This is a genomic window from uncultured Ruminococcus sp. (assembly GCF_947301925.1).
Taxonomy (GTDB): domain Bacteria; phylum Bacillota; class Clostridia; order Oscillospirales; family Ruminococcaceae; genus Ruminococcus.
The window spans coordinates 1-57,671 of sequence record NZ_CAMYUE010000004.1 but is presented as its reverse complement, the minus strand read 5'-3'; the positions used below and the strand labels follow the sequence as shown (position 1 = coordinate 57,671).

At 45.1% G+C, this 57,671-nt stretch carries 49 protein-coding genes, 2 tRNA genes and 2 pseudogenes (1 of these 53 running past the window's edge); 20 read left to right on the top strand and 33 right to left on the bottom strand.

Annotated elements, in window-relative coordinates:
- Positions 1-267 carry the final stretch of a DUF4179 domain-containing protein gene (locus Q0Y65_RS07045; RefSeq protein ID WP_297958477.1) on the top strand. Its footprint begins 825 nt before the window's first position, so the window shows 267 of its 1,092 coding nt (coding positions 826-1,092); the start codon falls outside the window, past its left edge; it ends in the stop codon at positions 265-267.
- A 49-nt stretch (positions 268-316) separates the two neighbouring features.
- On the opposite strand, the gene Q0Y65_RS07040 is transcribed toward Q0Y65_RS07045, so the two are convergent.
- From Q0Y65_RS07040 to Q0Y65_RS07015, 6 genes are all read right to left on the bottom strand, one after another.
- Entirely contained in the window at positions 317-817 is a 501-nt protein-coding gene (locus tag Q0Y65_RS07040) for a GNAT family N-acetyltransferase (protein WP_297958476.1), read from the bottom strand.
- 120 nt (positions 818-937) lie between these two features.
- Complete coding sequence (locus Q0Y65_RS07035; RefSeq protein WP_297958475.1) at positions 938-3,577, bottom strand: cation-translocating P-type ATPase; 2,640 nt, start codon at positions 3,575-3,577, stop codon at positions 938-940.
- A gap of 874 nt (positions 3,578-4,451) precedes the next feature.
- On the bottom strand, positions 4,452-4,607 hold the full coding sequence (locus tag Q0Y65_RS07030; protein ID WP_297958474.1) for a cyclic lactone autoinducer peptide: 156 nt from the start codon (positions 4,605-4,607) through the stop codon (positions 4,452-4,454).
- 137 nt (positions 4,608-4,744) lie between these two features.
- Positions 4,745-6,067: a sensor histidine kinase gene (locus Q0Y65_RS07025; RefSeq protein ID WP_297958473.1), complete on the bottom strand. Its 1,323-nt coding sequence runs from the start codon at positions 6,065-6,067 to the stop codon at positions 4,745-4,747.
- 3 nt (positions 6,068-6,070) lie between these two features.
- A complete protein-coding gene (locus tag Q0Y65_RS07020; RefSeq protein WP_297958472.1) occupies positions 6,071-6,796 on the bottom strand; it encodes a LytTR family DNA-binding domain-containing protein in 726 nt (241 codons plus the stop codon).
- Complete coding sequence (locus Q0Y65_RS07015) at positions 6,797-7,378, bottom strand: accessory gene regulator B family protein (RefSeq protein WP_297958471.1); 582 nt, start codon at positions 7,376-7,378, stop codon at positions 6,797-6,799. It lies immediately after the preceding gene.
- A gap of 218 nt (positions 7,379-7,596) precedes the next feature.
- Here Q0Y65_RS07015 and Q0Y65_RS07010 point away from each other — a divergent pair, with 218 nt between their 5' ends.
- Complete coding sequence (locus Q0Y65_RS07010) at positions 7,597-10,419, top strand: leucine-rich repeat protein (protein WP_297958470.1); 2,823 nt, start codon at positions 7,597-7,599, stop codon at positions 10,417-10,419.
- 141 nt (positions 10,420-10,560) lie between these two features.
- Entirely contained in the window at positions 10,561-13,611 is a 3,051-nt protein-coding gene (locus Q0Y65_RS07005; RefSeq protein ID WP_297958469.1) for a dockerin type I repeat-containing protein, read from the top strand.
- A gap of 165 nt (positions 13,612-13,776) precedes the next feature.
- Here the strand turns inward: Q0Y65_RS07005 and Q0Y65_RS07000 are convergent, their stop codons facing one another.
- The 3 genes from Q0Y65_RS07000 to Q0Y65_RS06990 form a co-directional block, all read right to left on the bottom strand.
- Positions 13,777-14,439: a sortase gene (locus tag Q0Y65_RS07000; protein ID WP_297958468.1), complete on the bottom strand. Its 663-nt coding sequence runs from the start codon at positions 14,437-14,439 to the stop codon at positions 13,777-13,779.
- Positions 14,440-14,574: 135 nt separating this feature from the next.
- The gene (locus Q0Y65_RS06995; protein ID WP_297958467.1) at positions 14,575-15,234 is read right to left on the bottom strand and encodes a rhomboid family intramembrane serine protease; all 660 of its coding nucleotides are present in this window, start codon (positions 15,232-15,234) and stop codon (positions 14,575-14,577) included.
- Between the two features lie 69 nt (positions 15,235-15,303).
- Positions 15,304-17,094: an ABC-F family ATP-binding cassette domain-containing protein gene (locus tag Q0Y65_RS06990; RefSeq protein ID WP_297958466.1), complete on the bottom strand. Its 1,791-nt coding sequence runs from the start codon at positions 17,092-17,094 to the stop codon at positions 15,304-15,306.
- A 207-nt stretch (positions 17,095-17,301) separates the two neighbouring features.
- Here Q0Y65_RS06990 and Q0Y65_RS15765 point away from each other — a divergent pair, with 207 nt between their 5' ends.
- A complete protein-coding gene (locus Q0Y65_RS15765) occupies positions 17,302-18,357 on the top strand; it encodes an NADAR domain-containing protein (protein WP_363293528.1) in 1,056 nt (351 codons plus the stop codon).
- Positions 18,358-18,405: 48 nt separating this feature from the next.
- On the opposite strand, the gene Q0Y65_RS06975 is transcribed toward Q0Y65_RS15765, so the two are convergent.
- The 3 genes from Q0Y65_RS06975 to Q0Y65_RS06965 all read right to left on the bottom strand — a co-directional run bounded on the left by Q0Y65_RS06975 (position 18,406) and on the right by Q0Y65_RS06965 (position 20,653).
- On the bottom strand, positions 18,406-19,005 hold the full coding sequence (locus Q0Y65_RS06975; protein ID WP_297958465.1) for a helix-turn-helix domain-containing protein: 600 nt from the start codon (positions 19,003-19,005) through the stop codon (positions 18,406-18,408).
- Between the two features lie 99 nt (positions 19,006-19,104).
- On the bottom strand, positions 19,105-19,476 hold the full coding sequence (locus Q0Y65_RS06970; RefSeq protein WP_297958464.1) for a DUF3795 domain-containing protein: 372 nt from the start codon (positions 19,474-19,476) through the stop codon (positions 19,105-19,107).
- Between the two features lie 19 nt (positions 19,477-19,495).
- Positions 19,496-20,653, bottom strand: a complete 1,158-nt coding sequence (locus Q0Y65_RS06965; protein ID WP_297958463.1) for a dockerin type I domain-containing protein — start codon at positions 20,651-20,653, stop codon at positions 19,496-19,498.
- A gap of 172 nt (positions 20,654-20,825) precedes the next feature.
- Here Q0Y65_RS06965 and Q0Y65_RS06960 point away from each other — a divergent pair, with 172 nt between their 5' ends.
- Positions 20,826-21,437 (top strand): class I SAM-dependent methyltransferase, encoded by a 612-nt coding sequence (locus Q0Y65_RS06960; RefSeq protein WP_297958462.1) that lies wholly within the window; start codon positions 20,826-20,828, stop codon positions 21,435-21,437.
- Between the two features lie 59 nt (positions 21,438-21,496).
- Here the strand turns inward: Q0Y65_RS06960 and Q0Y65_RS06955 are convergent, their stop codons facing one another.
- Positions 21,497-22,474 carry a GDP-mannose 4,6-dehydratase gene (locus Q0Y65_RS06955; RefSeq protein WP_297958461.1) on the bottom strand — a complete coding sequence of 326 codons (978 nt, stop codon included), beginning with the start codon at positions 22,472-22,474 and terminating at the stop codon, positions 21,497-21,499.
- 217 nt (positions 22,475-22,691) lie between these two features.
- On the opposite strand from Q0Y65_RS06955, the pseudogene Q0Y65_RS06950 reads away from it, so the two are divergent.
- Positions 22,692-22,820 (top strand): annotated as a pseudogene (locus Q0Y65_RS06950) (zinc ribbon domain-containing protein); the annotation flags it as partial.
- A 144-nt stretch (positions 22,821-22,964) separates the two neighbouring features.
- Here Q0Y65_RS06950 and Q0Y65_RS06945 read toward each other — a convergent pair.
- A complete protein-coding gene (locus Q0Y65_RS06945; RefSeq protein WP_297958460.1) occupies positions 22,965-24,563 on the bottom strand; it encodes a hypothetical protein in 1,599 nt (532 codons plus the stop codon).
- A 176-nt stretch (positions 24,564-24,739) separates the two neighbouring features.
- On the bottom strand, positions 24,740-25,546 hold the full coding sequence (locus Q0Y65_RS06940) for an SH3 domain-containing protein (RefSeq protein ID WP_297958459.1): 807 nt from the start codon (positions 25,544-25,546) through the stop codon (positions 24,740-24,742).
- Positions 25,547-25,728: 182 nt separating this feature from the next.
- On the opposite strand from Q0Y65_RS06940, the gene Q0Y65_RS06935 reads away from it, so the two are divergent.
- Positions 25,729-27,261 carry a cell wall metabolism sensor histidine kinase WalK gene (locus Q0Y65_RS06935; protein WP_297958458.1) on the top strand — a complete coding sequence of 511 codons (1,533 nt, stop codon included), beginning with the start codon at positions 25,729-25,731 and terminating at the stop codon, positions 27,259-27,261.
- 150 nt (positions 27,262-27,411) lie between these two features.
- A complete protein-coding gene (locus Q0Y65_RS06930; protein ID WP_297958457.1) occupies positions 27,412-29,067 on the top strand; it encodes an FAD-binding protein in 1,656 nt (551 codons plus the stop codon).
- A gap of 130 nt (positions 29,068-29,197) precedes the next feature.
- On the opposite strand, the pseudogene Q0Y65_RS06925 reads toward Q0Y65_RS06930, so the two are convergent.
- From Q0Y65_RS06925 to Q0Y65_RS06870, 12 genes and pseudogenes are all read right to left on the bottom strand, one after another.
- A pseudogene (locus Q0Y65_RS06925) lies at positions 29,198-29,860 on the bottom strand (diaminopimelate decarboxylase); the annotation flags it as partial.
- A gap of 134 nt (positions 29,861-29,994) precedes the next feature.
- A complete protein-coding gene (locus Q0Y65_RS06920; protein ID WP_297958456.1) occupies positions 29,995-30,153 on the bottom strand; it encodes a hypothetical protein in 159 nt (52 codons plus the stop codon).
- A gap of 104 nt (positions 30,154-30,257) precedes the next feature.
- Entirely contained in the window at positions 30,258-30,893 is a 636-nt protein-coding gene (locus tag Q0Y65_RS06915; protein ID WP_297958455.1) for a GyrI-like domain-containing protein, read from the bottom strand.
- Between the two features lie 23 nt (positions 30,894-30,916).
- Positions 30,917-31,606, bottom strand: a complete 690-nt coding sequence (locus tag Q0Y65_RS06910) for a M24 family metallopeptidase (RefSeq protein ID WP_297958454.1) — start codon at positions 31,604-31,606, stop codon at positions 30,917-30,919.
- Between the two features lie 16 nt (positions 31,607-31,622).
- Positions 31,623-32,162, bottom strand: a complete 540-nt coding sequence (locus tag Q0Y65_RS06905; RefSeq protein ID WP_297958453.1) for a flavodoxin family protein — start codon at positions 32,160-32,162, stop codon at positions 31,623-31,625.
- Positions 32,163-32,423: 261 nt separating this feature from the next.
- The gene (locus tag Q0Y65_RS06900; RefSeq protein ID WP_031563275.1) at positions 32,424-32,648 is read right to left on the bottom strand and encodes a helix-turn-helix domain-containing protein; all 225 of its coding nucleotides are present in this window, start codon (positions 32,646-32,648) and stop codon (positions 32,424-32,426) included.
- 39 nt (positions 32,649-32,687) lie between these two features.
- Positions 32,688-32,763 (bottom strand) — tRNA-Leu (locus Q0Y65_RS06895).
- 3 nt (positions 32,764-32,766) lie between these two features.
- Positions 32,767-32,845, bottom strand: a tRNA-Leu gene (locus Q0Y65_RS06890).
- A gap of 387 nt (positions 32,846-33,232) precedes the next feature.
- A complete protein-coding gene (locus Q0Y65_RS06885) occupies positions 33,233-34,831 on the bottom strand; it encodes a leucine-rich repeat protein (protein WP_297958452.1) in 1,599 nt (532 codons plus the stop codon).
- A gap of 441 nt (positions 34,832-35,272) precedes the next feature.
- Positions 35,273-36,901, bottom strand: a complete 1,629-nt coding sequence (locus tag Q0Y65_RS06880; protein WP_297958451.1) for a recombinase family protein — start codon at positions 36,899-36,901, stop codon at positions 35,273-35,275.
- 120 nt (positions 36,902-37,021) lie between these two features.
- The gene (locus tag Q0Y65_RS06875; protein WP_297958450.1) at positions 37,022-37,246 is read right to left on the bottom strand and encodes a hypothetical protein; all 225 of its coding nucleotides are present in this window, start codon (positions 37,244-37,246) and stop codon (positions 37,022-37,024) included.
- A 768-nt stretch (positions 37,247-38,014) separates the two neighbouring features.
- Positions 38,015-38,380, bottom strand: a complete 366-nt coding sequence (locus Q0Y65_RS06870; RefSeq protein ID WP_297958449.1) for a helix-turn-helix domain-containing protein — start codon at positions 38,378-38,380, stop codon at positions 38,015-38,017.
- 261 nt (positions 38,381-38,641) lie between these two features.
- Between Q0Y65_RS06870 and Q0Y65_RS06865 the strand changes: the two genes are divergently transcribed.
- The gene (locus Q0Y65_RS06865) at positions 38,642-39,820 is read left to right on the top strand and encodes a DUF6076 domain-containing protein (protein WP_297958448.1); all 1,179 of its coding nucleotides are present in this window, start codon (positions 38,642-38,644) and stop codon (positions 39,818-39,820) included.
- Between the two features lie 253 nt (positions 39,821-40,073).
- Positions 40,074-41,405 (top strand): ATP-binding protein, encoded by a 1,332-nt coding sequence (locus tag Q0Y65_RS06860; RefSeq protein WP_297958447.1) that lies wholly within the window; start codon positions 40,074-40,076, stop codon positions 41,403-41,405.
- 471 nt (positions 41,406-41,876) lie between these two features.
- On the opposite strand, the gene hcp is transcribed toward Q0Y65_RS06860, so the two are convergent.
- Positions 41,877-43,505, bottom strand: a complete 1,629-nt coding sequence (hcp, locus tag Q0Y65_RS06855) for a hydroxylamine reductase (RefSeq protein WP_297958446.1) — start codon at positions 43,503-43,505, stop codon at positions 41,877-41,879.
- A 14-nt stretch (positions 43,506-43,519) separates the two neighbouring features.
- Positions 43,520-44,215: an ATP-binding protein gene (locus Q0Y65_RS06850; protein ID WP_297958445.1), complete on the bottom strand. Its 696-nt coding sequence runs from the start codon at positions 44,213-44,215 to the stop codon at positions 43,520-43,522.
- A gap of 86 nt (positions 44,216-44,301) precedes the next feature.
- Between Q0Y65_RS06850 and Q0Y65_RS06845 the strand changes: the two genes are divergently transcribed.
- Both Q0Y65_RS06845 and Q0Y65_RS06840 read left to right on the top strand, forming a co-directional pair.
- Positions 44,302-44,946, top strand: a complete 645-nt coding sequence (locus tag Q0Y65_RS06845; protein WP_297958444.1) for a Crp/Fnr family transcriptional regulator — start codon at positions 44,302-44,304, stop codon at positions 44,944-44,946.
- A gap of 121 nt (positions 44,947-45,067) precedes the next feature.
- A complete protein-coding gene (locus Q0Y65_RS06840; RefSeq protein WP_297958443.1) occupies positions 45,068-45,193 on the top strand; it encodes a hypothetical protein in 126 nt (41 codons plus the stop codon).
- 247 nt (positions 45,194-45,440) lie between these two features.
- Here the strand turns inward: Q0Y65_RS06840 and Q0Y65_RS06835 are convergent, their stop codons facing one another.
- The 4 genes from Q0Y65_RS06835 to Q0Y65_RS06820 form a co-directional block, all read right to left on the bottom strand.
- Entirely contained in the window at positions 45,441-46,142 is a 702-nt protein-coding gene (locus Q0Y65_RS06835; protein ID WP_297958442.1) for an SDR family oxidoreductase, read from the bottom strand.
- Positions 46,143-46,162: 20 nt separating this feature from the next.
- Entirely contained in the window at positions 46,163-47,203 is a 1,041-nt protein-coding gene (locus Q0Y65_RS06830; RefSeq protein ID WP_297958441.1) for an ATP-binding protein, read from the bottom strand.
- 4 nt (positions 47,204-47,207) lie between these two features.
- Positions 47,208-47,381 (bottom strand): NAD(P)H-dependent oxidoreductase, encoded by a 174-nt coding sequence (locus tag Q0Y65_RS06825; protein ID WP_297958440.1) that lies wholly within the window; start codon positions 47,379-47,381, stop codon positions 47,208-47,210.
- Between the two features lie 166 nt (positions 47,382-47,547).
- Positions 47,548-47,790, bottom strand: a complete 243-nt coding sequence (locus tag Q0Y65_RS06820; protein WP_109727842.1) for a helix-turn-helix domain-containing protein — start codon at positions 47,788-47,790, stop codon at positions 47,548-47,550.
- 140 nt (positions 47,791-47,930) lie between these two features.
- Between Q0Y65_RS06820 and Q0Y65_RS06815 the strand changes: the two genes are divergently transcribed.
- From Q0Y65_RS06815 to Q0Y65_RS06780, 8 genes are all read left to right on the top strand, one after another.
- The gene (locus tag Q0Y65_RS06815) at positions 47,931-48,404 is read left to right on the top strand and encodes an SLOG family protein (RefSeq protein ID WP_297958439.1); all 474 of its coding nucleotides are present in this window, start codon (positions 47,931-47,933) and stop codon (positions 48,402-48,404) included.
- Between the two features lie 255 nt (positions 48,405-48,659).
- Positions 48,660-49,865 carry a phosphoadenosine phosphosulfate reductase family protein gene (locus Q0Y65_RS06810; protein ID WP_297958438.1) on the top strand — a complete coding sequence of 402 codons (1,206 nt, stop codon included), beginning with the start codon at positions 48,660-48,662 and terminating at the stop codon, positions 49,863-49,865.
- A gap of 547 nt (positions 49,866-50,412) precedes the next feature.
- Positions 50,413-51,909, top strand: coding sequence for a group II intron reverse transcriptase/maturase (ltrA, locus tag Q0Y65_RS06805; protein ID WP_297958437.1), 1,497 nt, complete (start codon positions 50,413-50,415; stop codon positions 51,907-51,909).
- A gap of 510 nt (positions 51,910-52,419) precedes the next feature.
- A complete protein-coding gene (locus tag Q0Y65_RS06800) occupies positions 52,420-53,307 on the top strand; it encodes a DUF4007 family protein (protein ID WP_297958436.1) in 888 nt (295 codons plus the stop codon).
- A 13-nt stretch (positions 53,308-53,320) separates the two neighbouring features.
- Positions 53,321-54,358: a hypothetical protein gene (locus tag Q0Y65_RS06795; protein WP_297958435.1), complete on the top strand. Its 1,038-nt coding sequence runs from the start codon at positions 53,321-53,323 to the stop codon at positions 54,356-54,358.
- A gap of 47 nt (positions 54,359-54,405) precedes the next feature.
- Positions 54,406-54,837 carry a DEAD/DEAH box helicase gene (locus Q0Y65_RS06790; RefSeq protein WP_297958434.1) on the top strand — a complete coding sequence of 144 codons (432 nt, stop codon included), beginning with the start codon at positions 54,406-54,408 and terminating at the stop codon, positions 54,835-54,837.
- A gap of 11 nt (positions 54,838-54,848) precedes the next feature.
- Positions 54,849-56,645: an ATP-binding protein gene (locus tag Q0Y65_RS06785; protein WP_297958433.1), complete on the top strand. Its 1,797-nt coding sequence runs from the start codon at positions 54,849-54,851 to the stop codon at positions 56,643-56,645.
- Positions 56,646-56,660: 15 nt separating this feature from the next.
- Positions 56,661-57,572, top strand: coding sequence for a phospholipase D-like domain-containing protein (locus Q0Y65_RS06780; protein ID WP_297958432.1), 912 nt, complete (start codon positions 56,661-56,663; stop codon positions 57,570-57,572).
- Positions 57,573-57,671 lie beyond the last annotated feature (99 nt).

Genomic DNA, 57,671 nt, shown 5'->3' with positions numbered 1-57,671 from the left:
ACAGACCTTGCAGGCGGCGCAACAGACTACTATGAAGTGATGGACAAATTCGACACCTACTGGCACAGATTCGCAGGCGGCTTCGTGCTCTGCGTTGACGGCGAGGAGTATGAGCCGAAGGATCTTGGCTACAGCTACTGCGATACAGAGGGAGAGGCCTTTGACGCAGGACAGTGCAGTACATGGATGACCTTCCCCAGCATTGACTACACAGGCGCTGAAAGCATAACCCTTCTTGTAAACGGCGAGAGCTACACCCTTAAATAAAACATGATATAGTTAAAAGCGGCACAGTATCTACTGTGCCGCTTTCGTATTATTTCTTCCTTTTCACCATATTGCACCTGCCCCAGAGCTCGTCGCCGCAGGGAAAGGCGTCGGGAGTTGTATGTCTCTCGGTGAAGCCTGCGCTTTCGTAGCACTTACGCGCCCTTTCATTGACGGTAAAGACGTTGAGCTGAACCGCCTCCGCCTTCATTATCCCGAGGCAATACTCCGCGGCAAGCTCTATCATCTCTTTGCCATAGCCCTTTCCGCGCTGCATGGGGTCTATCAGCACAAACGCCAGCATGGCCTCATTGCTTTCCGTATTTATGCCGCAGCATATGAAGCCCACCACCGTTCCGTCGTCTGTTGCGGCAACAAAGGGACAGTCCCCGTGCTTTTCGTACATATCCGCGAGAAAGCGGTCAAAGGCAGCCCTCTCCATGGGAAAGGGAGCATGCTTTGCGCTCCACAGTGCGTTGGTGCGCTCGTCTGTGACCCAGTTCTTTATTGCGTCGAAATCGTGGCTTGGTATGTATGGTCTGAGTCTCATGGTAACACCTCTTATTCAATGCATAATAAAAAATGCAGGGACGCCCATCGGGCGTCCGCACACATAAATCTGTTTATCCGAACGGGCGCATACTGTGCGCCCCTATGATCCTGGTTCTGCTCACTTTTTATCAGCTGCACGCTGGAAGAACTTCACTATCTCAACGATAGGAACTATGCAGGCGCCTGCGAGGAATGCCCACAGGTAATCCATGCCGGAAAGTGCAGACAGTGAGAATATATCTCTCAGTGCAGGGATAAAGAGCACGGGTATCGTCAGAACTGCCGAAAGTGCAATGGCACCGATAAGCACGATGTTGTGCTTCTTCATTGTGAATATTGAGCCCTTGAGGCTTCTCATGTTCCATGCGTGTAGCATCTCGCATACGCAGAGAGTGATGAACGCCATTGTCATGCCTGCGCCGTGACCCTCGTTCTGATATCCTATAACATAGGAAACAAGGGTGAGAGCTGCGATGACAGTACCCTGCCACAGCAGATTTATGCCCAGACCGTCAGAGAAGATATGGGACTTGCTGCTTCTCGGCTTGCGGGACATTATACCGCTCTCGGCAGGCTCCATGCCCAGCGCGATGGCGGGGAAGCAGTCCGAGATAAGGTTTATCCACAGCAGATGCACGGGATTGAATATTACGAATGAGCCGCCTGTGAGCTTGCCCAGACCCAGTGTTGCAATGAGTATGCAGAGCACCTCGCTGAGGTTGCTTGAGAGCAGGAACTGTATAGCCTTGCGGATATTGTCGTATATACGTCTGCCCTCTTCCACAGCGCCTACGATAGTTGCGAAGTTGTCGTCAGTAAGTACCATATCGGCCACGTTCTTGGTAACGTCTGTACCTGTGATACCCATACCGACGCCGATATCAGCGCTCTTTATGGAAGGAGCGTCGTTTACGCCGTCGCCTGTCATAGCCGTGGTCATGCCCTTCTTGCGCCATGCGTTTACTATGCGCACCTTATGCTCGGGCTGTACACGGGCGTATACGCTGTAGTCGCCGACGTGCTCGTTGAACTCGTCATCGGGTATCTTGGAGAGCTCCGCGCCTGTCAATGCCTGCTGACCCTTTTCAAGGATACCAAGCTCCTTTGCGATAGCAACGGCGGTATCCCTGTGGTCGCCTGTTATCATAACGGGACGTATGCCCGCTGTGCGGCAGAGGCCGATAGCGTCCTTTACCTCGGGACGGACAGGGTCTATCATACCTGTCATGCCGATGTAGATAAGGTCGTGCTCCAGCCCCTCGGGTGAGATATCGGAAGGAAGCTCATCGTACTCGCGGTAAGCCGCAAGCAGGACTCTCAGAGCCTGATCCGCCATTTCCTTGTTTCTGCGGAGTATCTCCAGCCTGTCGGACTCGGTCATTATGCGGACGCCGCCCTCCTTGACCATATGTGTGCAGTTCTTCAGCACCTCGTCGGGAGCGCCCTTGGTGTACTGCACATAGCCCTTGTCGGTCTTGTGTACAGTTGACATCATCTTTCTCAGCGAATCAAACGGAGCCTCTGCAACTCTGGGAGCCGCAGCTTCAAGCTCGTACTTTTTGAGTCCGCATTTATGCGCATATGCCACCAGCGCAGCCTCTGTGGGCTCGCCTGTGACGGTATCGTCGGAATTGAGCTGTGCGTCGCAGCAGAGCGCCATAGCCTTTGCAAGGAGCTCCTTGTCGTCGGTGTTCTCATGTACCACAGTCATCTTGTTCTGTGTGAGGGTACCTGTCTTGTCTGAGCAGATGACCTCAGCGCAGCCCAGAGCCTCAACGGCTGTAAGACGGCGTATGATAGCACCGCGCTTTGACATATTGGTAACGCCGATGGAGAGAACAACGGTAACGACTGCCGCAAGTCCCTCGGGGATAGCGGCAACAGCAAGGCTGACGGCTATCATGAAGGATTCAAGGAAGCCGGGAAGTGTTATGGAACCGTTCTTCACCAGCATCTGAACGATATTGAGCAGAAGAATGATAACGCAGATAACGAGAACTGCCACAGAGAGTATCTTGCTGAGCTGATCCAGGCTCTTCTGGAGAGGAGTCTCGTCGTCGTCAGCGTCTGCGATAGCGCCTGCTATCTTGCCCATCTCGGTCTTCATTCCCGTAGCCACTACAACGGCTTCAGCACGGCCGTAGGCGACACTGCTGCCCATATAGAGCATATTCTTTCTGTCGCCCAGAGGCACCTCCTCGCCGCTGAGGACAGCGCTGTCCTTTTCCGAGGGAACGCTCTCGCCTGTAAGGGCCGATTCCTCCGCCTTGAGGGCTGCTGCTTCGAGTATACGGCAGTCCGCAGGCACATTGTCGCCTGCTTCAAGGGCGATTACGTCGCCGGGCACCAGCTCCGAGCTGGGTATCACCACAAGCTCTCCCGAACGGTAGACCTTGCTCTGTGCGGCGCTCATAGCCTGAAGGGCTTCAATAGCGGATTCCGCCTTATTCTCCTGGTATACGCCGAGAACTGCGTTTGCCAGCACAACGAACAGGATAATGAATACGTCCGCTTCCAGCTTGCCCTCGGATATGATACCCGTTATTGCTGATATCACCGCTGCGGCGATAAGCACGATTATCATGGGGTTCTTGAACTGTTCCAGGAACCTTGCCAGCAGGGTAGGCTTGGGCGGCTCGTCCAGCTTATTGGCGCCCACCTTTTCAAGGCGCTTTGCAGCTTCTTCGGCTGTAAGTCCCGAAGCCGAGCTCTCGACCTCTTTCAGGACGTTATCGGTGGATTCAAGGTAATGTTTCATGATATTCCTCCAAAATCTCCTTGCACTCCGTACTCATAAGCAGATATAACGCTTTTTCGGGTGCATTTTTTACATCACTAAACAGATAATATTTTATCATTTACGGTAAAAAAAGTCAAGATATATCTATGAACGGACGGTGACAAAACAGTGACAGCAGCGTGAAACAGAGACTGCGGCCGCCATATAAAAGTAAAGGAGTCCGTTCCAGCTGTGAACGGACTCCTTCACGGGGGAGTTGAAGCGGGACTCCCCATATGAAAAATCACTGTATGATTTACTGCGAAACAAGCGATGAAAGGAAATTCTGAAAAAATACTTTCAAGCGTTTTATAGAGATGGTTTATTTAAGAGAGATCTGAAAGTTAAAAGTTCACTGTTTGTTCCGAATGAGTAATGACATAACAATGATCATCATCAAAAAGAGAGGGTGACGGGAAAAACCGTCTGCCTCCTTATTGAAGGCAGGTGATTTTTTCCGTTTAGGGGATATGATATATGTTATGAAAGCTGTTGGTGCGATCAAGCGTTCAGGCGGTATCCGAAATGATACCATGTGCAGTCACTCGCAATAACATGACCGAATGCCCTGAATTAGGTCCGTCGCCCGAAAAGGTGACTGCGCAGTCATCTGCCTGTCCGATCGATCAATTTTCAGGAATAGCACTGAATATATGACGGAGTTTTAGCTGATACTGGTGGCAGGTCTTGCTGTAGGCAGCATTGTTGCGATAATTGTTAATCGGCGTACCATGGATAGACATACGCGTCTGTTGCTGTGACTGTTATGGGGATAGTAAAGAGAATCTTAGCAAGTTAGTTTAGAGAATGTTATTATTGCAGTTATTGTAATATGTATTATGATAAGTAATGATTAGAATTTTCTGAGTTTTCTGAGATCCTTTGGGGGGTCAAGCTGGTTGAGCCACCATGCACAAGCCGAATTGGCATTCTGCTCTGCGGCCTTAACCGATCTTGATACGATAGATTTCATTATTTTTGCCTTGACAGTGTTCCCGGTTTTCTTCATGATTAAGAATACCTCCTGACTAAATGATGTGCGGGCACCTTCGGGTCGACGCCTAATTATATTATATTTCTGATTTTGCAAAAGTCAATAACTTTGCACTAAACGCCGCCTATTTGCATTTTTATACTTTCACAGCCTCAGAAAATGTCGTTATCGGAGAAGCTGACGCTGCTCTCTCCGTCGGGTATGGGTATGAGCACCTCGGTGATGAACATACCATCCTCTGTATGTGCATTGAAGCTTCCGCGGTACTTTTCGCAGGCGCTCCTTATATTTGAAAGGCCGATGCCCTGATGGAGCTTCTTGGTGCTCCTGAAGCCTTTCTCGGGATCCGGCGTTACAGCAGAGTAACTGTTTTCAAGATATATGAAAACGAAGTAATTACGCCTTGTTATTGACAGCCATACCCTGCGGTTCTCCTCGGGGAGCTCCGCACAGGCCTCAAAGGCGTTGTCCAGCATATTTGAGAATATGGCGGTGATATCAAGATTGGAAATAAAGTCTATCCTTGTGAACTCCGCGTCCACCCTGAAGTCAACGTTCTTTTTCTCGGCGGCATCAAGCTTGTTGTTGATGACCACGGTGAGAATGGGACTGTCGCACTCAAAGCGGGGCATGAGCTTGTTGAGCTCTGCATTGAGCAGATCCTTGTAGCGCTCCGCCTCATCGGCTCTGTTGGCGTTGATAAGGCCTTCCAGGGAGGATATATGCTTCCTGACGTCGTGTATTACCCTTCTGGAAGCTGCGTACTTCTCGTTGAGCTCGTTGTAGGCATTGAGCTGGAGCATTGACTGCTGAGTTACCAGCTCAAGCTCCTTTTCCGTCTGATATGCCTTGGAAATAGTCCTGAGCAGATATGCCAGATACAGATCCAGCGCAAGGAAGGTGAGGAGGATAATCACTATCTCGTACCTTGACTTTGAGGATATGATGATATCGTTGAGGAAGTGGAGGAGCAGTATCTCTCCTATGATGAGCACCAGGAACATGATGAACTCATGAGTCCTGATATTGTTCATTCCCTTGCCCGACACCAGCAGCAGGAAGCTCTTTGCAACGGCTATCATGACGATGCTGTACAGTATGGCAGAGGCCGCCAGCAGGTTCGGAGTGTCCAGCATTATCTCCGTGGATACGCCTATGGAGAAGGCCAGCAACAGCACCGCCAGCATTTCCACGATAACGGAGATTATGGTGAGCATGGCGTCATATATGATATACGCTTTGCCCTCGGGCTTGTAGAACAGATTGTTCATTATCAGCAGGGAGACGAAGCTCATCAGCGAATTCAGCAGCGGTATGCGGAAGGTATCCGCAAGAGCTATCACCAGCGAGGCTCCCGCTATAAAGAGTATCTTCGGGAGCAGCCGGAACTTCTTTGAGCTGTATATCTTATCGAATATTACGAATGCGTATATGAAAAATCCTATTGCTATTGCCGCGTGTACTATAAATTCCATATCTCATCCCTGCCTGATATAATTCTTGATGAAACGGCTGAACTCGTTGTGGAACTCCTTGAGTTTTTTCTGTGCAACGGGTACTTCGATGCCGTTAGTGGTGTATAGTGTGAAGTTGTTGAGCTTGTCTATGTGCTCCATATTTACAATAAAGCTCTTGTGGGGCGAAACGAAGCTCTCGGAATTGATAAGGGAGAATATATCCGAAAGGCTGCCTCTTATGCAGTATTTCTCGGACTTGGTATACACGGTTATGCGTCTGTTCCCCGTGTACTCAAAAGCGTATATATTGCGGAGGTTCAGCAGCAGAGGGCCGTCCTCGCCCTTCAGCTGTATGACAGCCTCCTTTTCGGCGTTCTCCGAGAGATACCGTGAAAGCTCGTCAAGGACGCTGAATATCCGCTCCTTCTCAAATGGCTTGACCACAAAGTCAAAGGGGTGTACCGCATAGCTGCGGAGGGCGTACTCCGAGTGATTGGTGACATAGACTATCCTTGCCTTCTTGTCCATCTCGCGGAAGAGCTGGGCAGTTCTTAGGCCGTCGATGCCTCCCATTTCTATGTCCAGGAATATAAGGTCGAAGCTCCCCTTGTTTTCAAGGAGTTTTTCTCCGCCTCTGAAGCTGTGAACGTCATATTCTACCGAGTGTTCCCTGCTGTATTCGAGAATACAGCTGTTTATTGCGTCTATCATTTCCTTGTCGTCGTCGCATATTGCAATACTTATCAATTATACCGCTCCTTTCCTGCCGCTGAGCCTTCCCACCGCAAGGAAAGCTCCCGTAAAGAATACCGCCAGAGATACCGAAAGCATGAGGCCGTATGCGCCTGCAAGTGCAAGCGCCGCAGTTACAGCCGCGGCTATGGCTGTGACTATAAGGGATCTTCTCCTGAATACCCTGCGCTCCACATCGTCGAAGGGCTTGTTTGCTGCCGCCACAGGAGCAAGCAGCAATACCAGCACGGCTCCCGCAGCGCAGAGCGCAATGGCAGGGAACAGAGCAGCATCGCCCTTTATAAGCTTTGAAGCAGCTATCACAGCCGCCAGTATCAGCATAGAAGATATGAAGCAGGCTGTCCTCGTCCTTGCGTGAAAGCCGCCGCAGCAGCTCCGCATGGGAGGATAGGCCAGCATGAAGGCTATGACCGCAGGTGCGCTCCTCATTATAAAGGCCGCCGCCAGCATAGCTGCCGAGATAAGCGCCTTCATGACGTTGAGCTCCAGCCCGTAGCGCACTATCTCCGCGTTCTCCTCACCGACCCAGCCGCCGCCGAGAAGCTTTTCCATAATTTTATCTATAAGTCGGTCCATTTCAATATCCCTTTTCGGATCATACGACCGTGGGAGAAGCTCCGACAGCCGCAAATGTATAAATTATATTATATATTAAAACTATATAAAAATCAAGTATGTATACGCGAAGTGTTGTTTTTGTGCGTGAAATGTACACTTTTCCGCGTTTTATTGACATATCGCCGAAAGACTGATATAATTTAAGTATATATTTTCGGATATGGGAGGAAACTACTATGAAAGGATTTATTTCCGCGCTGACCGCCCTCACCCTCATCGGCGGAACAGCATACCCGGCATTCCCCGTCCCTGCGGCAATTGCTGCGGAGACACCCGTCATACCCTCAGACAGGGACTTCTCACTGGAGGATATTGATCCCGACCTGCCTGTCATCAGGCTGGAGGACGATCAGTTCTTCTATGGGTTATATGACGGCTTCGCCATACTCAACGGTGTCAAGGAAGGCACCCGCACAATGGAAGAGCTGACAATTCCGGAGACTATCCGTGATCTGCCTGTAATAGCTCTTTTTGACACACCTCTTGCGGACTGCAAGTCACTGAAGAAGCTGACTCTCTCAAAGAATATCCGCTTCCTCACCAGGGACGACTACTACTGCGACAATCTCGAAGAAGTTATCATTCCCGAGGATAACCCGTATTATACGGTTAGCGACAACATGATATTCTCAAAGGATATGCGCACCCTTGTGGGAGCTGTGTCCGCAGAAGCACTCACCGAGCTGAATATCCCCGAGGAGACCGAGATCATAGGCGATTATGCCTTTGCAAGCTGCTGCGCACTCACGGAAGCAGATATCCCCGACCATGTAACAGAGGTGGGAGCAGGCGCCTTTGCAGGCTGCCAGCGCCTTCAGAAAGTAACGCTCTCAAAGGATATGAAGTTCATTATGGCTCACACCTTCTACGGCTGCGAGCGCCTGGCAGAGGTGGATTTCCACTCCACAGGCAGCAATATGCCCCCCGCACTTTGGGAGATAGGCGCAGGAGCCTTTGAAAACTGCGTGAACCTCCAGAATTTCTATATACCGGGCTTTGTTTCATCTGTCCGCATGAACGCCTTCAAAAACGCAGGCTGCGTACAGGTGATCGACGGCATACACTATGTGGGGAACTGGGCTGTAGGCACCGATCCCGATATACAGCGCGGCGATATCATAGAGGGTACAACAGGTACCTGTGAGGCACTCTTCTCCGACAACAAGGAACTGAAGGTCATAACCGTGCCAAAGACGGTATCATGTATGGGAAGGCTCCTTGTAGCCACCATAGACAACCATGTGGAGCGTGTGGACTTCTACGGCAGTATAATAGGTTATAATGCCCTTGCCGCCTGCAAGCACCTGAAAATGGTTTGTATTTACGACAGACAATGCAGGATAGCCGACTCCGCAAGGACTATACCACAGTACTGGACCGAGGATATCCCCGAGGACGAGCTCTACATTTCAGGTATCGACGGCGAACCAACAGAGGAGTCAGAGAAGTTCAATACCGTCATATACGGCAGCGACAATTCAACTGCTCTGCGTTATGCGGCCGCCTACAACAGAGAATTCAGCCTCACCGACAATGAGGAGTACAAGTACGAATACAGCAATGATCCGAATTTTGATTTAAGAACGAAAGCTGTTCAGAAGGAACAGGACGGCATCATCTACAACGTTTTCGGAGACTATGCTGTTGCGGAGGAGCGCGTTGATCCTCAGCAGAAGGACGTTGTCATCGCGAACAAGATCGGCGATATCAATGTAACGGAGGTCTCCCCCGCATTCTCCTTCAGAGGAGAGGTGCCTGTGGAGAAGCTGCGCATATCGGACAACGCTCAATACAACGAGGAAGACAACAGAGCCCTTTATCTGGATTCTTTAGTTGTCACCAATTACTGCTCATACTTTGAGACAGGCGAGGACAGCAGAAATCTGACGGCCTCCGACGGTATACTCTATACAAAGGATATGACCACCCTTGTAAGCTGCCCCAGATACTACGACCAGAAGGAAGTAACGGTGCCCGACGGAGTTTTCACCATAGGCTGCAACGCCTTCCTGGGCTGTGAGAATATCGAGAAGGTAATTCTCCCCGCCACCGTGACTGTCATTGACGCAGGTGCTTTCCGGGGCATGAAGAACCTGAAGACAATTGTATTCCCCAACAATCTCAGAATAATCGGAACCAGCGCCTTTGAGAACTGTACAGAGCTGCAGCAGGTCACCTTCAGCAACTACCCTGACGATATTTACCCGAGAGCATTCTACGGCTGCACCAACGCATATGAGGCAGAGGACGGGATACAGTATATCGGCGATATCGCCGTAGGCATCGTAAAGAACACAAAGGAGCTCAGCTTCCGTAAGGACACAAAGAAAATAGCCATGCTGGACTTCTCCGAGGCACTGATTAAAAAGGCAACTATCCCCGCGGGAGCAGAGCTCAGCAGCTATCTGTCACTTAATGATAACTGCAATATCGAGACACTGTATTTATTCTCGGCAGACGGAAAATGCTCCTTCGCCAATCTTGACCATCTGAAGGATATCTATATATATGACCGCTCCTTCACTCCGAGGGACGATTTCCGCAGCAACTTCCCGACATTGTATGTCGAAAACAAGTACCCCTACAACAGCAAGCCCGATGTAAGATATATCGAGATCCTTCCCTATGGCGGAAGAAATACTATGACAAGCAGTTCCGGTCTGTATCTCGACGATCTCCCGGGCGATGAGTTCTACAGTGCGGCAGGCCCTGCAATACACGGCTATTCCGGCTCGCCTGCTGAGCTCGGAGCCATCGATAATAACATCAGATTCATACCTCTTGAGGACGGCACCTCGGAGCCGGGCACAGAGCACCTCGTAACCGGCGATATCAACGGTGACAACAGGCTGAACATAGGCGACTATGTACTGCTCAGCAGATATCTCCGCGGAAGAACAAAGCTCACCGAGGAACAGGCTGCCTTTGCCGATATAAACGGTGACGGGGAGATAGATATCTTCGATATGGTGGCACTCAGAAAAATGTTCTTTGCATAATGCTATGAAAAGGCAGCTCAGGCTGCCTTTTTTATTGCCGTTTCTCCTGAATATTTAGGCATTATCAACAAAATACACTTGACATTGTTCGCGTGAAATGATATAGTTATATTACCAAATATTGATCAGGAGGGGTAAACAATGAGATCAAGCAAACTACTTGCGGCGCTCACAGCACTGACGCTCGCCGCAGCAAACACCGCAGCCGTTCAGCCGTCCTTCTGTGTGACAGCAGCAGATACAACTGCCGCAACAGATGCGCTTACGTACTGCACAGCCAATATATCCGTAGTGGATATGATAACAGGCAAGGTCATCGAGGGGATCGATATCGTGATAGAAGATAATCCAATGGGTACGAGCACGATGATCGAATCCTGGAACACCAAAGACGAACCCGTCAAGACCTTCACGCAACTCCAAAAAGGCTTCACTTATGGTCTTTTGCTGAATAATATTCCGGCGGGCTATTCCGTCTCTGGTTCAAAGCTCTTTTCATTTGACGAGGACGGAGAAGTCAAGGATATTATTATCAGAGCCGTTCCCACAAGCGCCAAGAAGGACATAAACTTCATCGCAGGAGACTGGTCCGGCGCAACTCCTATGGAGGGCGGCTGGATCGGCGGCGTCACCGAATACTATGATCCCTACACCGTCTGTGTTTACGACAAGGACGGCAAGTTATTCACTTCGGAGACGCTGACACAGAGAGACTATATGTATCTTCCCGACGGAAAGTACACCATAAAGGTGTATCCCCAGGATCCCGACTATGAGATCATAACCTCGGACATGGATATAGCAAAGACTGCCTCCGAGATGTTCGATGATATCTTTTTCCCCGACAAGGAAAAGGGACTGGATATAGAGGTAAAGGACGGCAAGCTCACCGAGAAGACCGATCTGTACTTCCGCATGAAGCCCGAAATAGCCGAAAAGATCAAGGACGGCTGCAAGGCTGATATATCCGTTGTGGATTATATCACCGGGGAGCCCGTAAAGAACGTCAAGGCAAGACTGGTAAAGGATCCATTCAATGAAAGGACTGTCCTTGGTGAATGGGATACCACGGACACGCCCACCAGGAGCTTCAAGGAGCTCCGCCAGCTCCAGTGGTATGAGGTGGAGATACTGGATATGCCCGAGGGCTATCACATCGACAGGAACACAAGCTTCAATATCTCCAATAACGGCGACAAAAAGGATGTCGTTATCTATGCCGTTCCCACTGACGGAAAGACTAACGTAAATGTGGCAGTCTATGACTGGACAGACCTGAAGGTGGATCCCGCAGACGGCACATACGAGGGATATAAGCCCCTGGATCCGAAGCTCTATGACATCAGTCTGTTTGACTTGAAAAATAAAGCCAATTTTGATCTGAGCAGCAATGACCTTCAGATGCCCGACGGAAAATACGTAGTTCAGGTCTCAATGAAAGAAGACGGTTATAACTACGTTAACGCTCAGGGCTACAAGGCAAGGGCTGTAAGGAAGATATTCGGCAAAGATTTCGTTATCCCCGACGGTATATCCACAGATATCGAGATCAAGGACGGCGTTACTGTCGGTCAGCCCTGTCTGTTCTTTGAGAAAGACGGCTCATCGGATACACACTGCACTCTGAACCTTACTGTCATAGACGGCCAAACAGGCAAGCCCGCCGAAGCTGTGGAATATCAGGTGGTACGTATAAGGGAGGAAATCGAGGACAAGGCCGAGGAGCTTGGCTTCGAGTCGACATATAACGGTTATATGCCTTCTTACGGCGCTATGCCCGAAAGCGGCAGCATTACCGTTGAAGGCCTTGAGCCATACGTCAAGTACGCTGTTATCGGCGTATCGGCAAGCAAGTACTACGGCGGCGGAAAGCCCGTATTCATAACCTTCGACAAGGACGGCGATACCAAGGACGTTACCATAAAGCTGTATCCCTTTGACTATCATGAGGACTGCTCCGCAAGGATATCTGTTCTTGACGCCGAGACAGGCAGGACCGCAGATGGCGCGGAGTTCAAAGTGGTCCGCATTCCCGATGAGCTCATGAGCGAAGCAGGCTCTCTCAGCGCAGATGATATGCTGAAAAAGTGCAAGCTTGTCAAGAAGGGCAAGATCGAAGAAGACGCCGACTACGTTATCGTTTACGATCTTGAACCCGATGTGAAGTACGGTGTTGTGGCATTATCGGGCAGCAACCGCTACGGCGCTGCGGCCTCCTCTATCGTTGTGTTCGACAAGAAGGGCGATACAGAGGACGTTGTGATGAAGCTGTATCCCACAGACATCAACCCCTGCTCCATCAGCATAAATGTGACCGACGGCGTGACAGGAAAGCCTGCCTACGCAGGATTCAGAGTTATCCGTATCCCCGACGAGCTTGCCGGAAAAACTGAGGATATCAGTACCCCAGATCTGTGGGAAATGGGCGTAATCGCAGGAGAAGGCCATTCCTCAAATGAAACCGAAAGCACCGTGATAAAGAACCTGGATCCCAAAGCCACCTACGCTGTGCTCGTTACCGATCACAGCAAGCAATACGGCGGCCCCAAACCCGTTTTCGTGACCTTTGACAAGAACGGCGAAAACAAGGAAGTTGATATAAAGCTGTATCCCTTTGACTATAAAACCAAGTGCTCCGCAAGCGTAGCGGTAGAAGACTTCAAGGGCAATCTCATGTCAGGCCTGACAGTTCAGCTTTACAGCATTCCCGCTGAGCTGGGCGATTCTCCCACTCATTCCGATGTTACTATGAGAAGCAAGCTCATAAACAGCTTTACCACCTCCGATGATAGCATAGGAGTATTCACGGATCTTGAACCCGATGTTCTTTACGCTGTGATCGTTACAGGTTACAGCAGACAGTATTCGTCTCCCGAGCCTGTATTCTTCAGGTTTACCGCAGACGGTGAGACAAAGAATATCACTGTTGATCTGAGGCCCTGGGACTGGGGCTTCTACGGCGATGTGAACCGCGACGGAAGCATCGAGCTGGCAGACGCCATCCTCATCATGCAGGCTCTGTCCAACCCCAACAAGTACGGACTTACAGGCACAGCCAAGGGGCATCTCACAGAAGAAGGCAGAAAGTATGCCGATGTCTCCGGAAAATTCGACGGCATGACTGTAAACGACGCTCTGGCTATACAGATGTATCTGCTCCACAAGATAGATTCGCTTCCCACAAAGGACTGATGACGCCTTCTGTAAGAGGGCAGGAAAAGGCTGAAATTCAAACGAAAACCGTTGAATAAGCAGAAAAAAGTTTTCAGCTTTGTATGTCTGCACAAAAAGCATAGCGCTCGTTTGTGCATAAAAACAATAAGCCCGCGGCGGTCTCCTGACTGCTGCGGGCTTTGCTTATTCTTCAGTTATAATCGAGGCTCTTACGGTAACGCGGCTCTGGCCGCTGAGTGTACAAGTGAACAGTGTCATGTCCCAGTCGGAGGCCTGTCCGCTGAACATCTGATCTACGTCATAGCCGTCTATGTTCTCGGTATAGTCCACACGGTAGCAGTACTGTATGCCGTCCGCGTCTGTGAACCATATCTCGTCGCCCTGCGAGAGCTCCTTTATACGGCCGAAATGGCTGTTGTAGTTGTGGGCGGCGATTATCATATCCCTGCCCTCTACGGTGCCGCTGTAGCGGCAGGGGGACGTCCTCAGACGCTCATAGCTCCAGCCGCTCATTACGGGGAGCTCCAGACCGAGGGTGGGAAGGGTGATATATCCGCAGTAGTTCTCGCCGTCTACGGTCACGTTGTGCATCTCCGGGGGAGGCGCCGTGGTGGGCTCCTCATACTGTGCGAAAAGGTCGTCCGAGGGCGGCTCGGTGCCTGCGGCGGCAGTGCCCGTATAGGCGGAGGGCTCGGGTATGAGCTGCCTCAGCTCGGTCATTACCTCCTGCGACTTCTCAAAGGCGGCATTGCTCTGATACATATTGTATGCCACAAGTCCGACGGCTCCGCAAAGGAGCAGTATTCCTGTGAGCAGGGGCAATATCCATATCCGCTTCTTCATCATGCACCGCCTTCCGTTTTTGTTCTGTTTATATTATACTATTGTGCGTAGTTTTAGTCAATCCCTCCGCGGATAAGACACATACCAAAAAGCTATGTGCTGAAAAAAGCCCCGAAGCTGCTGCTTCGGGGCACGCTGTTATTTGTTTTTGAACCACTTGTAGTAGTATCTCCTGAAGAAGTAGAAGACCTTCATCACAAGATCCTTGCCGAAGAACAGCAGCAGGTTCACAAGTGAGAGCAGCAGGAATATCCTGGTCTGGAAGTCTCCGACTATAAACATCGCAAGAAGGCTCAATATTGAGAAAAGTCCCAGCCACTTCACCTTTATGGGAATAAAGAAGAACAGCATTATCTGCTCGTCGGGATAAAGTATGGCAAAGGCGATGAAAAGACTGATATACAGATAGTAGTTAGTGGCGCTTCCCAGTATGAAGCCTGCTATGATACAGCCTATGACTCCCGAAAAATAAAATATGTTGAACCGGAAGCTGCCCCACGCCTGCTCCAGTGCAGAGCCCATCATCCAGTAGAAATACAGGGCAAAGGCAAGGAATATCATATTCAGATCAGGGGGCTCAAGCACAAAGGAGATGACTCGCCATACCTCGCCGTGCATGATCTTTTCCTTGTCGAATCTTATCATATCCAGCAGGAATACGTTGTTGTCGGGATTGGTGGTGAGTATTACGTCCGCTACGGCGAATACTCCCATGCCCAGAACAATGTACAGCATCAGGTTGGATATTGCAAAGCGGCCGAATTTCCGCTCAAGCTTTTCAAGATATTGGTTTAGCATCTGCTGACCTCGTTTCTAAAATGATAAATCAAGTATATCACGGGAAATACCGTTTGTCAAGAAGCGTCCTCAAACAGTCTCGCCGCGCTCTATGCGCTCCGCAAGGTCGTTGAGATATACCCAGCGCTCCATTTTTTCGTCAAGCTCCCTGCTCAGGGATTCCTTTTTGTCGGAGAGCTCCTGCAAACGCACATAGTCGGAGGTGTTGGCGGCCATTTCCTTTTCCGTGTCGGCTATGGCCTGCTCCAGTTCAGCGATATCGTCGTCTATGGTGTCGTACTCCCTCTGCTCCTTGAACGAAAAGCGCAGCTTTGTCTTGCCTGTGTATACCCTTTCCTTTTTTTCGGTCTTTTTCCTGGGCTTGTCGGACTCCGACGCCGCCGAAAGCGCCTTTTCCGCATAGTCGCTGTAATTGCCGTTGTACCTTATGCACCTGCCGTCCCTGAACTCGAATATCTCCTCGGCGGTCTTGTCAAGGAAGTACCTGTCGTGGGACACGGCTATGACCGCTCCCCCGAAGCCCTCAAGGTAGTCCTCGAGTATGGTCAGGGTGGTTATGTCAAGGTCGTTGGTGGGCTCGTCAAGGAGAAGTATATTGGGCGCGGTCATAAGTATCTTCAGCAGATACAGCCTTTTCCGCTCGCCGCCCGAGAGCTTCTCTATCCTGTTCCATTGTAGCTCGGGTGTGAAAAGGAAGCGCTCCAGCATCTGTGAGGCTGTCACCGTGCCGTCGGGAGTCTGTACCCTGTCGGCGGTCTCCCTTATATAGTCGATGACGCGGAGTGTGGGATCCATTGCCTCGCACTCCTGGGAAAAGTAGCTTATATTGACGGTGTCGCCCAGAACTATCCTGCCGCTGTCGGGTCTCACCTCTCCCGTCAGCATTTTCAGAAAGGTGCTCTTGCCTGCGCCGTTGCGGCCTACTATGCCTATCCTTGCGTCACGGGATACTATATAGGAAAAATCGGTGATAAGGGGCTTTCCGTCCACGGACTTGCTTATATTCTCTATCTCTATGGTCTTTTTGCCCAGACGTGAGGAAACGGACTGAAGCTTCAGCTTCTCCGCCTCCTCAGGTATCTCGCGGTTCTTCAGCGCCTCGAATCGCTCTATCCTGTCCCGTGATTTGGTTCCCCTTGCACGGGCGCCTCTGCTTATCCATTCCAGCTCACGACGGTAAAGGCTCCTGTTCCTGCGCTCGGCAGCCGCCTCGTCCGCCTCCCTCTGCGCCTTCCGCGCAAGGTGATCGGTGTAGTTGCCGTCGCTGACGTAAAGGCTGCCCCTGTCCACCTCTGCTATCCTGCCGCATATCTTGTTGAGGAAATAACGGTCATGAGTTACCATGACGATAGCCCCGCGGTACTTCATGAGCAGATCCTCAAGGAGCTGCGCGGTCTCGTTGTCGATGTGGTTGGTGGGCTCGTCAAGAAGCAGCACGTCGCTGGGCTGCACCAGTGCGGCGGCAATGCCTGCACGGCGCTTCTCGCCTCCCGAAAGAGTGCTGATATCACGGTCAAAATCAGTGACTCCCAGCTTTGCCAGCACCGAACGGGCCTCGTACTCCTTGGCCTCCTTCAGGTCATCGGGCAGATGCGCCAGCACCTGTGACAGCACGCTGCCCCTGTCGTCGAATTCGGGTATCTGGGGCAGGTAGGATATCCTTATGCCGCCCGTCCTTATGACCTCGCCGCTGTCGGCCTCCTCCACACCTGCAAGTATCCTCAGCAGGGTGGACTTGCCTGTGCCGTTTATGCCTATGACGCCTACCTTGTCGCCTTCGTTCAGAAAGAAGGACACATTGTCAAGCACCTTTCGCTCCATGTATGTCTTTGATATGTTCTGTGCCGTAAGAAGGATCAATTGCCGTTCACTCCCCGATATAATTCATCTCTGTCAAGTATACCACATATCTGCGCAAATTGCAATGCGGACAGGTGGAGTTCCGCCGAAAATCAGCACAAAATTGTTGATTTTCTTCGCAAAAGGTGATATAATTGATATATCATTCACAAACACGATCCGAAACAGAATCAAAAAGAAAAAGAAATAACAGACGGAGGAATTGAAATGGGAAGTATCTCTGTGGTAAGATCAGATATAACACTGCTTGAAACAGACGCTATCGTTAACGCTGCAAACAACCACCTCTCCGCGGGAGGCGGCGTCTGCGGCGCCATATTCTCGGCGGCAGGCTATTCGGAACTGAAGGCGGCCTGCGAGGAGATAGGCTTCTGCAATACGGGCGCGGCTGTGGTCACTCCCGCCTTCTCCATGAAGGCTGAATACATCGTACACGCCGTAGGTCCTATATGGCGCGGCGGCGATCAGGACGAGGAAAAGCTGCTGTACAGCACCTACTACAGTTCTCTCACTGCCGCTTCGGAAAAGGGCTGCCGTTCCATAGCATTCCCACTTGTATCGGCAGGCATATACGGCTATCCCAGCGAGGACGCATGGCGGACGGCTCTCACAGCCTGCCGCGACTTCCTCAGCAATGAAAACAGCAGCATGGATATCGTCTTTGCTGTGCTATCGGACGAGCAGTTCGATATGGGCAACAGGATACTGGACGAAATGGCTCCTGCGAAGTCCGGGGAGACCACAGACGGCTTCAGCAGGCTGCGTATGGGCTCCGTAGAAAGAGACGCGGTGTTCTTCTACAGAGTTGACGATCCCTACGGCGGCTTCAGCAACTGGGCACCCTCGGAATTTGTGGTCGACGGGATAAAATTCAATACCGCAGAGCAGTACATAATGTACTGCAAGTGCATGACCTTCGGCGATACGGCAACTGCGGAAAAAATACTGGCCTCTGACTCGCCGAAGGTGCAGAAGGCTCTCGGCAGGGAAGCGGCAGGTTATGTGGATAAGGTCTGGGCAGGTATCAGGCAGACCGTGGCTATAAAAGGACTCTACGCCAAGTTCTCCCAGAACAGCGAACTGAAAAAGCTCCTCCTCGGCACAGGCGACGCCTGGCTGGCGGAATGTACCTCCAACGACTGTATCTGGGCCTGCGGCCTCGATACCGACGACGATGACAGGCTCCTTGCCGACAGGTGGAAGGGGCAGAATATCCTTGGCTTCGCCCTTATGACCGTAAGGGAAATGCTCAGGGCTGAATAAAAAACAAAAGCCTGAGATCGGTACAATGCTGATCTCAGGCTTTTTTCGTTATTTCCTGTGTGGGCGGAGATCCTGATAAAACAGACCGTGCTTCGTACAGTACCACACCAGCCTTCCCGAACGGTACAGCGGCAGCCTTACCTGCATATCCCACTCGGGATACTGTCTGAATACCATTGCGGAGCTGTCCGATACATAGGCTGCAAAGGATATATAATGCTCCTTTTTCATCTCATGACCGGCGGTCACGAACAGCTCGCCGCCCATGTCCTCCACCTTCAGCATATCAGCTTCCGCTGCCTTTTTCGGCTCAAGCGGCAGCAGTCTGCTTCCGCAGCAGGTCACTGAAGCCTCGCCTGTGGCTGTAATAATGTTGCCGCATTCTTTGCACACATAGAAATTCAGTCTTTTCATATCGCCCTTCTCCTTTTCGTTCCTGTTCAGCTCGCCTGCAAGCAGTGTCTGTACATCTGTGCCGAATACCTCCGCAAGCTCCGAAAGAAGTGATATATCGGGACTGCCGTTGCCGCACTCCCATTTTGATACTGCCTTGTCGCTGACGCTGAGCCTCTCCGCCAGCTCCCTCTGGGTAAGTCCCGAGGCTGTTCTAAGCTGTCTTATCAGCTCTCCCGTTTTTATCTGATTCATATTTACACCTCTCAGTCTGCGGAGCTCTCTCCGTCTGTATCTCCATTGTAGCCTACAGCTGCGGAAAAGTCAATCTACGCTCCGTAGAGTGAGACAGGATTATCTGCCGTTTCTGATGAAGTCTATCAGCTTTTCCGCATCATCAAATCCGTCGTAATCTCCCACTATACCCTCGCGGTGATAGACTATCCCTGCCTTTTCGTTGCGCTCAAGGCAGTCAAGAAGCTCCTCAATGCCGTATCTCCTGATGAACTGAGTGAAGCCGTAGGGCTTTATCTTTGAAAGCAGACCCTTTCTGCATTCCTCCTCACAGTCGGCACAGCGCGGAATGTTCTTCTCTATGGAGCACCTTCTGTTCCCGCACCAGGCTTTGTCGGGACATTCTCCCGAATTGCACCCTGTACAGTGGTCGTTTTCGCTGCAAAGGCAGCAGGCAAGTCCGCATCTTGCTATACCAAGCTCTCTTTTCATTGATTCCCTCCTGTTATTTTCATGTACTGCCTTCCCCTGAACAGCGAAGAAGCTCCCTTCTGAGCCTTACAAGGTCGAATGCGTCGATGATGCCGTCGCTGTCAAGGTCGGCGCCGTCGGGGCGTTTCAGCTCCGTATCGGGTACCGCAAGGAGCCATTTCTGCATGAGCACAAGGTCTGCAACATTGAGCTCTCCGTCGCCGTTTATATCGCCCTTTGTCATGCTGTTTTCAAGATATCTGTCATAGGAGTAGAAGCAGGCGCCCAGCTCGTTTTTGTCGGAGTTCAGCTCCGAAAGAGGGGACACGTTCCTACCGTCGTAATAGTACAGGTCGTAATCGCCGTTCATGGTGCTGCTGAACACCAGCTTATCCCCGTCAACGGGACAGGCGTCGGAGCAGTCGTAGTCAGGTGAATTGAACGGCAAAGGATTATCGCCGCGGCTGTCATGGCATATTATCTTGTCGCTGCGGTTTTCTTCGGAATACCACCTGGTGTAGTACAGTCTGTCGCCGCTGACAACGGGATAATATGCGGATATGGTGTAGCCTCTGTAAATAATGTAGATCTCATTCGCCTCAAGGTCAAAACAGAATATCGAGCCTATACCTTTCTCGAAGTTCGCATAGTATATTCTTTTGCCGTCAGCCGAAAAGCAGGGCATGGCTTCCTCGTCAGCGGTCATGGTCAGCAGGTTTTCCTCTCCCGTTTCAAGATCACGGATCACAAGATCGTACATAAAATCGTTCATACTATAGTTCCAGAAGCCGCGCTTGTAAGCGAGGTACCTGCCGTCGGGAGAGAGCTTCGGATCCTCATTGCGGCATTCGCTGTGTGCAGTGAGGTTCGTTATCACGCCGTTCTCTCTTATGTAGATATCCCACTCATCGGTATATTTATCCATTGCCATGAAGATTATCTGATCGGGGGAGGTGCCGAAGCTGCCGTTCATGGCGTGGTTGAAGTCTCCGCTGATGGTCTCCACACTGCCGTCGGGACTGCGGAGGTAAAGCTGACTGTCAAGGGCGGAATATTCGGTGTAGCTGTGCCACAGGAGCCAGCCCTTGGGAAGCTCCGTTTCGTCCGCGGCAGACGCCGTAACTGTCAGCGCGGACAGACAAAGGGTGAAGGATATTACTGCTGATATCGTTTTGCGTATACATCCTGAAATTCTCATGACTGCACCTCCGAAGTTCATCTTTTCCTTATTATAACCGAAAAATCGGAGGCTTTCAAGCAAAAATCATTAACAACGGCAAAAAAATAAAAAAGCTCTTGACAAATACGGAATTATATGATAACATATGAATAGATGTTCATATGTTCATTTAACTGCAAGGAGGTATTTTATGGGAAAGAAGTCGTTCTGGGACAGGGTGTCCCCTGTATACGACCTGTTTGAGACTGCCTACAACAGAAAGGTCTTTACGGGAACGGGAGCAGCAGTCGCTCAGATGATCGCTCCCTCGGATAAGGTGCTGGAGTGCGCCTGCGGTACAGGAGCTATCAGCACATATATCGCAGAAAAGTGCAGCAGGCTCACTGCAACGGACTATTCCGCGGGAATGCTGAAGCAGGCAGCAAAAAAATGCCGCCGATACTCAAATGTAAGGTTCTGCACAGCAGATATCACCGACCTGAAATACAGGGACGGCAGCTTCGACAAGGCGGTGGCAGGCAACGTAATACACCTGCTCCCCGAGCCGCAAAAGGCCTTGCAGGAGCTTGAGCGTGTGGTAAAACCCGGCGGAAAGATCATTATACCCACCTACATAAATATGTCGAAAGGCACGGGAAAGCTGGCGGTGAAGGCTTTGGCGCTGATTGGCGCAGACTTCAGGCGGCAGTTCGATATGAAGTCGTATAAGAGGTTCTTTGCGGATATGGGATACAAAAACGTGGAATACCGTATAGTTGAGGGACGTATGCCCTGCGCTGTTGCAGTCATCACAAAGAAATAATAAAAACGCGGTCTGTTTTCACGGACCGCGTTCGGTTATTATCAGCGTATACGCCTGTTTCAGTTCATCTTGAAATATACATTCCTGTACCAGTCTACTGTTTCTGCAAGACCCATGTCCAGAGAGTATTCGGCCTTCCAGCCGAGACGCTCATATGCCTTGTTTGCGTCAAGCTGCTGGATAAGTATCTCGGAAACGTCGCTCTGCTGTACGATAGACGGTATATCCTCGCACTTCATTATGGCCTTTATCTTGTTTACAACTGTTTCTATATCAGTTGCGATTCCTGTACCGAAATTGAATGCGTTTCCTATAACATCTTTCTTTTTGATGTTTTTCAGCATATACATATACGCATTTACGATATCATTGATGTAAAGGAAGTCCCTTTTGAATACGCCGTTTGCAGGGTGTCTTATTACGGGAGATTCGCCGTTTTCCAGCTTCTCAATGGTTCCGGGGACAAGTCTGTTGAAGTTGTTGTCTCCGGGGCCGTAGATGTTGCCGAATCTTCCCACTACAACGGGAAGTCCGTAGCTGTGGTAGAAGCTTCTTGCCAGCATATCCTGACAGACCTTCGATACGTCATAGGGATTGCTGCCCTGAAGCAGCATACTCTCATTGTAGGGAAGTACATCGCTGTCGCCGTATACCTTGTCGCTTGACGCTACAAGAACGCTCTCCACCGTATCCATGTGAAGTCTGGCAGCGTCCAGTATGTTGTATGTACCTACGATGTTTACCTTGAATGTGACCCTGGGCATCTTGTAGGCAAGATCCTGGAGAGCAACTGCTGCAAGGTGGAATATAACCTCGATCTTCTGCTCAACGATGATCTGCTCGATAAGAGCTCCGTTGCTGACATCTCCGTAGTAGATGTTTACCTTTTTGTCGAGACCGCAAATGCTGAAATAGCTGGTATTGTCACATCTTTCGATCAATACCGTGACATTTGCTCCCTGCTCGACAAGGTGCTTTGTAATGTGCGCTCCTACAAAGCCTGTAGCACCTGTAATAAAAATACGCTTGTTTTTCATTTTTTCCATCCTCTTTCTTTTACACCTGCCTTATATGGTGCATATTGTGATGTTTAAAATTATTACATTTCGTATTCTGTATAACAGGCCGCATCAAGTTTAAATTATACCACATCGTAATTTCATTGTCAAGTATTATTTTTTTTAATTAAATCAAACCTGACAGGCTGGTGTACTGCACAGCATCAAGCTATAACGAACGGCTGAGGAGTTATACGGAACAGAAAAGGACGGTCCAAAGAGCAGGGACTACTGCAAATACTGCTATGATAACGGAGAATTCGCCTTCAAGGGAACTATGGACGAAATGACAGATTTCTGTGTTCCCCACATGGTAAAAGCATAAGTATGCTGCTCAACTCACCGCCTCTTTTTGCTTAACTATAAACGCATATAAGAAAAACCGCCCGGGAGCCTGTCCTAAGCGGTTTTTCATTGTATATGAGTTAAACTTCGGTTTAAGGAGTATCAGTTACAGTCAGGTATCTTTTTACGCTTCATCCTCTTTTTTGCGGAGCATTCCTGATTTTGCCAGAGCAAACGCACCTGCAACAGTAAGAGCCATTGCTGCGGCAGCAGTTCCTGCCATTGCCATTGAGTTATTTCCTGTCTGCGGGAGATTTACTGCGCTCTTGTCTGAATGCAGCTCGCCTGTACCTGTATTTGGATCAAGAATGTATGCATCGAGAGGCTGTTCGTTTTCATCGTAAACCGCTATAGTTACCGAATCATCTGCATTTATCATCGGCAGTGCATTCACAGGTCTGATACCTGTCTTTTCTTCATAATCCTTTTCAGCCATGTCTGCAAGCTGTTCAATAGTATACTTGCTCGTTTCTCCCTGGCGGACATAATGCGTCACGCAGCCTTCCTGATCTAAATAAATGTCATTGCAGGAATTCTCATCAGGAGCTTCAAAGCCTGCATGGAAAGACATTTCCATGTTTTTAACAAGCTCGATCCCTATTGTTTTTTCATCATTCTCATTCAGCCAGTACATAGCCTTTAACTCGCCAAAATCAGTGTTGCCGTCGTAGGAAAATGTGAATCTGCCGTCTTTTCTGATATTGAGAACGTTGCAGCTTCCTTCGGTATCTTCATACCAGATTCCCGCAAGATCTGAGAAATCATAGCTTTCAACTGCCATGATGTCACGCCATTCGCCATATTCATAGCTGCTTATCTTCCATTTGCCGTCATCAAATCTGAATTCTGCCTTACCGTTGCCGAAAAGCTGATTTCCGCCAATTGTTATTGCAGTGAAACCGTCCATAGCAGGATCAATAACAGCTATTCCGGATTCCGTTTCAAATCTGAAGAATGAACGGCCAACTGTTTTTACATAGAGCGCGCCGTCATATTCAGTGAAGCATTCATCACACTCACTGATAAGTCCGTCTCTGAGATCACCTGTAACAGTATCAGCGATAAAGCTTTTGAAATCGGAGATCGTTGTAAATCTGCCGTCTGTTACAAGTACATGATCGTCTACAACAGCGTCAACCACAGTATACATCGGGCTTGCGTTCATAATAGCCATAATGGTATTGAAGTCGTCCATTCTTGAAGCTGCTGTTTCTTTTTTGTCAGCATTTTTTTCATCTGCGATCTCGGGAATTTCATTTATCTCTGTGTCATCACTGCTCTGTATATCGCGTACAAGCTGAGACATACCGCCGTTGCCTGTGATATAAACATCGCTGTCATTCTGGTGGCAGTAGCAGCCTATATAGAACTCATTATCACCGTAGAAAGCAAAAAATGGTACATTGTCAGTGCCGCCGAATGTGTCATACTCTACTTTTACCGTACCCGTCTGAGCATTGCCCTCAAGATCCGTATAGACGAATGTTCCGTCATCTTTTACGTCAATAAAGCCGCTGTCAATTACACTTTCTGTTACGTTCTTTCCTTCTTCAGCTATCTGATATTTCCAATGACCGACGATATTGCTTATATCTGTTTTGTCATCAGTTGATACAGCTGCAATAGGCTCTGATGCCGGTTCAATGTCTGCTGCAAATGCTGTAGCTGCCGGGAATGATGCTAATAGTGCCAGTGAAGCGATACAGGAAATCATTTTTTTCATAAATATTACCTCCGTTTTATAAATATTAGGTTTAATTCGGCTGTGTGCCTTTCTGTGATTATATGATAGCATATATTTTTCTCTCTGTGCTCAGAATTACAAATTTGTAATCGGATTTAATAAAAAAAGGAACGGCCAAGACCGTTCCCGAAATAATGGAGGCTGCTATGCAGCTGTTATTTGATTCGTGCTATCTGTGATACACCGCCGTTGCCTGTCATATATACGTCGGAATGAGTATCATTGCAGTAACAGCCGATAAAGAACTTATCGCCCTCATAGAATGCAAAGAGCGGAACACTGTAATCTCCGGCGAATGTATCATAATCTACCTTTACCGTACCGGAATGGGTCTTGCCGTCAAGGTCGGTATAGACGTATGTACCGTCTGAGTTCACCTCAATGATCCCGTTGTCGATGACTCCTGCCGTAATATTCATGCCTTCCGGAGCTGTCTGGTATTTCCACTGACCAACGAGCTCGCTGATATCAGTAACAAAAGTCTGATTATTCTCCTGAGCGATCTCCTTGACATAATCTGCGCTTACATAACCTGCTTTTCCGTTGTAGCTTGTACAGTACCAGCCTGCCTTTCCGCATGAATAAACCTCTATTTTGGTATCCTTGGGTATAGAAGCTAAAACATCTGCTGTCGGAAAAGGTTCTGCTCTCAGGTTCAGGTCGCCCGAATCGGTAGCAACGTAACCGCTAAACAAACGGTCTCTATCCTCTAAAACGAGAGCTTCATTTTTTTCTTCTTTTGCAGGATCCTGAGCATTATCCGGAGCTTTCTCCTGTGTTTTGTCCGATGCCGAAGCGGCGGTTGTTGATTCTGATTTTTCATTTGCTGCTGTGGTTGTTGCTGCGACAGAAGATGTTGTTGTAACTGTCGTTGCACTTTCGGTATTTCCGTCTGTTTTTCCGCATGATACCATTGCAGATATCATTGTAAGTATTGCAAGACCGTAAACTATTTTTTTCATAATAATTCTCCTTTAATGTTTTTTCAGGACTGTTTGTCGTGTCTGTAATGCTATTATACACCATTCAGGAATGAAATGCTGTAAAATTACAAAATTGTAATCCTATACTATATACTTTACCGTAAAAATGTGTTATAATGTCCGTAACAAAAATTACAGATCCTTTTAAGGAGCAAATAAATATGAAAAAAAACTGTTCCAAGAGCCGCTTGCTCAAAAGGCGGCTTCTTATCGCGTTTATTACCAGTCTTCTTGCTGTTATCGGCATATGTACCGCTATTTTCAATGTTATGTACCATCAGGCATTGGACAGCGTCGATAAGCACTCCGCAGAGCTTGCCGATAAAACGGTCAATACTGTTTCTGAAGCATATTATCAGATGAATCTCTCCGCAGCACAGGGGACAATGTCTCTGTTCGGCAGAAATATAGGTACTGAAATATATGCGTATGATGAGCATTTCCGCGATCAGGAAGAACTTATCACATATGTGGCGCCATGTGCGCAGCCATATTTAAGGGATACGTGTCATTCGAGCGGTATCTTCTTTATACTTACAAAAGACGGTATACATGGCATAGATCTGGAATCTGACGAAAGCTGCGATCAGCTTGCAGAAGAACTGTTTGAAAATCTCGATCAGACAGTGCGGAAAGAACCGAAATTCTACGGATATTACCCGACTTTCAGAGATTATGTCTATAACCGCCGCCAAACCATGGGCGGAGATTACCTGAAAGCAGGAAAAGGTCAGATAATAGCATGGGACAACCTCATAAACTACTCGGAATATGACCTGTGTTACGGTATTATCGTGAATAATACAAATAACTGGCTCATAGCACCGGTGAACGAAGTTGTAAAAACGGAGTCGGACTCACTCAACAGAAAACTGGATTCTATGTTCAGAAAATACGTCTATATTATGCTCGCTTCCATAGGCGGAGTGCTTCTGCTGTTTACCCTCATTTCCCTTATTCTTTCAAAGAAGCTTGCGGATCCTGTCGTTTCCGAGCATGATATGCTCGTAAAGGTAAACAAAATGAAGACCGCTTTCCTCTCCGATGCTTCCCACGAATTGAAAACGCCTCTTGCAGCAATGTCGGGTTATGCTCAGAATGCGGAAATCGAGCTGATGAACGACGGCGATACAGCTCTTATACAGGAGAAACTCAAGCGTATCAGTTCCGAATCCAATCGTATGGCCCTCATGGTCACACAGATTCTTGACGCAACACGAATTGAAGAAGGACGCATGGTCCTTGAACTTGCTCCCTGCGATATTGAAAGCCTTGTGCGCGAGACCGTTGAAACCTATTTTGCCGTCCTCAACAAGAACAACAACCGCCTTGCCCTCCGTATACCGCTTGAACTGCCAAAGGTCGAAGCTGACAGTTCAAGATTGCAGAGAGTGTTCGTTAACCTTATCTCCAACGCCCTGAAGCATACTAAAAACGGTACGATACTCGTCAAGGCGGAGGAAGATGGCAAGGATTTCGTCAAAGTCACCGTAAAAGATACGGGAAGCGGTATCTCGGAAGAGGATATGCCTCATATCTGGGAGCGATACTACAAGGGTAAGCACTCCGAAACAGGCACGGGACTGGGATTGTTCATATGCAAATTCATAATCGAGTCCCACGGCGGAAAGATATGGGCAGAAAGTGAACCAGGCAAGGGTACGACGTTTATGTTTACGCTGCCGCTTAAATAACAAGCCTTTATTATGCCGCAGTCTCTGAAAAAAGCCAGCTCTTTTCACGCAGGATCCGTTTCAATACTTTTGCATAAATGAATTGACTTTTCTTGCAGAAGTGATATAATTGAAGCAGACAGTTATTTTTAACGGAAGGAATGATACATCATGGATAAAGCAATAAGCACAGTGCCGGACGGAATAACAGCGGCAGAGGTCAGCGATTCCGTCTGCGAGCTCGGGAATATAGTCCCCGACCGCACAGAGGATTATGAAATAGTAGTCGTAGGCGCAGGAGCTTCGGGAGTCCCTGCGGCAGGCTGGGCGGCTGAGCTGGGAGCAAAAACTGCTCTCCTGCAAAAGGAATCAACAGTGATCTCTCAGGGCAACTGCGGCTCTGCAATAATAAAGTCCCGCTCCACAGAGGCAGGTATTGCCAAGTGGATACACCACACCAACAGTCTCTGCGACTGGAGAGCCGATACAAAACAGCTCCGCGCATACGCCGATCATTCCGAGGAGGCTATGATGTGGTTCCTCAACCGCGCAGGACTCACAAAGGAGACCGAGTACGGCGACGGAAGCAAGGTGGACAACAACGCCGAGAGCGCAAAGCTCCTCAACGACGGCGACAAGCTCTGCGCGTTCAGAAGCACCAGCGGCGACTTCACAGGCGTATGGAAGGACCGCATGAACAGCTACGATTACGGCGACGACCACTGCTATTTCTGGGCTCCGTGGATAGGTCCAAAGCCTCTCAACGTGGGAAACGCCCTCCACAATGCCCTCAATAACATCATGGAAAAGCACGATAACCTGCACGCTTATTTCTCAACTCCCGCGGTAAAGCCGGTCATGGACGGCAAGCGCGTCACGGGGGTTATCGCCAGGGACAAGAACGGCAAGTATATACAGTTCAACGCTTCAAAGGCTGTCATTCTCGCTACGGGAGACTACACCAACAACGCCGCTATGGTAAAGCGCTGGTGTCCCGATATCGCGGAGTTTGACAAGAAGCAGTTCGGCAAGACGGGCGACGGTCATATCCTCGCCATAAGCGCAGGCGCAAAAATGGAAAACCTCGGTCACACCAAGATGATGCACGACTTCGACTCCGCTCTCATGTTCGAGGAGCCCTTCCTCTATCTGAATATGGACGGGGAACGCTTCACCAACGAGTACACGGGCTTTGTGTACATGGGCAACCTGCTGAAATATCAGCCAAAATTCAAGGGCTCCATGCTGGACGCCGACCACAAGGACGGCTCAAAGGGCTGGTACTGCGCGATATACGACAACAGCTATACCGAGTGGGACAGGGACAGCTTTGTGGACGGCTGTGTTCCGCCATTCGTCATGGAGAAGTTCATACCCGGAGCTGTCGAGGAGCCGCAGGGCGTTTTCAAGAACCTCATCGACCTCCACAGGTGCGATACTCTTGAGGAACTTGCAAAGGAACTGGGCATCCCCTACGACAAGATGAAGGCCTCCATTGACCGCTACAACGAGCTCTGCGAAAAGGGCTGCGATACGGACTTCGGCAAGCCTGCGAAGTATATGCACAAGATAGAAAAGGCTCCGTTCTGGGGAGCAAGAAAGCACATCCGCGTATCGGCTGAGGTCTCGGGAGTCATCACCAATGAAAACGCTCAGGCTCTTGACTCCGACGGCAAGCCCATCGAGGGACTTTACTGCGCAGGAAATCTGGGCGGACCATTCTACGGCGGAGCAGACTATCCCTTCCACCAGACAGGACTTTCGCTCGGGCGCTGCTACACGTTCGGAATGATAGCTGCCAAGCACGCTCTGGGTATGCTGCGCTGATGTACATTATACAGCATACTTCCACCTGTAATCAAAAAGTACAACAATACACAAAATCACGCCGCAGAACAATTCCTGCGGCGTGTTGTTCTAATAGCAGTTTCTTATTGAAAAAAAGACGATATTATTATTACTGCTTAATATACTTATCAAGGATATTGCAGAAATCGAATGTTGCAAAATAGTCGGCAGGCGTTTCCGCACGGCGTATCATTTTTACACTGCCGTCCTCACAGAGAAGATGCTCGGCAGAGCGCAGCTTGCCGTTGTAATTGTAGCCCATTGAGAAACCGTGAGCTCCTGTATCGTGAATATATATCAGATCCCCGATATCCACAGGCGGAAGCATACGGTCGATCGCAAATTTATCGTTATTCTCGCACAGTCCTCCTGTTACATCGCACATATAAGTACACGGTTCGTCCTCTTTGCCGAGTACGGTGATATGGTGGTACGCTCCGTACATTGCGGGACGCATCAGATTTGCAGCGCAGGCGTCGCAGCCCACATATTCTTTATATATGTGTTTTTTATGCAGTACACGGGTCACAAGCGCTCCATAAGGCGCAAGCATAAATCTTCCCATTTCTGTAAATATGGCAACGTCACCCAGTCCCGCAGGAACAAGTATTTCCTCAAAAACCCTGCGGACTCCTTCTCCGATGGCGATAATATCATTGGGCGTCTGTTCAGGTCTGTATGCTACTCCTACGCCGCCTGAAAGATTGATGAACTTTATATCCGCGCCTGTTTCCTTTTTCAGATCGGCTGCAAGCCGGAACATCTGCTTTGCAAAACGGACATTTTGCCGTTGCAGTCGAAGACCGGGTTATTATCTTTCCGCCGCATGAGGGGCATTCAAATTCTTCGATCTTATCGCTTACATATGGCTCCCATACTGCTTTTGACCTTTTTACCCAGTCAAAATCAGGAAAGCTTTCCGTTAGTTTCTTCATCGAAGTGGGAGATAATATAATCCTGATCGTATGTATTCTGACAGAATCTGCATGACAAAGTTTTCTGTTTGATGTCATAATACATCGGAGCTCCGCAGGACGGACATTTATATTCTTTTACTTCTGACATTTTTATCACCTGTGTTTTTTGTTCGGCTACCCGTTAGCTTTGTCAGAGTCCGCACGACACAGCTTCTTTTATCATCGCTTGGGTTGTAGTATTCAAATTCCATTTTATTCACACTTCCTTATCGGGTGACGGATAACCGTTTTCCACTTCTCGGGCGGAGCTTTTCTTGGGTCAGAGAGATATATTTCGTGGTGCAGACGTTCACTGCTGATATTGTTCTGATATCCGTTTTCAGCTATAAATTCGTCCATTATTTCTACGGTCGCAGGTTCGTCATCGTATGAACCGTTGTGCATTATCTGCACACACAAGCCTTCGTTAACAGTAAGAAATTCAGCTGTGGAGCAGTCCAGCTTTTTCTTCTTTGAAGCGGTTTCTACCGCCCACTGAAAGTCCTTCTTCGTGACAAAATCGGGAAGCCTGATAACGGATATCCACTTCAGCTCCGACTTGTCTGCATAGTCGAAAGCTCCATCGTTTTCGCTCTTCCAGAAGCCCTCCAGCGGCGGCACAACATACTCAAAAAAGCCGTCGATCTTATGATCTGTCTTGTAGCTCATTTTCAACGTATACGCCACCGCATAAAGCACCTCTATTGCCTTTTTGTATTCACCGTTTTCATCGTTCGGGTCGCCTTTACCGCGGACAGCAATGTAATTCATTGGCGGTATTTCAATTATCTGCGGCTTGTTTTTCGGCATATAATATTCCTTGTATTCTTTCTTAAAATCAAATGGCATGGTTACCTCCTGTTTATTATCAATTATAGTTCTTTAAACACACCGTCAGCAAAGTAGTATATATTCTCTTTCTTGTAGCCGTATTTCGAGCCCTTGACGCTGATATGCGGCTCAAACGTGAAAAAATCCACTGACGAGAGCAGAGCCGTGTTGCCTTTTTCGGTATATATACGGTCATTCTTGTCCTTCACGATAGAATGACCGATATTTCCGAGGAAGTCAAGATTGATAAATCCTCGGTCGGTTATTAGCTGATTGATATGGAAATACAGCTCCTCAAATGTGGTCTGCGGAGTGGCAAATCGAAGCAGTTCCGCGTGAAGCTCCTCCTCCATAAGCAGACCGTTCCGCCACTCGGAATTGCGGATACTGTTTATATCATCGACAACGCCGCCGTTCTCGAGAATTATTGTGCGTGCATAGTCTCCCCATATATTGCCGCATTGCGGACTGAGGTCGATCGTTATGATGTCGTCCGCAGCTATAAGTCTGTCGGAGGTCACATACTCTCTGCCAGAAACTGAAACCGTTGTCTCGACTCCCGAGAATACGAAAGCTCCCACATCCCAGTACCAGAAAGAATCAGCTCCCAGTGCGAGCATTTTTTCTTCGCAGAGACGCCGCACATCGGTCAGCTTCATGCCTGCATGGAGCTCATTTTTTATGTATTCTATCGTATCTTTTGCTATTTTTTGTACTTCGGAGTATTCCAAAACTTCCGCCTTCTTTCTATATTAGTGAATCCCCCAACTCATACGCTTCTCTCAGCGCAGGACTGCCTTCGATGTCGCCTATGTCCTTGACTCCGCGCACAAGCACTGTGCCGATACTTTCGAGTTTGAAGAAATCCAGCACCATTTGGTACTGCATGATTATGGGCTCAAACAGATTCGCAAGCTCTGCCGCTCCCACAAGAAGAAGTCCGAGTTTTTTTATGCGGAACGTGTTTCTCATAGGCGTGTGAAGCCTGTCCACTACAGCTTTCAGTTGTGCGCTGATACCGTAGAAATATACAGGCGAAGCGACTACAACAATGTCCGCATTCCGCAGCTTTTCATATATCTGCACCATGTCATCATTCTGAAAGCATTGATTTCCTTCGCGTGTGAAACAGCTGTTGCAGCCTATGCAGGGATTCACATTATAATCGGCAACTGATACTATCTCCACGGTATTGTTCTTTGCAGCGCCTTCTGCAAAGCTCTGCGCCAGCCGCACAGTATTGCCGTTTTTTCTCACACTTCCAACAAGGATTACTATGTTGCTCAACTTCAGCACCTCTCTTTTCAATTATTATAACTGAAAAAATACAGTTTTTCAAGGTTAATTTGTGAACAGACAACTGCGTAAATGATCCCCCTCGAAACGAATTGCCGATCGCTTCGGGGGAGATCATTTAGTGAATGTTGAATTCAAGCTTTTATGGCGGTCGCACTGAGATTTGAACTCAGACATCGGAATATTCCGATTACTCACGGTTTAGCAAACCGCTGCAATCGCCGCTATGCATACTTGCCCATATATCGTCACTCATATTCTGGTGACGATTATTATTTTATCTATCGGCACATCAAACATATCCGCCAGTATTATCAGGTTATCGATAGTAGGGACAGCGTCCCCGCGCATCCACTTGAATATAGCCTGAGGCGTATTGAAGCCGCACCGTGCCTGCACATCGGATATCTTGAAGCCTTTGGATTTTATGATATTCTTTATATTATTACCTGTTGCTTTCACATCAATGATAGGCATTTTCAGCAACTCCTTTCAGTATATGATCCTTGAAAAAGTTGGTGCTCCCGATGAGATTTGAACTCATACTGGGCGGCTTCTGAGACCGCTGCCTCTGCCGTTGGGCTACAAGAGCATCTGGTACCCGCAGCGAGATTCGAACTCGCAAAAACCTGCTTCTTAGGCAGGGATGTATGCCAAAATTCCATCATGCGGGCATGAAAAAAACACCGTCTGCTGTATACAGACGGTGCTATATCCGGATATTCAAGGATCTATACTGAAATCAAGTCCCTAAATGACCGTATCATTTGCACTATGTTCTGTACGCAGCACAATAAGAGTCTCTTCCGGTTCGAGGCTGAGGCTCAGTAATGTTCCACTATACAGATAAGACATAGCAAATACGTTCATTTCAGGTAACTCCTTTCAAAATAATTCTTATTACAGCGGTCGTTCCCGACCGTTTCTGTTCTGACTTCACCTGTATTATAACATACGGTTTCTGAAAAATCAAGTAAACCACAGGTATATTTTTATAAAATATAGAGAAAAATGAATATATATGTGTTGCTTTTAAATCATCATCGGTCAATCCGTTGAATTTAAATACTCATCAGCTTTCTCCTTATAGATACCATATCAAATACGTTCACTTCATTATCGCCATTCATATCACCGTAATAAGCTCCTGTGGAGACATATCTGCCGAGCAGGAACCTCTGGAGAGCAACAGCATCTGCAACTGTTATTTCACCGTCAAGATTTACATCTCCCGTTTCTGCTTCAAGTGCTTCAAACTCCAGTCCCCATTCATTTGCATATCGCTCGGCTTCCGTTCCCTTGTAGCCTTTTATAACGCAGTCATTATTGAATGCACATTTGGGCTCGTCAGTAAGCGGACGCCTGCCCGGAACATCATTTAATCCAGACATAAACTCTGCTCTGGTTTTTGACGGATATGTACCAATGAGCTTTACTGTTTGTGGAATTATCACAGACTTTATTCCGGAATACAAAAACGCATCTTGACATATTTGCTCAGTCCCCAGTGGAATTTCCAGAGTTTCAAGCTTTTTGCAGCTGCCGAAACTGTTATGCCCTATCTTGCGGACAGCATCGCCCAGTTCCAGTGATTCCAGAGTCCTCGGAACGCTTCTCTCACCTATCTCACGAACGTTCAGTTTCATTGATCTTAGATTATCACAGCCGTTAAAAGTATCCGTATCCAGTCTTAAAGAGGGACAGTCTATGTCAAAATCTTCAAAAGAAGTACAGTACATAAACGCAGAATTCCCCAAGTATTTCAAATCCTTTGGTAACTGTATATCATTAAGGTAAATGCAGTTGAAAAAGGCAGACATACCAATATATTCGATAGAATCAGGAAGAATCACCTTAGTCACGGGTGACATTCTGAAAGCACCGCTTTCTATGGCTGTGACCGGGCAGCCGTTTATTTCGTCCGCCACAACGAAAGGTTCTTCAATAGGTGGAACATCAATATCATACATCTGGGGCATTACCTGCACTGTATTAGCATAGTCACACCAGACCAAAACTGCCGTTCCGTCCGGCTTTGTGTAGTACCAGCCACCGTCTTGTTGGATAAGCCCCTTTTCCTTCATTAGTTCTTTATCATTTCTGATATCCTTAAAAGGCATTTCAGGATCGGCTGCGTTAATGGTTTCAAGGAGTTCTCCATTGTCATACACATCAAAGTGCCTGTAATCGTCAGGAGATGTTTTTTCATTGAACACTACATATTCACTTCCGGTATCATCAAGCCAGTATTCATACCAGAACGGCGCTGGTTCGCTGTTGTTTCCCAAATGTATTACGTCCGGAACGCAGTGAGTATAAATCTGCCAGCCATATATTGAATTCGGGGAATATTTATCCCAGATGCCATAAGTTCCATCTAAATCATCAAGTGTGATACGCTCGCCTAAATCGGTATCTCCTATAAGAGTACGCCTTGCACGTTCACAGATGATGTTATCCTCAGCAGTCTGTTCTGTATCGAATATAAAGTGACACAGTTCCTGTTCTTCCTCACTGAGGGCATTATAGTCAGTAATGCACAGATCATATTTCAAGAATTTATTCCATAATTGATAATCCGGTTCAATGGAATAGACTCTTTGAGGGCAAATTGAATTAATCACGAACAATGAAATTACTATCGCTATGCATTTTTTCATAACCATCTTCTCCTTAGTCTAAATAAACAAAAGACGTTCCCGTGGTATTAGCAGAATTATGTCCATCTTAACCCCGTTAATAACCTTTACGATTATACAATGCTAAAGATTTGCGCCCCAAGCGCGAGCACATTCAACCTAATTGCGCTGTTTGTTTGGGATATTTTTGTCTATATACACATTATAACATATTTGATTTACTTGTCAAGCCATTTGGCACGTAACGCTGTTTTTAGGCACAAAAAACGCAGTTCATGATCGGGAAACGTTATATCTGATATTTGTTCGTACGATATACAGTAAAATTATCGCTAACAAAGATTAAAACCAAAACCGCTTAGAAGTCTATTCTAAGCGGTTTGTCATTGGAGCTAGTGACGGGACTTGAACCTGCGACTACGTGTTTGGACATAGAGGGAACATTCGTTCCCTCTATTGCCTTTACGCCGCATTTTTCGCGGTTCGACTCAAGTTTCCTACGAACTTATAGTATATTTCAACCTGCTGATAAGTATTGCCGTCAATTTCTTCCTTATGATGGACAAATATCTTATCAATGAACTCATTTATGATAATATCATCAAGCTCTTTGATGTCAGTATACTTATCAATGACACTCGTAAACTTTTCTGTCTCGTCAGTTGTGAGCTTGTATTTTGCAAGCTCTGATGACATCTCATTTACCGACTCCTTCAGTTTTGACTGTTCATCTTCAAATCTATTTGACATCTGAACATAACGGTTATCAGGAATCTTGCCAAGAGCATTATCCTCATAAAGTTTATTCAGAAGGTGGTCAAGTTCGGCTACTCTTCCCTGTGCCTCTTTGAGCTCATGTTTCAGCATTACTATTCTTTTACTGCTGATACCGCTGCATCTGTTTTCAAGGAAGGCTCTGAAAGCGTCTTTGTTTTTACGGTAAGATTTCAGCAGCCGCCTTATGTCCTTAAGCACAAGGTCATAGATAACATCGTAGTTGATATAATGCGATGCACAGTATTCCTTGCCGTGAGTTTTGTATAGCCAGCAAGAGTATGCTCCGTGATATGTACCGTCTCTGCGCTGCTTCTGAGAGTAGGTGAGCGCATGACCGCAGTCTGCACAGTATAGGTGCCCCGCAAATATCTGGAACTCTCCTGTCTTGGTAGCCCGACGCTTTACACTCATCATTCTGTGTGCTTCGTCCCACAGCTCCTGTGATATTATCGGCTCATGACAGTTCTCAACTATTATCCATTCCTCTCTCGGAACTTTGATTTTCTCCTTGCTTTTCATCGATTTGCAACGCTGCTTTCCATAGATCAACTTGCCGAGGTAGACCTCGTTTTCAAGTATCACTCGGATAGAAGTAACGTGCCAGTCGAACTCCTTCCGCCAGTAATCCGACTTGAAGTAGTCGGGATTATGGAGATTGAAGTAGGCGATAGGAGTGAGCACTCTTTCCTCGCGGAAGATTTTTGTTGTCCTATTGAAGCCGATACCCTGCGCCGCCATTCTGAATATTCTTCGTACTGTCTCCGCAGCAGGCTCATCTATCACAAGATGATGCCTGTCGTTCGGGTCCAGCTTGTAACCGAAGGGCGGCTTTGAACCAATGTACTGTCCGGCTTTCGCTTTTGCCTTCTTCGCAGTCTTAGTCTTGATAGAAGCCTCTCTTGCGAAGTAATCATTCAGCACATTCCGCATCGGGAACATCATATCGTTTTCGTTTTTCATTGAGTCGTAGTTGTCGCTCACAGCGATGAACCGAACTCCGAGTTCCTTGAACTTCTCAACATACATTCCGACTTCGATATACGACCTTCCGAATCGTGACTGGTCTTTTACCAGAACAGTATCTATCAGTCCGTTCTGAATGTCCTCATACATTCTCTGGAACGCAGGACGGTCAAAGTTAGTGCCGCTGTATCCGTCATCATCGTACACTTCATAATTATCTATTGCATGATCCTTGCAGTACTGCTCCAATAATAATTTCTGCGAGCCAATGCTTACGCTTTCGCCCATTCGCCCGTCATCGACCGAGAGTCTGCAATACAGAGCTGCTTTTTTAGGCTGTTTGTTTTTCATTATTACTCCTTTCACAGCCGTGCAGCAGATCCTTACACGGACAGTATACCACATCTCCGCTCAGGAATCCAGTGTGCACAGCTGATTTCGTAGGACTGCACAAAAAACATTTTCCGACTTTTACATCGACTCGCTCTCGGTCTGCTTTGCATCAAAGGCAGGCTTTTCATCCCCCCTTTCGAGCTGTCGGAGCATTAATTCTCCGAGCGACTCTTCAGCTCTTTTCCTGCCAAGGAAAGCAGACCAAACACGATAGGTGACACCGTCAACAGTACAGTCGTGATGCAATACGGACTGTACCTCGGGATCTTCACTGCAATGAGTCTTTTCAAGGTTTACGCTCATACATCCGCCTCCTCTAAAACTATTCAATTCAAATTCACAGGTACAAAATCAAATCGTACCGTCTTTGCTGAGCCTGCGTGTTACCAGCCCAGACTTTTTGAGCATCCCTTGCGAGGCCTGCTCGGTTTTTTTTCACTCCTCTCACAGCGGCAATTATGCTGCTCAGACGCCTCCCATATCTCCCTAATCATAGCCTTTATCCGGCTTTTTCCTCAAAAAAGACGCCTGCTTTATTGAAATTCCCAAGGAAAGACGCCTCTGCTTACGTCACAGCAAATGTCGAAAAATCGGCGGGCACTGCCCGTCCGATGTGGAATGGCGGGCGCAAATGACGCCAGCCTTTTTCCTGCAAACCAAAAAGGGGCACGGGTTCTCCCGTTTCAGCGGCAGGCGGAATGCCGTCTGCGATGCTTGCCTTCCCAAAAGGGAAGACTTTTTGTCACCGCCGCCACTTTTTCTCTGCCAATAGTAACTGCGTGGTATCCCCCACACTCGCTCCACGTTGCGCGACAATCGCATTCAACGCGAGCGGTGGGGTAACTATACTATTTCCCTTTTGAGGACGGCAAACAAGGGGCTTTCTGCGCGTGTTTCAGTTCTTATCAACTGAACATCGTTGTCATAGATATTATAGCTGAAGAAAAAAGACACATAGTTTATATCATCTTTGATAGCTAATATATATCTTCCTTCTCTGTATTAAGTATATATTATCTTGTATACTTAATATATAAGCGTATGACATCATGACACAGCCCCTATGACAATTCAGCTTTTGAACTGGAGTGCAAGCTCAGCATCGCGGAGCTTGTCCTCGTCCATGTCATAATTCAGGAATGCGACCTCGTAAGAGTTCTCGACCTGACGACCGTTGTCAGCATAGTTGTTGTGTATGCGAATGATATCCTTCTGCGCAAGAGTTTTCAGTGCGCGCTCAACATTGCTTACCGACATCGCAGTGTCTCTTGCGATACCTGTGCGGCTTATGGTCGAACTTTTCTTTTCCTCGTCATAGTGACAGAGTAATTCCATCACCACCTTGAACTCGGCAGGCGTAGTGATGTTGAGATACTCAAGCGGAGAGTTGACGCCGTTAGAGTAGCTTGTGCAGTTGATCACGTTCATATTTTTCATCTACATCTTCCTTTCGCGTTTCGAGTTTATTCTTGTGATGTCAAGAACTGTCCGGACGTCTTAACTGCATTCAGTATACACCAGTCCTTGACAGAAGTCAATAGATGTTGTATAATAACTCTATCGCAGTCAATCTATAATCTATTTTTATGAACAAATTGTAAACATTTGAATTTGCGCTATTTACTATGCGCTTTCAGAATAAAATCGCGGTGTTTAGCGCTCCGAACAAATAGAACACTATTTCTGAAAGGAGACATTATGTTTGAGATAGAAGCACACTACCATGACAGAAAGATTTATCTTTCCGACGGTAGGACGTATCCGCTTGGTGAAATACTTCTGCGCTATTTTTCGATGAATTCAACTGCTCTTGAAGACTTGTATGACGTATGCGAGCGTGCAAAAACAGAGATGAACATCAGTTCCTTGTTCTGCCCAGCTGACATCGGAAAGCGCGCACGCGATATCGAGTACACATATGACAGCATCATGGACATCGCAGAAACACTTCCGCCCTATGACAAAAGACATTTCAGACGCGGTCTCCTGAGAAATCTGTTTGCGTACTACCACGACATATTTGACGAGCCGTTTTATGAAGACTCTGAATTCGATTCCGATGACTACAACGAACACTTTGTCAACGCCGAGAGCACTCCTGTGTCCTATGAGGAAATGTATATCACAGAAGATTTGAACGAGCTGCGAGCGCTTGACGATTATGACTTCGACAGCAAGAAAGTTTTCAGTAACTATGAGAACAGAAAAGACGCCGCCGACTTCACTACTTGTATCGAACAGATGACAAATGAGTTCGCAGAATTTGTTTCCGACCTTATGCGAGTTAGGAATGTTTTTATGCCATTTGCAGACAAGCTCTGCGACCACAACAACTACCCGTCCAATCAAAAGGTTATTGAAGTGTTTCAGCAGTTCACTGAGAAATGTTACTCTGAATCACATTTCAATCTTGTTTCCAGCGGAAGTATGTGCATGGGACATACACTACTCGAAACGAAAAAAGGTCCCATACTCTGCGAGACATATCGTTTCACATCGCTGGGAGCCTTTCTGTATTTTGAGTTGTTCAAGTGCATTGAAGAAAAGTTCATGCCTGTCAAGTGCCGCAACTGCGGACGCTGGTTCATCATGAAGCACACCACGTTCTCGCACTACTGCAAGCGCCTGATAAGCAGTAATCCTCCGAAGTCCTGCCGCGACAACGCTATGCGTCACAACTTCAAGGAGAAGATAAAGAACGATCCGGTGTGGGAGATCTACAACCGTGCCTACAAGCAGCACTACGCTCGTTTCATGAAAAAGAAGATGAGCAAGTCCGAGTTCGCCGAGTGGGGAGAGTATGCTATCCAGCTGCGACAGAAGGCGGCTGAGGGCGAGATGGAGATTGAGGAGTATCAGCAGTTGATCAGGGTATAATAATATATCCTTTAACCTAGAATAATTAAACGACCCGACATGGTACGCATAGCTTAGAGGCGTGTCGGGTTCTGTTAAATGTATTATATCCTAATTTTGTATAAAAGTCAACATGAACATAAGGAATTTCATTTAGGCACTTGACAATTTTGCGATTATGAGGTATAATAGCAAAAAACAATTTGCGATTTCGTGGAAAAGCTGCTTGAAACAATTTGCGAAAAGACTATCAATCAAATTGCGAGGTGCAATAATGTTTAAACGTAAAATATATGATAAATTGTTGGAATGGAAGCGTGAATCAAATGGACGAACTGCGCTTCTTATAGAGGGCGCAAGGCGAATAGGTAAGTCTACGGTTGCCGAAGAATTTGGCAGCAACGAATACGAAAGTTATATCATCATCGATTTTTCTATTGCTTCAAAGGCTACTATAGAGTTGTTTGAAGATGTTTCAGACCTTGATTATCTTTTTTTACAGTTGCAGTTACAGTACAAGGTCGACTTGATTGAAAGAAAATCCCTGATAATATTTGACGAAGTACAGCGTTGTCCGCTTGCGCGTCAGGCGATAAAGCATCTCGTTAAAGATCATAGATATGATTACATTGAAACAGGCTCTCTTATATCCATAAAAAAGAATGTCAGCAACATAGTTATCCCAAGTGAAGAACGCAGAATAAATATGTATCCTATGGATTACGAAGAGTTCCTGTGGGCTGTAGGCGATAATACAAGTTTTCAATTGATAAAAAAATTCTATGAATTAGGAAAGCCTCTTGGGCAGCAAATGAACCGACAGCTTTTACGCAGTTTCAGATTATATATGCTTGTCGGAGGTATGCCGCAGGCAATAAACGAGTATATCACAACCAATAATTTTAAAATGGTGGATATGGTAAAACGGGATATCCTCAATCTTTACAAAGACGATTTTATGAAGATTGATCCAACAGGACGGGCTTCGCTGATGTTTGAGTCAATACCTGCACAGCTCAATAAAAATGCATCTCGGTATCAGGTCAGCAGTGTGTTAAGCGACAATACTCGTGCAGAAGACGTTCTTCAGCTCATTGCGGAAATGAAGGATTCACGAACAGTTCTCGTTTCATATCATGCGAATGATCCTAATGTAGGTATGTCATCAAACAAAGATCTGACAAAATTCAAGATGTTTATATGTGATACAGGATTGTTTACGACATTGATGTTTAAAGACAGAGATTTTACTGAAAATGATATATACGAAAAACTGCTTAGTGATAAACTGTCTGCCAATCTCGGCTATTTATATGAAAATATCGTTGCACAGATACTGACGGCAAACGGCAATGAGCTGTTTTACCATACATTTATGAACGAAGAGTCACGTCATAATTATGAAATAGATTTTCTTCTTGCACGGAAGAATAAGATATGTCCAATAGAGGTGAAATCATCGGGATACAAATCTCATACTTCAATGGATAAATTTTCAGAGAAATATTCAAACAGGATACTATGGAAATATCTTGTATATACAAAGGATTATTGCAAGGACCATGATTTGTTCTGTCTGCCAATATATATGACTCCGTTTTTGTAATCAATAGTAAGCTGAGATAAAGCTTTTGATCAAACCGCACTGTTGTGGTATAGTATCACCACTTTATCGCCAATTATCGTAATCTATCGCCAAGTTTTACCAAATCACCGTAAAATCAGCATTTTTGAGGGTAGAAACATGGAAAACTGCGTAACTGCGCTGTTTCTGAAAAATCATCAAAATGCAGATTTTTGGTAGAAAAACTGGTAGAATTCTACCGCCGTCAAGGTTGGTAGAAACCCTAAAACAAACGGTAGAAAGCCTGTTGACAAGCAAACTGAACAATGGACAAAAGCGGACGGTGTTTCATAACAGAAGCGCTGTCCGCTATTTTTATGCCTAAAAATTGAATATTGCACATTGCTTCTCACTGAGCCTGTATGAAAACAGGTCGCTGAGGAGCTTTTTTATTTCAGATGAACTATGTCAAGGAGTTCTTTCTAAAATCAATCACTTCACGGTCTTTTCTTCTCATAAGCCGAATATCCTCATATCCTCGTCAACATTCGTAATACCCGCAATGCCGAAGCTGTCTACAAGAACCTTTGCCACATTCGGAGACAGGAACGCAGGCAGAGTCGGTCCGAGGTGAATATTCTTCACTCCGAGATACAGCAGAGCAAGGAGTACGATGACTGCTTTCTGCTCATACCAAGAGATATTGTAAACGATAGGCAGATCGTTCACATCGTCAAGCCCGAACACCTCTTTCAGCTTCAGAGCGATAAGTGCCAAAGAATAAGAATCATTGCACTGTCCTGCATCGAGAACTCTCGGAATACCGCCGATGTCGCCTAAGTCGAGCTTGTTATACTTGTACTTTGCACAGCCTGCGGTGAGAATGACTGTATCCTTCGGCAGCTTCTCAGCAAATTCCTGATAGTAGCTTCTGGACTTCGCTCTGCCGTCACAGCCTGCCATTACCACAAACTTGCGGATAGCACCAGATTTTACTGCTTCTACAACTGTATCAGCAAGTGCGAATACCTGTTCATGGGCAAAACCGCCGACAATAGAGCCTTTTTCGATTTCAGTCGGCGGAGTACATTTCTTCGCCTGTTCGATGATCGGTGAGAAGTCCTTTACTTCGCCGTAGGGTGCATCAATATGCTTACATCCCGGATAGCCTGCGGCACCTGTTGTCCAAAGCCTGTCCTTGTAGCTGTCCTTCGGAGGAACGATGCAGTTTGTAGTCATCAGCACCGGACCGTTAAAGCTCTCAAATTCCTCTTTCTGCTTCCACCACGCATTGCCGTAGTTTCCTGCGAAATGCGGATACTTTTTGAAGAACGGATAATAATGCGCAGGCAGCATTTCCGAGTGCGTATAAACATCAACTCCCGTATCCTTTGTCTGCTCAAGGAGCATTTCAAGGTCTTTCAGATCGTGACCTGAGATCAGTATTGCAGGATTTTTGCGGACACCGATATCAACTGTCGTGATCTCAGGATTGCCGTATGCTGTAGTATTTGCAGCATCAAGGTCAGCCATACCCTGAACGCCGTATTTGCCTACTTCAAGCGTAAGAGCCACAAGGTCATCGACCGTCAGGCTGTCATCAAGCGTTTTTGCAAGAGCCGACTGCATGAAAGCATCAAGCTCATCATCATCGCTTAGCAGAGCGTTTGCGTGTTTGGTGTATGCCGCAAGTCCTTTCAGACCGTATGTTATCAGCTCACGCAGAGAGCGAATATCCTCGTTCTCGGTCGCAAGAACGCCGACTATTTTCGCTTTTTCGGCATAATCGGTACCGTTCCACAGAGCCGCTTCGGGGAGTGATTCTTTATTCTGCACCTGTCCGAGCAATTCTTCTTTGACTGCAAGTGTTTCAGTAACCTTAGTGGTAATGCTGTCAAGATCGAAATTTGCATTGGAAATCGTGATAAACAGGTTCACGCTGATAAGATGATTAACAGTCTTATCGACAGTCTTTCCCTCTGCACGGAGCTGAGTTGTTACCGCAGACAATCCCTTTGTAACGTACACAAGCAAGTCCTGCATTACTGCGACTTCGGGCTGTTTACCGCAGACACCGCAAGCGGTACAACCTTTACAGCCCGCTGTTTCCTGACACTGATAGCAAAACATTTTCTGTTCCATGATAAATACCTCCGTTATTTTCTTATCTCAACGATACTGCCGTCCGGCGAAATGACTGCAACTTCAAGCGAAATATCCTTACCGCTTGCTTCTATCGCACGTTTTATCGCATACTCCATACCTCCACAGCATGGTACGATCATTCTTGTGAGAGTGATGCTCTTTATATCGTTATTACGGAATATCTCTGTCAGCTTTTCGGAGTAATCAACAGCATCGAGCTTCGGACAGCCGATGAGCGTTATCCTGCCTTTGATAAAATCATGGTGGAAGTTCCCGTAGGCGTAAGCTGTACAATCGGCAGCGATAAGCAGATCAGCACCGTTGAAATAGGGTGCATTAGTCGGCAGGAGCTTTATCTGTATCGGGAATTGTCTCAAACAGCTTGGAACACGAACATCGCTGTCATCTTCTTTTGGCGTAAAGCTCTGCAATGCAGAACCCGGACAGGTGAAATCGCTGCAAGCGGACTTTTTCTGCTTGTTTGCCTGCACTGCCTTCTCGTCATAAGCCGCCGCTTCACGCTCGGTGAAGTGGATAGCGTCCATAGGACAGGCAGGGAGACAGTCACCGAAGCCATCGCAGAAATCGTCACGCATGAGCTTAGCCTTGCCGTTCACAATAGCAATCGCTCCCTCATGGCAAGCCTTAGCACACAGACCGCAGCCGTTGCATTTTTCTTCGTCTATCTCAATTATTTTCCGTATCATAGCCATACCTCCTTGACTTTCTGTATCCATTATAGTATAATCAAAGAAGAAAGTATGTTGTAATTACAACATTTTAGGAGAATAATATGGATATTTCAGTTTTGCATAATTCGATACTGTTCAAGGGCTTTGATGATACCGAAATATCTGAGCTTCTGAAAGCCCTTAATGCAGCCGAAAAGAAATACAATAAAGGTGAGATGATATTTTCATCGGGAGAGATCATCGATAAGCTCTGCTTTGTCACGGCAGGCGGCGTTACTATTGAAAGCAATGATATGTGGGGAAACCGCACGATACTCAACCTTGTAGGTAAGGGACAGTTCTTTGCAGAAAGCTATGCACTCCTGCCCGATGTGCCGATGCTTGTTGATGTATGTGCTGCCGAGGATTGCAGTATCGTGTTTCTGAGCATGAAGTCGCTCGCTGACCTCAACGATACGATAAGGGCGAGACTTCTTGCAAATCTTCTCACTATCACCACAAGAAAAAATCTGCACCTATCGAGCCGGAGCTTTCATACTGCTCCGAGACAGGTGCGTGGACGTATTATGGCGTATCTTAATACCGTATCGGTTCAGAAGCATTCCCGTGAGTTTGATATACCCTTTGACCGTCAGCAGCTTGCGGACTACCTCAATGTGGAACGCTCTGTGCTATCAAATGAATTGAGCAAGATGCAGAGGGACGGACTGATACGATGCAGGAAGAACCATTTTGAGATCATATAACAGAAGCGCAGATGACAAATTTTAGCCATCTGCGCTTTTTTATGTTCCTGTTTTCTCAAAGCCCTTTAATACCTGTTTAGGAAAGTGCGCACAGGAAATAGAATTCACATACGATAGCATCATGGACATTGCGAAGTCGATTCCACCCTATGACACAAAGCATTTCAGACACGGTCTCCTGAGAAATCTGTTCGCATACTACAACGACATCTTTGACGAGCCTTTCTATGAGGACTCGGAGTTTTAAGTCGATGACTACAACGAACACTTTGTCAACGCAGAGAGCACTTCTGTGTACTATGAGGAAATGTATATCACGGAAGAACTGCACGAGCTGAGAGCGTTATCTGATTACGAATTTGACTGCAAGGAAGTTTTCAGCAACTACGAGAACAGAAAAGACGCTGCTGACTTTACAACTTGTATAACTTCAGTATCAAGGCATAATGTTTTGAATATATTTTACCATAACTTGGTATCAAAGTCAAACTGTTTTATTTCATCTCCCAGCCGTTATCGCCGTGGTATATCATAAGCTTAGTCATACCACCGTCAATGCAAATATTCTCACCGGTGATGAAGCCTGCCTTGTCAGAGCAAAGAAACATAACCATATTGGCAATATCCAACGGATTTCCCACACGACCGCAGGGCTGCTGATAAGCGTCGGGACCTTCGTAGACCTTGTAGGACGTATCTATCCAGCCTGGAGAAATAGAGTTCACACGCGCCTTCCCTGCAAGGCTCACCGCAAGTGCGTGAGTGAGGGCAGCTATACCGCCTTTAGCCGCAGTGTAGCTCTCGGTCTGCGGCTGACTCATACGGTCACGGGAGGAGGAAATATTGATGATACTGCCGCCATTGTTGAAGTGCGGAGCGAACAGCTTTGACAGGTAAAACGGCGCAGTTACTCCAACAGCGAGAGCGTACTGGAATTCCTCATAGCTGCAATCATCAATGCCCTTCATCAGCGGCAGAGCGTTGTTGACAAGGAAGTCGATGTGTCCGTGCTTTGCAATGACTTCCGCCGCAAACCTTTCAAGCACGAACTTGTCGGAAATATCGCCGACGAAGTGGTCTCCCTCAGCCTTGTCGATAACGCATACCGTTGCTCCGTTTCTGCGGAATTCTTCGGCTATGCACTTGCCAATACCATTTGCGCCGCCTGTTACTACTGCTACTTTGTTTTTGAACATATCTTTCCTCACTTATGCCTTTAATATTTTCCTTTATTATGCTTTTTACTCTGTGTAAATTGTTGTTTTATCTCATCAAGCCATGTTTTATCTTCTTTATGCTCGTTCATCTTATCTGCAAGAAATTGAAGCGCAATATCGGAAAACTTATTAATCTTACTCTTTCCAGACGAAGTTGCTGATACTTCCATATGATATTTTTTGATTCCTTTCATTTTATAGTGCCAAATTAATGCTTGAATTGAATAGGAATTAACTCCAAGTTTTTCCGATAATTGTTTTTGTAAATAAGGATATTTAATATCTGGTTCAATATCTGGTACGGGGATCTCTTCTGCTAAATCAATATTTCCTGTTACTTTTAGAACTGGATTGCCATTTGTTTCATCAAAGCTGCCACTTTTTATGTATTTTGCTTTTCTTAGTACCTGCATCACTAGTTTTTTATCAACTGTAATATCTGTTCCATACGGAGTGCTAAATTTACCATTATTATAGTTTACAATTCCCAAATTTGTTGTTCCACTTTTTCTAATAACTTCCATTAATGTCATAATCTGTTTTCTCTCTTTTTTTATTCTTTCTTCGATAATTCTATTCATCTCTGGATACTTTATTTTTTCACTTCTTGCTCTATAGCGATAAAAAATATCGCCACCATTGATTTTTTCTGAGCTGTCATTTTTTAATGCAATAACAGGCTTATATTCTGCTTCGTAAGTATAAATATATCCAATTCTATAATCTCCACATTCAACAGTCCCAACATCCCATTCGAGTTCGGGTGAGAACAAAGAATTAAGCATTTCTGTAAACTTTTCCTGCTTAAAACTATGAAAAGATTGGTTGACTCCTACTATCGAGCGTGGATTGTCCTTTATACCAAATATAATATATCCACCTTTATTATTTGCAAACGCTGCCATAGATTTTGCATATTTTATACAACTATTCAATCCGAAAGACTCTTTATATTCTAAATCATTACGCTCTCTTGATTTAACCCTGCCTAAAGAATCTACATCATTAACAATTGAAAGAATAAACTCATCGTGATTCATATCGTTATCCTCCTAATAAATCTTTTATGCCTTTATAATCGGCAACAGGCACTATCTCAACGTTATTATTATTGGCAGCTCCTTCTGCAAAGCTCTGTGCCAGCCGCGCCGTATTACCGTTTTTTCTCATACTGCCGATAAGTATTACTATGTTGCTCATTGCATTTCCAACTTTCATTGTTTTATTCCATGGCATTTTTGGTCAATTATATTCTACCATTTAATCTGTAATAAAGCAATGGTAGGTACAGAAATAATTGCCGATATGATAATTGCTTATCCGGTGTAATAAGTGAAGAATCCCTGTAATCAGGCATAAAATTGCTCTGGTCACAGGGATATTATTATTTTATTTCCTGTTCAAGGTCATCAAACAGGTCAGAATCGAAGAAATGCCTAAGAGAAATATCAAGCCCGTCGCAGATTTTCTTAATGGATACTACTCCGGGATTCTGACTTTTTTCATTCAGCATACTATACACAGTTGAAGGCGAAACACCCGAACTGTTTGCAAGTGCATTTATTGCAATGCCATGCTCTTCACACAGCTCTATTATTCTTTTTGCGACAGCTTCTTTAGCATTCATTACAATCACTCCAGTGTTTGGGATATATCGTATATCTAATATTACCAAACATCGGAATCAAATGTATGGGATATATCGCAAATTCAGTTGAAATGTGTTATAATATACGATATATCCCATATTATGAAAGAGTGATTTTTATGACTTGTACGATCATATCAACAGGCGAGGAACTGAAGCTTGTCTGTAAAAATGAAAATGAACCTCCATATCCCGAGATAAAAGCAAAACTTCGAGAGAAGATATGGGAGCTTTACTGCAAGGGGTATGACAGGTTCTGGATTAACTGTGAGTATGGAGTGCCACTGTGGTGTGGAGAGATAATAACAGCACTGGCAATGTACAACGATATTGAGCTGAACATAGCCATGCCCTATGAGGAGCAGTCTACAAACTGGGTTGAGGAGCACCGTGACCGTTTCTTCAGACTTCACGCCGATTCGGATAATGTTGAGATCATTTCACATCACTTCACCGATGACTGCTATAAGCTTGCAGACGAGCGTATGATTGATGACTCCGATCTATTGCTTGTTATTGGGAGTAGTATCGACTGTCATGGAGTAAAATATGCTAAAAGAATAGGAATAAAAGTAATAATATATAATTATTAATTTATTTGCCTATTATTCTTCTTGCATTTTATAGTGTTTTGTGGTATAATTTAAATTGAATAATTGTATATTGAGTATTTATATATAATTTGCATATAAATTAAGAGAAGTGGAGAAAATGTAAGCATTATGTGGTGTGAGAAATGTAAACATGATACCCCACATAGTGTTTGTGAACTATGTGGCAGCAAAACTGAATATGAACCAACAACTGAAGTACATTGGTGCTGCAATTGTAATATACCGGTAATCAGGATGGAAAATTCTGCGGATAGAGACATATGTCCTATATGCGGAGGAGAAGCTAAATATTTAGCTTCTGACTTGAGAACTGTATTCCCCGAAGAACGCTTATTGATAGAAATTCTTTTCGATAAGCCGCTTGCTTATCTGCACGACTCTGTATGGGCGAACAATAATAGGTATTATGTAAACGGAAAGTCATTTACAATATCATCTAAGCATTTTAAGAAGTTTTCTCCTGAGTATATAATCAATAAACTTGAGGAATATCGCTCACAGAATAGCTATGCTGATTTTGATAAGCATATTTCTAGATTTATTGAGGCAAATCAAGAACGCCTACATTATCGAATTGATGAAGCGCATAGTTTTATCAGGCAAGAAGCTTCAAACTATCCAACAGAAAACATAGTACTCTCTTTCTCTGGTGGTAAGGATTCTACTGTCACAGCAGATTTAGCTGTTAAGGCTATGAGTGAGCCAAGTCTTGTGCATATTTTTGGCAATACAACTCTTGAGTTCCCTCTGACCATAAAATATGCCGAGCGATTTAGGAACGATAATCCGCTTGCAATATTCAGAACAGCTATAAATCGAGAGCAGAACTTCTATGATGTGTGTGAAGATATTGGTCCTCCAGCGAGAATGATGCGTTGGTGTTGCTCAATGTTTAAGACTGGTCCTATCACGAGAATACTTAACCGTTACTATCGTGACAAGAATATACTTACATTCTATGGCATACGAAAGTGCGAATCTGTAAGTCGCAGCAAATACAACCGAGTTGAAGATAATGCTGAATCTGTAAAGATACAGAAGCAGAAAGTTGCTTCACCTATCTTTTATTGGGCGGATATTGATATTTGGCTGTACATTCTTGGAGAGAATATCGACTTTAATGATGCCTATAGACTTGGCTATGATAGAGTCGGCTGCTGGTGTTGTCCTAATAACAATGAAAGGGCCCAGTTTTTATCTTCCATATATATGCCGGAGCAGTATCAGAAATGGCGAGAGTTTCTCATTGGCTTTGCAAAGAGGATAGGTAAACTGGATCCTGAAGTATATGTCGATACAGGAAAATGGAAAGCTCGTCAGGGTGGAAATGGTGTTAAGGCAGCAGAAGACGTCAAAATTCGCTACACTAATTGTACTGCTGAGGATCATGCAAAAGTATACAGGCTTAACCGTCCTATGGATGATGAGTTCCTGGTGTGACAAGATGTCACAATACGGATTGCCTAATAAGCTATTCTATCCATTTGGAATAACCCTATCATACTCTGCGGAGCGAGTAATTGCTCTGTTGGAAAGCGTATGAGACAATGTACAAAACCAGAAAGCCTACACATCCTGATGGAGTGCTAGGGTAAGAACGTCATGGTAAGCGTAAAGCGAATTGTTTTAAGAATCGTTACGTCGAATATGCGAAATGAGGCTGATACGCATAGACCAAAAGGTAAAGAGGTGGTGTTTCTGTATCATGAAGCAGAGGCACAAATGGACTTAATCCTCTCGGTTCAGTTGACAATACCTAAAACGTTCATAATTATCTGTATTGTGGAACTTGGTAAACCCTATGTATTCCTTCTCTTGTGACGAAGGTATCAAATCCGCAAGGATGAGAAAAGATGCAGAGGGCAACGGAAAGGGATAAAAAGCTAATGGCATTGCTTTAATCGCGATGCATAGTGGTTAATACCATAACTCGAAAGGGTGCAGACTTATCCCATGGTATTTTATGACGAGAAATGGGGGCATACCTGTGAATGATAATGACTCAATGGCAGTGAAAACTGAGAGCTTATCAAACAATGAACTACTTGCTGAACAATGGAGAACCATCGACTGGCAAACAGTAGAACTCGTAGTCAACAGGTTGCAAATCAGGATCGCCAAGGCAGTGAAACAAGACAACTGGAACAAAATTAAAAGGCTACAGTATCTGATTACGCACTCATTCAGTGCAAAATTACTCGCAGTTAAGAACGTAGTTACAAACAAAGGTAAAAATACACCTGGCATAGATAAAGTAATATGGCGGACTGATTCTGACAAGATGAAAGCCGCTTTATCTTTGACCGACAGACGATATAAGTCCAAACCGTTACGCAGAGTTTACATAGAAAAGAAGAACAAGAAATCCAAAAGACCTTTAAGTATTCCATGTATGTATGACAGAGCTATGCAAGCTCTCTACACCTTAGCTCTACAGCCAATAGCAGAAACCCTTGCAGATAAACATTCGTACGGATTCAGAAAATATCGTTCATGTCAAGACGCCTGTGAGCATATATTCACAATCTTTTCGCGTAAATATTCCCCACAATGGGTTCTTGAAGGAGATATAAAGGGATGCTTTGATAATATAAACCATCAATGGCTTATAGATAACATTCCAATGGATAAATCAGTGTTGAAGCAATTCCTGAAATCTGGGTTTGTATATAAAGGTGAACTATTTTACACCACAAGCGGCACCCCGCAAGGTGGCATTATTTCACCAATTCTTGCAAACATGGCACTTGATGGTTTACAGAAGAAACTCGCAGAAACATTTGACATAAGCAGAACGGGAAGAATAAGCGAAAGAGCTCACAAAAGAAACAAAGTCAACTTCGTAAGATATGCAGATGACTTTATTGTATCAGCAGCCACCAAGGAAATCGCTGAAGAAGTTAAGATAGTTATTCGAGACTTCTTAAATATTCGTGGACTTCAACTGTCAGAGGAAAAGACGTTAGTCACAAATATAAATGATGGATTTGACCTGCTCGGGTGGACCTTTCGTAAGTTTAAAGACAAACTGATAATCAAGCCTTCCAGAAAATCAGTCAAAGCACTTATAACATCACTGAACGATGTTATTCTAAGACAAGGAAAAGCACTTAGTCAGGATGTATTAATATGCAAACTGAATCAGAAGCTTACAGGATGGGGAAACTATCACAAGTCTGTATGTTCTAAAACTACATTCCAGAAAATCGATACTATCGTTTTTACACTACTTTGGAAGTGGGCTTGCCACAGACATACTAGAAAAGGACGGAAATGGATTAAAGTTAAGTATTGGCACACAGTAAATCACAGGAACTGGGTTTTCTCTACAGAAAACAGAGAACTTAGAAGTTTGTCATATATACCTATCACAAGACATCCAAAACTGAATCTATCAGCAAATCCATACTTTGACCAGCCATATTTCCTTAAAAGAAAAGTGATTAAAAGTTTACCGGAAATCGGTTTGCCAGAAATTGTCTAAGAAACTGTCGCTTGAATAAAGTGATAAAATACTTGAGCCGTATGACGGGAAACTGTCACGTACGGTTCTTAAAGGGGAAAGCGGTGGTAACACCGCTGACCTACTTGACAATATGCTGACTCCATTTGGAAAAGTGTCGAAGGAGCTGGGGCGTAAACTGATACATGAGACCATAGTTCTTGATATAAAATCCATGACTCCTATTCTATCTGTTCAGCCCTTTAATCAGGATAATTATGAGTACGCTGTAAAGGTGAAAACGCTTAACGTCAAGAATCATGACGATTTACAGCGTATGGTTGGCTATCAGGTAAGGAAATTCAATGCTTGCCGTAAATGCTTGAAATGCGAGTCATTATGTAGATTTAACGCTATTTCTATAACTGGCGGTACATATCATATTGATGAAGAAAAATGCAGACGCTGTAAAATGTGCGTAACAGCAAAATATCTTGACGGCGGCTGCCTGATGGATAAGTATTTGAAAACCAAAGAAAAGGAATAATATACATGAAGTTTAGAGGACACGAGACCTTTGCAATCAGAAAAGGTTGGCTGACAAAGGGCATGCGAAATGTTGTGGCAATGCCAGATGTTTTTGTTAGCAGAGAAGTTAATCCCATGGATAGCCTTGGCATAGGTTCAAATATGGTCAAGGCTTTAAGATATTGGCTTCAGGTAACAAATCTAACCAGCGAGCCGAATTTCGGCCGTAGAAATCAAAACCTTACTGATATAGGAAATATAGTTTATAATAACGACCGTTACATTGAAGAGATAGGAACGCTCTGGCTAATTCACTACGCCCTTGCTTCAAATAAGGATGAAGCAACTTCGTGGTATCTGTTCTTTAACCAATTTGATCTTTCAGAATTCACTGAAGAAGACTTCGCTAAAAGAGTTCGAAAGTTTATTTCAATGAGTGATGAAGATGTTGATATGCCCAGCGAAAGAGCTGTAAGCGATGATTTTAAGTGTGTTATCAGCACATATTATTCTAAAAAAGATTATTCTTCGGATCCTGAGGATAATATTGAGTGTCCCCTTACTGAACTTGGATTAATATCATTTGTTGAAGTAAAGGATCATGAAAGAGTATTTCGGAAGGAATCACCAAAAGCTGAGGATATTCCAGAACTTATAGTTCTTGCGGTTATTGTCAACAAGTATGAAAACGAAAAAGAGATAAAAATCTCTGCTTTACAGAACGATGATTGCAGTATCGGTAAGGTTTTCTGTCTTGATACCATTTCACTTCATAATATTCTTTATAAGCTCGACTCTTTAGGATATCTGAAGGTAGTTCGTACAGCAGGCCTTGATATAATCAGGCTTACAACAGATATGACGTATATTGAGTGCGTAGAATTATATTATAGGGAATTAAACGATAGGTAGGAGTAATAATATCATGCTTAATGATAAAATCGAGATAGCTCGTGGCTTCCAGTCCTCTGTAAATATAGAGTATGATTTTAATGACAAGGGAAAAATATCAGGTTTTATTCCGACATCGTCTGCACTTGATATAATCAATAGCATACTTGTTAACACTGAATCAGATCACTTGGATAGAGCTAAAATATTGACAGGAGCATATGGACGAGGCAAATCGCATACAGTACTTGTTGCACTTTCAATTTTATATAACAAAGACAAGAGGTATTTTAATAAGCTTCTTGATAAAATTAAGGATATAAACGAAGATACATATAAAAGAATTAAGAATTATATTTCCAGTAAAAACAGGCTGTTGCCGGTTATTATAAATGGCAACAGTGGTAACCTTACACAATCATTTCTTGGCGCATTACAGCAGGCACTGAAACTATATGGTCTTGATGATATTATGCCTGAGACACATTTTGTTGCTGCTTCTAATACCATCAATATGTGGAAAGTAAAATATCCTGATACCTATAAAAGTTTCAAAGATAAGATTGGGATGAGAATAGATAGGTTTACAAAGGCTTTATCTGCAAACGATGTCAATGCATATCAGAAATTCAATGAAGTCTATCCTGAACTAACAGCGGGAAGTGTTTTCAATCCGTTTGTAGGTTTTAATATTGTAGACGTATATGATAAGGTGAATACTGCATTAAAAGATAAGAACTTCACTGGAATGTATGTTGTATACGATGAGTTTGGAAAGTATCTTGAATCAAATATTGCATCAGCAAACGAAAGTGAAACTAAAATGCTTCAGGACTTTGCTGAAAAATGCAACCGTGAAGCAAGTCAGCAGCTTCATCTGCTTTTAATATGTCACAAAGATATTTCCAATTATATTGATATGAATCTACCTCAGGAGAAGGTCAATGGCTGGAGAGGTATTTCTGGAAGATTTGAGCATATAAGCATAAGCAATCATTTCCATCAAATGTATGAGATAATTGCTTACTCACTCACTAAGGGTGAAGATATAATGAAAAGGATTATACAGTAAAACAGCTTGAAGTTCTTGCTTCTAATAAAAAGCGTAATACAGCAATAATGAAAAAACTAAGATTATTGCATTCGGATAAAACCCCTACTATTGTTTTTGCTTGTTCAGTAGAACACGCCAAAATGTTATCGGCAATGTTAACTTTAGAAGAAATCCCGAATAGTCTTGTAATTGGGGAAATGAATCCTATTGATAGAAAAAGAGCAATTAATCAATTCAAGGATCGCAGTAGCGGTGTCGATATCATAATCAATTATGAGGTGTTGACCACGGGATTTGATTCTAAAAATATAAAGTGCGTATTAATTACAAGACCGACAAAATCAGTTGTTTTATATAGTCAAATGCTTGGTAGAGGACTAAGAGGACCCTTAATGGGTGGAAATGAAGAATGCCTACTTGTTGATGTAGATGATAATTTACAGAATTTTGATAATGAGACAGCATTTTCTCATTTTAATGACTATTGGAGAATATAGGAGGATAAATTATGGCAAACAGTATAGTCGATATTAAAAACATGGGGGACGCTTTTAGAAATACAGGTTATAAAAATATTGAAAGTGCTGTGGCAGAAATTGTTGATAACTCTGTAGAAGCGAATGCTAAAAATGTATTTATCATTATTAGTGAATCTATTAATCCTGTTTCTGGTAGAAAAGTTGTTACGGAAATAGGCTTCCTTGATAATGGCGAAGGAATGAATTCCGACGTTCTTGGTAAATGCCTTGGAATAGGTTCTACAACAAGATATGCAAGAAAGGGAATGGGTCGTTTTGGAGTCGGTTTGCCGCAAGCTTCATTACATGCTTGCCCAACTGTTGATGTTTATTCATGGCAAGGTGGAATTAATAATTGCAAAAAAGTCTATCTTGATATAAATAAAGTTAAAGAGGGCATTCAGACTCAAATTGAAGATCCTGAGTTAACTGATTTGCCAGAGAAATATGCAAATTATGTGCATTATAATACGTTAACAGAGACATATGATTTTTCTGTATCCGGAACACTCGTTGTATGGAAGAACTGTGATAGAGTAATTCCGCGTACAAGAGGACCGCTAACTGAGCATCTTGAATTTGCTTTAGGAAGAAAATTTAGACATTTCATTTATAAAGATATTTGTTCCATAAAAGTAATCTGCGATGAAAACCAAGAAAATGCAATTGATGTTTTACCTAATGATCCTTTATTCCTTATGAACAAGAACTACGCTATGTGTAGGAAAGATGATGTTAAAAAGGTATACAAGTATGGACAGACTGAAGATCTAGAACCTGTTTTTGAATTGTACACTGCTGATGGAAGAGGAACAGGTGAAGTTGATATTCCTGTAAAATATGTAGGTAAAAATGGCGAGATATGTGAATCAATTGTAAAAGCAAGATTCTCTATTGTTAAAGACGTTTTCTATGATGAAACGGCTTTTCCAGGCGGTAGTAATCCTGGTTCTTATCCTTTCGGAAAACATGCAAGCAAAATGGAAGGAATATCGGTAGTAAGAGCTAATCGAGAAATTGATTTTGGACAATTTGATTTTTATAGTTCTTTAAACCAACCGCAACATCGTTGGTGGGGCTGCGAAATTATATTTAATCCAGAATTGGATGAAGCATTTGGAGTCGCAAATAATAAACAATATGTTGATCTTAAACGAATTGCAGAAGCAGATATCGATTATGATGAACCAGTTCAGCCAATATGGAATCAGCTATATAATACAATAGCAGATACAATTAAGGCGATGTATGAAAAGAATGAAGAAACTCGCCACAACACACGTTCTGCCGATGATATCGCAACACAAACAACAAATATCATTAATACTGTTGAGGTAGAAGATGAGTATGATGATGATGAAATCGAAAATGTAGAAAATCCTATGGATAATGTTACTCCTGAGGAAATTATTCAAACTGGAAAAGAAACATTAGAAGAATTGGGATACGAAGATATTACTGATGAACAAGCATCTAATTTCTTTAGTAATAAGGTAGTATTTGATTATGCTGATAAGGGAGAACGCAGTCCGGCATTTGACTATAAAATCGTTTTAGCAACGACAGTTATAACAATTAATACTACACATAAATTCTACACGTCTTTTTTGAGTAAGCTTTATGGCTCTGCCGATGCAAAAACAACTTTTGAATTGTTCTTAGCTTCATTCTTCCAATCAGTTAGAAAAACAAATGCATATCAGAGTAGTCAAAATGATAAGCTTATGACAATTTGGTATAATAAACTGAATAATTATATTTCCGAACAGCTTAATCCAAGAAACTGACAAGGAGTCTGAAATATGAGCTTGTTAACAACATCTGAAACCAGAAATGTGATAGCTTCTCAGGTAGCTTCTGCCACAAATACTCTTCATATCATATCTGCGTTTTGTAAAGAATCAGCTATGAGCTTCATAGAAGCAAATATAAAAAACAAACTGTCAGAGAAAAAATTAATGGTTAGGTTTCTATTATCAGATATGCTATCTGGAGCAACAGATCTATCTCTTTATGAGTTCTGCAAATCAAAAGGATGGCAGATGTATGTAAGGTTTGACCTTCATGCCAAAACGTATGTTTTTGATAAGAAAAGATGTATTCTTGGCAGCGCGAATATGACATCTAATGGCATTGGGTTGAATTCTCACGGAAATTATGAGTTATCAAGCTTTACAGATATTAATGATTCTGATTTGATTAAAATCAATAAGTTGTTTGATGATTCTATTCTAATGACTGATGAGATCTACAGCCTAATGAAAGCAGAATATGATGCTGCTAACCAAAACAATGAGAGTGGTAATTCAAAGGCTAAATGGACTAATTCAATTGAAGCTTTATTCAAACCAACTATTGATGTGCTGTTTACATATGATTTTCCGAGTACTCCACATCCGGATTTTAATGATATAAAATCTTTTGAGTTTTTGGAGCTTGATCATATCCCAACAGTTGACGAGCTAAAAGATGCGTTCAGATGGAGCAAGCCGTTTTTATGGCTATATAGTTTGCTTGATAATATGTCTGATAAAACTGCATATTTCGGTGCCATTACAAGCGAATTACATAATGCGTTAATCAATGATCCTAAACCTTATAGAAAAGACGTGAAAGATCTTTTATCAAATACACTGTTTTGGATTCAGGATTTGGGAATAGATGCTTTAGTAATTGATACTCCAAATCATTCTCAAAGAGTGCGGATTATATAGAAAAACATATATTTAAATAGTGCGTAGCATTTTGCCCTTACACCGTAAGCGTCAAATAAACCGCGTCCCATAGGATACAAAAATGCCCTCGCCGATGGC

Coding starts and splice junctions, on each gene's coding strand:
- Q0Y65_RS07040 (WP_297958476.1), bottom strand. CDS start 817: ATGAGACTCAGACCATACATACCAAGCCACGATTTCGACGCAATAAAG.
- Q0Y65_RS07035 (WP_297958475.1), bottom strand. CDS start 3,577: ATGAAACATTACCTTGAATCCACCGATAACGTCCTGAAAGAGGTCGAG.
- Q0Y65_RS07030 (WP_297958474.1), bottom strand. CDS start 4,607: ATGAAGAAAACCGGGAACACTGTCAAGGCAAAAATAATGAAATCTATC.
- Q0Y65_RS07025 (WP_297958473.1), bottom strand. CDS start 6,067: ATGGAATTTATAGTACACGCGGCAATAGCAATAGGATTTTTCATATAC.
- Q0Y65_RS07015 (WP_297958471.1), bottom strand. CDS start 7,378: ATGGACCGACTTATAGATAAAATTATGGAAAAGCTTCTCGGCGGCGGC.
- Q0Y65_RS07010 (WP_297958470.1), top strand. CDS start 7,597: ATGAAAGGATTTATTTCCGCGCTGACCGCCCTCACCCTCATCGGCGGA.
- Q0Y65_RS07005 (WP_297958469.1), top strand. CDS start 10,561: ATGAGATCAAGCAAACTACTTGCGGCGCTCACAGCACTGACGCTCGCC.
- Q0Y65_RS07000 (WP_297958468.1), bottom strand. CDS start 14,439: ATGATGAAGAAGCGGATATGGATATTGCCCCTGCTCACAGGAATACTG.
- Q0Y65_RS06995 (WP_297958467.1), bottom strand. CDS start 15,234: ATGCTAAACCAATATCTTGAAAAGCTTGAGCGGAAATTCGGCCGCTTT.
- Q0Y65_RS15765 (WP_363293528.1), top strand. CDS start 17,302: ATGGGAAGTATCTCTGTGGTAAGATCAGATATAACACTGCTTGAAACA.
- Q0Y65_RS06975 (WP_297958465.1), bottom strand. CDS start 19,005: ATGAATCAGATAAAAACGGGAGAGCTGATAAGACAGCTTAGAACAGCC.
- Q0Y65_RS06970 (WP_297958464.1), bottom strand. CDS start 19,476: ATGAAAAGAGAGCTTGGTATAGCAAGATGCGGACTTGCCTGCTGCCTT.
- Q0Y65_RS06965 (WP_297958463.1), bottom strand. CDS start 20,653: ATGAGAATTTCAGGATGTATACGCAAAACGATATCAGCAGTAATATCC.
- Q0Y65_RS06960 (WP_297958462.1), top strand. CDS start 20,826: ATGGGAAAGAAGTCGTTCTGGGACAGGGTGTCCCCTGTATACGACCTG.
- Q0Y65_RS06955 (WP_297958461.1), bottom strand. CDS start 22,474: ATGAAAAACAAGCGTATTTTTATTACAGGTGCTACAGGCTTTGTAGGA.
- Q0Y65_RS06945 (WP_297958460.1), bottom strand. CDS start 24,563: ATGAAAAAAATGATTTCCTGTATCGCTTCACTGGCACTATTAGCATCA.
- Q0Y65_RS06940 (WP_297958459.1), bottom strand. CDS start 25,546: ATGAAAAAAATAGTTTACGGTCTTGCAATACTTACAATGATATCTGCA.
- Q0Y65_RS06935 (WP_297958458.1), top strand. CDS start 25,729: ATGAAAAAAAACTGTTCCAAGAGCCGCTTGCTCAAAAGGCGGCTTCTT.
- Q0Y65_RS06930 (WP_297958457.1), top strand. CDS start 27,412: ATGGATAAAGCAATAAGCACAGTGCCGGACGGAATAACAGCGGCAGAG.
- Q0Y65_RS06920 (WP_297958456.1), bottom strand. CDS start 30,153: ATGTCAGAAGTAAAAGAATATAAATGTCCGTCCTGCGGAGCTCCGATG.
- Q0Y65_RS06915 (WP_297958455.1), bottom strand. CDS start 30,893: ATGCCATTTGATTTTAAGAAAGAATACAAGGAATATTATATGCCGAAA.
- Q0Y65_RS06900 (WP_031563275.1), bottom strand. CDS start 32,648: ATGCCTATCATTGATGTGAAAGCAACAGGTAATAATATAAAGAATATC.
- Q0Y65_RS06885 (WP_297958452.1), bottom strand. CDS start 34,831: ATGAAAAAATGCATAGCGATAGTAATTTCATTGTTCGTGATTAATTCA.
- Q0Y65_RS06880 (WP_297958451.1), bottom strand. CDS start 36,901: ATGAAAAACAAACAGCCTAAAAAAGCAGCTCTGTATTGCAGACTCTCG.
- Q0Y65_RS06875 (WP_297958450.1), bottom strand. CDS start 37,246: ATGAGCGTAAACCTTGAAAAGACTCATTGCAGTGAAGATCCCGAGGTA.
- Q0Y65_RS06870 (WP_297958449.1), bottom strand. CDS start 38,380: ATGAAAAATATGAACGTGATCAACTGCACAAGCTACTCTAACGGCGTC.
- Q0Y65_RS06865 (WP_297958448.1), top strand. CDS start 38,642: ATGTTTGAGATAGAAGCACACTACCATGACAGAAAGATTTATCTTTCC.
- Q0Y65_RS06860 (WP_297958447.1), top strand. CDS start 40,074: ATGTTTAAACGTAAAATATATGATAAATTGTTGGAATGGAAGCGTGAA.
- hcp (WP_297958446.1), bottom strand. CDS start 43,505: ATGGAACAGAAAATGTTTTGCTATCAGTGTCAGGAAACAGCGGGCTGT.
- Q0Y65_RS06850 (WP_297958445.1), bottom strand. CDS start 44,215: ATGATACGGAAAATAATTGAGATAGACGAAGAAAAATGCAACGGCTGC.
- Q0Y65_RS06845 (WP_297958444.1), top strand. CDS start 44,302: ATGGATATTTCAGTTTTGCATAATTCGATACTGTTCAAGGGCTTTGAT.
- Q0Y65_RS06840 (WP_297958443.1), top strand. CDS start 45,068: ATGGACATTGCGAAGTCGATTCCACCCTATGACACAAAGCATTTCAGA.
- Q0Y65_RS06835 (WP_297958442.1), bottom strand. CDS start 46,142: ATGTTCAAAAACAAAGTAGCAGTAGTAACAGGCGGCGCAAATGGTATT.
- Q0Y65_RS06830 (WP_297958441.1), bottom strand. CDS start 47,203: ATGAATCACGATGAGTTTATTCTTTCAATTGTTAATGATGTAGATTCT.
- Q0Y65_RS06825 (WP_297958440.1), bottom strand. CDS start 47,381: ATGAAAGTTGGAAATGCAATGAGCAACATAGTAATACTTATCGGCAGT.
- Q0Y65_RS06820 (WP_109727842.1), bottom strand. CDS start 47,790: ATGAATGCTAAAGAAGCTGTCGCAAAAAGAATAATAGAGCTGTGTGAA.
- Q0Y65_RS06815 (WP_297958439.1), top strand. CDS start 47,931: ATGACTTGTACGATCATATCAACAGGCGAGGAACTGAAGCTTGTCTGT.
- Q0Y65_RS06810 (WP_297958438.1), top strand. CDS start 48,660: ATGGAAAATTCTGCGGATAGAGACATATGTCCTATATGCGGAGGAGAA.
- Q0Y65_RS06800 (WP_297958436.1), top strand. CDS start 52,420: ATGAAGTTTAGAGGACACGAGACCTTTGCAATCAGAAAAGGTTGGCTG.
- Q0Y65_RS06795 (WP_297958435.1), top strand. CDS start 53,321: ATGCTTAATGATAAAATCGAGATAGCTCGTGGCTTCCAGTCCTCTGTA.
- Q0Y65_RS06790 (WP_297958434.1), top strand. CDS start 54,406: ATGAAAAAACTAAGATTATTGCATTCGGATAAAACCCCTACTATTGTT.
- Q0Y65_RS06785 (WP_297958433.1), top strand. CDS start 54,849: ATGGCAAACAGTATAGTCGATATTAAAAACATGGGGGACGCTTTTAGA.
- Q0Y65_RS06780 (WP_297958432.1), top strand. CDS start 56,661: ATGAGCTTGTTAACAACATCTGAAACCAGAAATGTGATAGCTTCTCAG.